Origin of the sequence: Streptomyces sp. NPDC006687, from assembly GCF_040636215.1 — a bacterium.
Lineage (GTDB): Bacteria > Actinomycetota > Actinomycetes > Streptomycetales > Streptomycetaceae > Streptomyces.
In genome coordinates this window covers 24,537-82,207 of record NZ_JBEYJJ010000001.1, presented here as the reverse complement: position 1 = coordinate 82,207, position 57,671 = coordinate 24,537, and the positions used below count along the sequence as shown (strand labels likewise).

Sequence of the window (57,671 nt, the reverse complement as noted above, 5' to 3'; positions counted from 1 at the left end):
GATCGTGCCGACGATGAACTCCCAGGTCATCGCGGCCTGGGCGGTGGAGGTCAGGTTCGGGCCGCCGTGCGCGGTGACCCCGGCGGCGGCCGGTGACATCCGTGCGGCGCGGCGCGAGCCGACGGCCTGCAGGACGGAGCCCGTCCCGTAGCAGAGGGAGGCCGCGACGGCGGTCAGCATGCCTATGAGCACAGAGGGCTCCGTTCAACGTCCGGCAGAGAAGGCGTACCTCTGCCAGACGTCGGAACGGTCCGGGAAGTTGCCTCCGCCAGACAGTTCGTTGACCGGTTCTTTGCCCGGCCGCCCCTGTCAGGCCACGCAGGCCAGGGAGGCGAGCGCGTCCGGGACCTCGTCCACCGAGTCCACCAGCGCGATCCGCGACTCCATGGCGCGCCCCCGGGCCAGCGCCCGCAGCAGCGGCCAGACCGGGAGCTCCTCGGTCCAGTGGCGGCGGTCCACCAGCACCATCGGCGTGGGGCGGGAGCCGGACGCGTAGTAGTTCGGCGTCGCGTTGTCGAAGACCTCCTGCACGGTCCCGGCCGCCCCCGGCAGGAACACCACCCCCGCCGTCGAGCGGGCGAGGAGCCCGTCCTCGCGGGTGGCGTTGGAGAAGTACTTGGCGATCTGCCCGGCGAAGGCGTTCGGCGGCTCGTGCCCGTAGAACCAGGTAGGGATGCCCACCGAGTCGCCGCCCGAGGGCCAGCGGTCGCGGACGGCGAAGGCCGCGCGCGCCCAGTCGGAGACCGACGGGGTGAAGGAGGGCGCCTTCGCCAGCAGCTCCAGCGCCTCGGCGAGGGCCTCGTCGGGGGCGGGGGCCAGATAGGCGCCGAGGTTGGCGGCCTCCATGGCGCCCGGGCCGCCGCCGGTGGCCACCGTCAGCCCCGAACGGCTCAGGGCGCGCCCCAGCTCGGCCGCGCCCCGGTAGTCGTCGGTGCCCCGGGCCATGGCGTGGCCGCCCATCACGCCGACCACCCGGGAGCCCGCCAGGGCCTCGTCCAGGGCGTCGGAGACGGCGTCGTCGTGGAGGGAGCGCAGCATCGAGGAGAAGACGTCGCCGTCGGCCTTCGTCTCCTGGAACCAGGCGTACGCCAGGGCGTCGGTGGTGTTCTCGTAGCCCTCGCGCAGACCCGTGAACAGTTCCTCCGCCGTGTAGAGGAGTCCCCGGTACGGGTTGAAGGGCAGGTCCGGCACGGGCGGGAAGACCAGCGCGCCGTCCGCGCGGACCTTCACCGCGGCGTCGGGCTCCATGGCGCAGCCGAGGAACACGGCGGCGGAGGTGTCGGCGGACAGCAGGGCGAACGTCCGCTCCAGAAGGTTGACCGACTGGATGCGGTACCCGCTCAGGGAGCCCCGGGCGACGACCCGGTCGAACTCGGCGAGCGTCTCGATCTCGTTGTCTGCCTCGATGTCTGCGTGGACCATTCGGCCCACCCTAAGGGCTGGCCGGTCAGCGGGTGAGGGCCAGGGCCGTCAGCTGTGCCACACCCCAGACGAGCGGGACGCACCCGGCGAGCAGGGCGGCGGCCCGCAGCCCGGCGGCCGTACGCAGCACCGTGCCCGGGGCGCCGAGCTCGCGCAGCGCCTCCCGGGTGGCGCTGCGGGCCTGCCGGGATTCGACCGCGGCGGTGAGCAGGGAGGCGGCGGCGCAGAGCGCCACGAGCCCGGCGGCCGGTACGGTCAGCGGCCCGAGCGGGGTGAGCGCCCCGCCCCGGGGGCCGGGCGCGGCCAGGGCGGCGGTGAGGGCGGCCGCGCCGACGGCGCACAGCACCCCGAGCGGGCGGCCCAGCCGGGACGCCTCCTCCTGGAGGGTCCTGCCGGCCAGCAGCCGCAGCGCACCCGGGCGGACCGCCTGGACCAGGGTTCCGCAGGCGTAGGCCAGACCCGGCCCGGCGAGGGCCAGGCCCCCCGTGATCAGCACTCCGGCCGCGGGCACCCCCGGGCCGCCCGGGTGGGCGTAGGCCAGCAGGGCGAGCCCGCAGGCGGTGAGCGCCACCCCCCAGGGCACACCCGTCTGGGGGGCCAGGCCGGACCGCGGGGGCCGGGGCCGCAGGGCCAGGGCCGTCGCGGCGGACGCCGTCAGGGGCGCCAGGGCCAGCAGGGTCAGGGCGGCGGCCACCGGCAGCGGCCGGCCGGCGTGGAGCAGCCCGGCTCCGGCCCCGTCGAAGGGGAGTCCGGTGAGGTCGCCCCGCAGGTGGAGGAAGGCGGCGAGGGCGAGGACGCTGCCGAGGGCGCAGGCGACGGCGGTGGAGACCGCCGCGGCCAGGGCCAGGCGTACGGGTCCCAGCCCGACGGCGTCGAGTCCCTCGCGGGGCCGGGTCGCCGGGTCGGTACGGGCCACCGCGACGGCGAACTGCACGGTGGCGGCGAGCGGTACCAGGGCCCACAGCAGCCGCGGGAACGATCCGCCAGACCGGGCTTCGGCGTCGGCCAGGACGTACAGCAGGAGGAAGCCGCTGCCGGCGCAGGCGGCGGCGACCAGCAGCCTGCGCAGCTGGACCACCGGGCGGGAGCCGCGGCCTAGGCGGAGAGCGAGCACGCGGCCTGGTCCTCCGTGGTCCCGGGGGAGTCGCCGGCCGCGGCTGCGGCCGGCCGGCCGTCGATCAGGGCCAGGGCCCGGTCGGCGGCGGTGGCGCTCTCCTCGTCGTGGGTGGCGAGGACCACCGTGATCCCGTGCGAGCGGGCGGCCGTGGTGAGCGTACGGAGCAGCAGCGCGCCCTCGGCGAGGTGCAGCGGGGCCGTGGGCCCGTCGGCGAAGAGCACGGCGGGCTCGCCGGCCAGGGCCCGGGCGAGCGCCACCCGCTGGGCCTCGGCGCGGTTCAGGGCGCGGGGGCGCTTGCGGGCGAAGCCGCCGATGTCGAGCCGCTCCAGCCACTCGTGTGCGGCGGCCCGGGCCGCGCGGTGCGGGGCGCCGGTGATCAGCAGGGGCAGGGCGGCGTTCTCCCAGACCTTGAGCTCGGGCACCAGCTGCGGCTCGGGGCCGATCCAGGCGAACCGGGCGCGGAACAGCCGCTCGCGGGCCGCTGCGCCGAGGGTGTGGACGGGGATCCCGTCGAACCGGACCTCGCCCTGGTCGGGAACCAGCCGTCCGGCCAGGCAGCGCAGCAGGGTGGTCTTGCCGCTGCCTCGGGGGCCGGTCACGGCGAGGATCTCGCCCTGCCGGACCGAGGCGCCGACCCCGGTCAGGCCGGGGGAGCGGCCGTGCGCGTAGTGAAGGGCCCGCGCCCAGAGGACGTCGTCGTCTGGCGGGGCACTGTCCGGTGGAGCCACCATGGCGTACACCTCCGTCCGGGGGAACGAAGCGGGACGGCTTCGGTCACTGGCCCGCACGCAGATGTAAAGAGATGAACCGCTTGGATGCTGACAGCACACGGCCCGGATCCCCCGTTCTCACTCGAACAGGGGATCCGGGCCGTGTGAGCCGGACTCTCGCGGGCGGGTGCTTACAGCTTGGTCCACGCCTCGGTGAGCACGCTGCGCAGGATGCCCTCGATCTCGTCGAAGGTGCCCTGGTCGGCGATCAGCGGCGGGGCCAGCTGGATGACCGGGTCGCCGCGGTCGTCGGCACGGCAGTACAGGCCGTTGTCGAAGAGCGCCTTGGAGAGGAAGCCGTAGAGCACGCGCTCGGTCTCCTCGTCCGTGAAGGACTCCTTGGTGACCTTGTCCTTGACGAGCTCGATGCCGTAGAAGAAGCCGTTGCCGCGGACGTCGCCGACGATCGGCAGGTCGTGCAGCTTCTGCAGGGTGCTGAAGAAGTTGCCCTCCTGATCCAGCACGTGCTGGTTCAGGCCCTCCTTGTCGAAGATGTCGAGGTTGGCCAGGGCCACCGCGGAGGACACGGGGTGTCCGCCGAAGGTGTAGCCGTGCAGGAAGGTGTTGTCGCCCTTGTAGAACGGCTCGGCGATGCGGTCGGAGACGATGCAGGCGCCGATCGGGGAGTAGCCCGAGGTCATGCCCTTGGCGCAGGTGATCATGTCCGGCACGTAGTCGAACTTGTCACAGGCGAACATCGTGCCGAGGCGGCCGAAGGCGCAGATCGTCTCGTCGGAGACGAGCAGCACGTCGTAGGTGTCGCAGATCTCGCGCACCCGCTGGAAGTAGCCGGGCGGGGGCGGGAAGCAGCCGCCGGCGTTCTGGACGGGCTCCAGGAAGACGGCGGCGACGGTGTCGGGGCCCTCGAAGAGGATCTGCTGCTCGATCTGGTCGGCGCACCAGCGGCCGAACGCCTCGGGGTCGTCGCCGTGGATCGGGGCGCGGTAGATGTTGGTGTTCGGCACCTTGTGCGCGCCGGGGACCAGTGGCTCGAAGGGGGCCTTCAGGGCCGGCAGGCCGGTGATGGACAGGGCGCCCTGCGGGGTGCCGTGGTAGGCGACCGCACGCGAGATGACCTTGTACTTGGTGTGCTTGCCCATCAGCTTGAAGTACTGCTTGGCCAGCTTCCACGCGGTCTCGACGGCCTCGCCGCCGCCGGTGGTGAAGAAGACCTTGTTCAGGTCGCCGGGGGCGTAGCCGGCGAGACGCTCGGCCAGCTCGACGGCCTTGGGGTGCGCGTACGACCACACGGGGAAGAACGCGAGCTCCTGGGCCTGCTTGTAGGCGACCTCGGCCAGTTCCTTGCGGCCGTGACCGGCGTTGACCACGAACAGGCCGGCGAGACCGTCCAGGTAGCGCTTGCCCTTGTCGTCGAAGATGTAGGTGCCTTCACCCCGCACGATGGTGGGGACGGGCGCGTTCTCGTACGACGACATGCGCGTGAAGTGCATCCACAGGTGGTCGTACGCGGTTTTGGAGAGGTCCTGGCTCACGGGCTATCGAGTTCCCCACATGTAGGTCTGCTTCTTGAGCTTCAGGTAAACGAAGCTCTCGGTTGATCGCACGCCGGGGAGCGTGCGGATCTTCTTGTTGATCGTTTCGAGCAGGTGGTCGTCGTCCTCGCAGACGATCTCCACCATCAGGTCGAAGGACCCGGCGGTCATCACGACGTATTCGCACTCGGCCATGGCGGTCAGGGCGTCGGCCACCGGATCGAGGTCTCCCTCGACGTTGATGCCGACCATGGCCTGGCGCCGCAGACCCACGGTGAGCGGGTCGGTGACGGCGACGATCTGCATGACGCCCTGGTCGAGCAGCTTCTGTACGCGCTGGCGCACGGCTGCTTCGGAGAGGCCCACGGCCTTGCCGATCGACGCGTAGGGGCGCCGGCCGTCCTCCTGCAGTTGCTCGATGATCGCCAGGGACACAGCATCGACCGAAGGGGACGGTTGTCTGTTCCTGGAATCTGCGCTTCGACTGACCACGACGCCACTGTGCACGAGGAGTCGTCGGTTCCGCAACCCGTAACCGAGGAAATTCGTTGTGAGCGATCTCTGAAAGAACGGATTTCGTAGTTGGCCGGGTCTGGCTCTGTCGAAAGCGTCACCCGAGGGGCTACCCTTGGGTCCTGTCTCAATCGTTGGACATGTGATCAGGAGAGTGGCTGTAGTGACCACCGAACTGCGTCGTCTGCGCAACTACATCGGCGGGGAGTTCAAGGACGCCGCCGACGGGCGGACCACTGAGGTGGTCAACCCGGCCACCGGCGAGGTCTACGCGACCGCGCCGCTGTCCGGCCAGGCCGATGTGGACGCCGCCATGGCCGCCGCCGCTGCCGCCTTCCCGGGCTGGCGCGACACCACCCCCTCGGAGCGGCAGAAGGCCCTCCTCAAGATCGCGGACGCCTTCGAGGCGCGCGCGGAGGAGCTCGTCGCCGCCGAGTCGGAGAACACCGGCAAGCCGCTGGGCCTGACGGCCAGCGAGGAGCTGCCCCCGATGGTGGACCAGATCCGCTTCTTCGCGGGCGCCGCGCGTCTGCTGGAGGGCCGCTCGGCCGGCGAGTACATGGAGGGCATGACCTCGATCATCCGCCGTGAGCCGGTCGGCGTCTGCGCGCAGGTCGCGCCGTGGAACTACCCGATGATGATGGCCGTGTGGAAGTTCGCCCCGGCGATCGCCGCGGGCAACACCGTCGTCCTCAAGCCCTCCGACACCACCCCGGCCTCCACGGTGCTGATGGCGGAGATCATCGACTCGATCCTGCCCAAGGGCGTCTTCAACGTCGTCTGCGGCGACCGCGAGACCGGCAAGGCCATGGTCGAGCACTCCACGCCGGCGATGGCCTCCATCACCGGCTCGGTGCGGGCGGGCATGCAGGTCGCCGAGAGCGCCTCGAAGGACGTCAAGCGCGTCCACCTGGAGCTCGGCGGCAAGGCCCCGGTCGTGGTCTTCGAGGACGCCGACATCGCCAAGGCCGTCGAGGACATCGCCGTCGCCGGCTACTTCAACGCCGGCCAGGACTGCACGGCCGCCACCCGCGTGCTCGTGCACCAGTCCATCCACGACGAGTTCGTCTCCGCGCTCGCCAAGGCCGCCGCGGACACCAAGACCGGTCAGCCGGACGACGAGGACGTCCTGTACGGCCCGCTGAACAACCCCAACCAGCTCAAGCAGGTCGCGGGCTTCATCGAGCGCCTCCCCGCCCACGCCAAGGTCGAGGCGGGCGGCCACCAGGTCGGCGAGAAGGGCTACTTCTACGCCCCGACCGTGGTCTCGGGCCTGAAGCAGGACGACGAGATCATCCAGAACGAGGTCTTCGGCCCCGTCATCACCGTCCAGTCCTTCGCGGACGAGGCCCAGGCCCTGGAGTACGCGAACGGCGTCGAGTTCGCCCTCGCCTCCTCCGTGTGGACCAAGGACCACGGCCGCGCGATGCGCATGTCCAAGAACCTCGACTTCGGCTGTGTGTGGATCAACACCCACATCCCGCTGGTCGCCGAGATGCCCCACGGCGGCTTCAAGAAGTCCGGCTACGGCAAGGACCTCTCCGCCTACGGCTTCGAGGACTACACCCGCATCAAGCACGTGATGACCTCGCTCGACGGCTGAACCGGCCCGGCCGTCGGCTGACCAGCGCGCGGGAACCCGCCGCGCACTGATCACCGCAGGTCACTGAAGGGGCGGGTGGTAGACACGTTGTCTATTGCCCGCCCCTTTCGCGTTGTCCGAGGCTTGCCCCATGCCCCAACTCCCCTTCTCCCGCCGCGCGGCGCTGCGCGGCCTCGGTGCCGCGGGCCTGCTGGCCGCCCTCACCGGCTGTGGTGTCCCCGCCGCCTACGTCCCGGAGGACCGCAGGCAGGGCCAGGACCTCTCGGAGAGGGAGCGGAGCCTCGCCTTCTCCAACTGGCCGATGTACATCGACACCGACGACCAGGACGAGGAGAAGCGCCCGACGCTGGACGCCTTCTCGGAGCGCACCGGCATCCAGGTCCGGTACACCGAGGAGATCAACGACAACGACGAGTTCTTCGGCAAGGTCAGCCCCGCCCTGATGAACCACCAGGCGACCGGCCATGACCTGGTGGTGGTCAGCGACTGGATGGCCGCCCGCTTCGTCCACCTGGGCTGGGCCCAGAAGATGGACCGCGCGGCGCAGGCCAACGTGGCCAAGTACCTGGACCCGCAGCTGCGTTCCCCCGCCTTCGACCAGGGCCGGCTGCACACCGTCCCCTGGCAGTCCGGCATCACCGGCATCGCCTACAACCGCAGGGCGCTGGGCCGGGAGATCAGGTCCGTCCAGGACCTGTGGCACCCCGACCTCGCGGGCAAGGTGACCCTCTTCTCCGGTCTCGACGAGTCCTTCGCCCTGCTGATGCAGGGCAACGGAACCGACACCACGCGCTGGACCGCATCCGACTTCCACCGGATGTGCGACCAGGTCGAGAGGATGGTGAAGAAGAAGCACATCCGCCGCTTCACCGGCAACGACTACACCTCCGACCTCGGCAAGGGCGATGTCCTGGCCTGCCAGGCGTACTCGGGCGACGCCATCCAGCTGAAGGCCGACAACCCCGACATCGAGTTCGTCGTCCCCGAGGAGGGGGCGGAGCTGTGGGCGGAGAGCCTGCTCATCCCCAACCTCGCCCGGCACAAGGCCAACGCAGAGGCGCTGATCGACCACTACTACGACCCGGCGGTGGCGGCGGAACTGGCCGCCGCGGTCAACTACGTCTGCCCCGTCCCCGCCGCCCGCGAGGTCCTGGCCTCCTCGCCGGACAGGAAGACCGCCGAACTGGCCCGGAACCCGCTGGTCTTCCCCGACGAGGACATGCGCAAGCGCCTGGTCGTGGCCCGCGACATCTCCTCCGCCGAGCGCCGCTCCTTCGCCCCGCGCTGGAACGCCATCGTCGGACTGTGATCACGATCTCCCGGGCAGGACTGAACGCGTTCAGGAATTTGGCTGAACGTGTTCAGTTCTGTGGGTAGGCTCCCTGTCATGAGCGAGAGAAGCGCCCTCCAGCGGCGGATCCGTGCCTGGCTTGTGCTGTTCCTGGTCTGCCTGGTCCTGAGTGGACTCACCGCCTTCCCCCTGGTCACCGAGCTCCACTGGGCCAACGCCCTGGTCTCCCACGACTGGCTGCGCCGGGTGGGTGAGGGGCTGGACCGCGCCGACGCCGACTACCCCTTCCTCCTCTACGGCACCGACTGGCTCGCCTTCGCCCACCTGGTGATAGCCGTGTTCTTCTACGGGGTCCACCGCGACCCCGTCCGCAACGTGTGGATCGTCGAAGCCGGCATGGCCGCCTGCGCCGGCATCATCCCGCTCGCCCTGATCTGCGGACAGATCCGCGGGATCCCCTTCGGCTGGACCCTGATCGACATGTCGTTCGGCGTCCTCGGGATCCTCCCCCTGCTGGCGCTGCGCCGCCTGATCAAGCGGCTGGAGGCCCTGGAAGAGGCGGACCGCGAAGGCTACTTGGCGAAGGCCGCCCCGATGACGCCGTAGCCCACCGCGTTCATGTCCGGGCCCTTGGCGTCGGTGGAGTTCACGGAGTAGACCAGGGTGCGCGACAGGTCCCGGGTGCCGCCGATGACCGTGCTGTAGCCGTACCGGGAGCCCGTCTTGCCGTAGAGCTTCGTGCCGTCCGGGAGGACGAACTCCTTCAGGCCGGCCGTCTGCACCGCGTGCCCGCCGGTCTCCGCGTCCGGCACGTCCGGGACGGTGAACATCTCCTCCAGCTGCGCCCGGGGTACCACCCGGCCGCCGAACAGGGCCACCAGGAACCGCTCCAGGTCCTCCGTCGTCGATATGAGGTCCCCCGCGGCCCAGTTGGCCGAGGAGTTCCACTCCGACACGTCGACCAGCGTGCGGCTGCCGTCGGCCCGCGCCACCGCCTGGTAGCCGTGGTTGTACGGGCCCGGTATGCGGTTCTGGGCGGGGGACGGGAACGAGGTGTGGCGCAGGCCCAGCGGCCTGATGACCCGGTCCTCGACGGCCTTCGCGTACGACGTCCCCGTCAGCTTCTCGATCAGCACGCCCAGCACCGTGTAGGGGATGTTGCTGTACCGCTGCTTCTCCCCGGGCCTGGACTCCGGCCCCTTCGCCACCGCGTCGGCGATCAGCGCGTGCGGGTCGACCACGTCGAAGCGGTGCGCGTACGCGTCCTCGAAGGCGTCCCCCGGGCCGTCGGCGGACCGCAGGCCGCTCGTGTAGTCCAGCAGCTGCCGCACCTTCACCGGCTCGAAGCCGGGCAGCAGCCCCGGAAGGTAGTCCTGCACCGGCCGGTCCAGATCCACCCTGCCCTCGGCCGCCAGCTGGAGCACCACCGCCGCCGTGAAGGTCTTCGTCACCGACCCGGCCCGGAAGCGGGCGTCCTCCACCGCCGCGCGCCCGCTGCGGACGTCCGCGACACCGGCGCTGCCGTGCCAGCCGCCGCTCGTACCGCCCACCCGCACCAGAGCGGCCGTCGCGTCCTTGTTCCGCGGGCCGACATCCGCGATCGCCTTGCGCAGCGCCGCCGCGTCCGGCGGACCGGAGAAGACGGGGGCCGGCGCTGCCACCGAGACCGCCGCCGGCACCGGAGCGGCCTGGGCGCCGGCCACCGGCCCGGCGGCGATGCCCAGGACCACGGCGGCGGCGAGCGTGCGCGTACGTGACTTCATGACGGTTCCCATGACGGTTCCCCTGTGTGCGACCCGTGGGGCCCGCTGCCCCCGATGACTCAATGCTGCACGTCAGAGGGGTCCTCGCGGATCACCATCAAGAGGGGTCTTCACCGGTACGACAACTCACCGGCGCGGGGGATCCAGCCCGCCGCCTCTCACTCCCCGGAGGGAGATACCGGAGAGCCAGCCGCCTGGCCCGCAGCCGGGCCGAACGCCGAGGCGGCCGGCGAGCCCGCCGCGATCAGGCCCGTCTCGTACGCGCAGATCACCGCCTGGATCCGGTCCCTCAGCCCCAGCTTGGCCAGCACGTTCCCCACGTGCGACTTCACCGTGTGCTCGCTCACCACCAGCGCCGCCGCGATCTCCGCGTTCGACAGCCCCCGCCCCAGGTGCAGCAGCGTCTCCCGCTCCCGGGCCGTCAGCACCTCCAGCCGCTCCGCCGCCAGGGCGGGCGCGGCCGCGGGCCGGGCCGTCACCGCCGTGTACTCCTCGATCAGCCGCCGCGCCACCGAGGGCGCCAGCAGCGACTCGCCCGCCGCCACCACCCGCACCGCGTGCACCAGGTCGTCCCGCCGCACGTCCTTCAGCAGGAACCCGCTCGCCCCCGCGTGCAGCGCCTCGTAGACGTACTCGTCCGAGTCGAAGGTCGTCAGCATCACCGTCCGGCAGGCGCTCCGCGCCGAGATCGCCCGGCACGCCTCGATCCCGTCCAGCACCGGCATCCGGACGTCCAGCAGCGCCACGTCCGGGGAGAGCCGCTCCACCGCCGACACCGCAGCCGCACCGTCCCCGACCTCCGCCACGACCTCGATGTCCTCCTGGACGTCCAGGATCATCGCGAACCCGCTGCGCACCAGCTCCTGGTCGTCGGCCACCACCACACGGATCGTCACGTACCCACCTCCAGCGGCGAGGTTACAAGCACGGTGAAGCCGCGCCCGTCCGCGCCCGGGCCCGTCCACGCCGTCCCGCCGTGCGCCGCCGCCCGCTCGCGGATCCCGATGAGCCCGTGCCCGCCCGCGCCGCCCCCGGCCGGCCCCCGGCCGTCGTCCGTGATCCGCACCGCGAGCTCCCGCGGCCCGTACTCCAGCCGGACGTCCACCGCCGAGGCCCCCGCGTGCTTCACCACGTTGGTCAGCGCCTCCTGCACCACCCGGTGCACCGTCGCCTCCAGCGCGGCCGGCAGCGCGCGCACCTCGCCCGTCCGCTCGTACGAGACCGCCAGCCCGCTCGCCCGCACCCGGTCCACCAGCGCCGCGAGCCCCCCGATCCCCGGCTGCGGGGCGCGCGGAGCCGCCTCCTGCGCCCGCAGCACCCCCAGCATCGTCCGCAGCTGCGCCATGGCGTCCCGCCCCGTCTCGGCGATCGCCTCGAAGGCCGCCTCCGCCCGCTCCGGGGCCCGGCGCACCGCCACCGGACCGGCCTCCGCCTGCACCACCATGATGCTGACGGCGTGCGAGAGGATGTCGTGCATCTCCCGCGCGATGCGGGTCCGTTCGCGCGCCGCCGCCTGCTCCGCCTCGATCCGGTTGGCCCGCTCCAGCTGCGCCGCCCGGTCCTCGACGGCCGCCGTGTACGCCAGCCGCGTGGCCTGGAGCCGCCCCAGCGCGAACGCCGCCGCGAACACGAACAGGGCGAACAGCAGCTCCCTGGCCGTACCGGTGTTGAGCCCGACGGAGACGGCGATCACCACGGCCAGGGCCGCCCCCACGGCCAGCCGCACCCGCGGCGGCCGCAGCAGCGCGATCGAGTAGACGCAGACCAGCCCCGCGTACGGCAGCGGCTGCCCGGGACCGTCCAGCGCCAGCTGGTAGACCGAGCCGCCCGCGATCACCCCGAGGAGCGCCGACACGGGCGCCCGCCGCCGCCACACCAGCGGCAGGTTGCCCAGCGTCATGACCAGGTACGCCGTCCAGGTCGCCGGCGGGTACGCCGGGTCGCGGGGCACCACGAAGGGGATGGTCGTCGCCACCTGCACCAGCAGCGTCAGCCCCGCGTCCCGCCAGCGCGGGTCCGCCCGCAGGACGCGCTCGCGCAGGCGCTCGACGTGTCCGCCCGTCACCGCCCGAGTTCGGACCGTACCGCCGCCAGGGCGTCCAGCCGGTTCGTGGTGACGGAGTCCACCCCGGCCCGCAGCAGGGCGCGCATCGACCGCTTGGTGTCCGGGGTCCAGGCCGACACCAGCAGCCCGTCCCGGTGCAGGGCGTCCGTGAGCTCCCGGCTGACCAGGCCGAAGCGGTAGTTGAGCCAGCGCGGGGACACCGCGTCGATCAGCACCCGGCGCGGCGGCGAGAGCGTGGTCCAGGTCAGCGAGATCTCCGCGTCCGGGTCGGCGGCGCGGACCGCCAGCATGGTGTTCGGGCCGGCGCAGTAGTACGTACGGTCCCGGGCCCCGCACTCGCGCACCAGGCCGACGACCGTCCGTACGGCCTCGAAACCGGCCCCCGGCAGGTCGATCATGAGCCGGCCCGCCCCGGCCTGCGTCAGCGCCTCGTGCAGCGTGGGGACCCCGCCCCCGGTGAGCTCCTTCAGCTGCGGGGCCGTGACGGCGTCGAGCCGTACGTCGTGGCCCCACAGCCGCTCCAGCGTCTCGTCGTGGAGCAGGACCGGTACTCCGTCGCGGGTCAGCCGCACGTCGATCTCCACCGCGTCGGCCCCGCGCGCGAACGCGGAGCCGATCGAGGCGAGGGTGTTCTCACGGACTCGGTAGGGATCGCCGCGGTGGCCGACGGCAGTCAGGGTGCTCATGCACCCCATTCTCGGGGGCGGGAGCGCCAACGTCGTTCAGCGGGCCAGCCATTCGGCCGTATAGGCGTCGATCTCCGCGGTCAGCGCCGCCTTGCCGGCCGGGTCCAGGAAGGACGCCTCGACGGCGTTCTTCGCGAGCTGCGCCAGGCCCCGCTCGTCCAGGCCGAGGAGGCGGGCGGCGACCGCGTACTCGTTGTTGAGGTCGGTGCCGAACATCGGCGGGTCGTCGGAGTTGATGGTGACGAGCACGCCCGCCTGCACCATCTCCTTGAGGGGGTGCTCGTCGAGGTCGGCCACGGCGCGGGTGGCGATGTTGGAGGTCGGGCAGACCTCCAGCGCGATGCGGTGCTCGGCCAGGTAGGCCAGCAGCTCGGGGTCCGAGGTGGAGCTGGTGCCGTGGCCGATGCGCTCGGCGCCCAGTTCGCGGATGGCGTCCCACACGGTCTGCGGGCCCGTGGTCTCGCCCGCGTGCGGCACGCTGTGCAGGCCGGCCGCGCGGGCCCGGTCGAAGTACGGCTTGAACTGCGGACGCGGGACGCCGATCTCGGGGCCGCCGAGGCCGAAGGAGACCAGGCCCTCGGGGCGCAGGTCGACGGCGAGCCGGGCGGTCTCCTCGGCCGCCTCCAGGCCGGCCTCGCCGGGGATGTCGAAGCACCAGCGCAGGATGACGCCGAGCTCGGACTCGGCGGCCTTGCGGGCGTCCTCGATGGCCTCCATGAAGGCGCGTTCGTCGATGCCGCGGCGGGTGGAGGAGTAGGGGGTGATGGTCAGTTCGGCGTAGCGGATGTTCTGCCGGGCCATGTCGCGGGCGACCTCGAAGGTCAGCGTGCGGACGTCGTCCGGGGTGCGGACCAGGTCGACGACCGACAGGTAGACCTCGATGAAGTGGGCGAAGTCGGTGAAGGTGAAGTAGTCGGCCAGCGCCTCGGGGTCGGTGGGGACCTTGGAGTCGGGGTGCCGGGAGGCGAGTTCGGCCACGATGCGCGGGGAGGCCGAGCCGACGTGGTGGACGTGGAGTTCGGCCTTGGGCAGCCCCGCGATGAAGGGGTGCAGGTCGGACATGGGGGCCTCCGGTGGGGCGCTGGTTTGGTCAGGTCCGCCTCATCGTAGGCAGGCCCGGCCCTGTCGGTGGCAGCGCTTAGCATGGCTGTACGAGAGGGGGGCGCCGTATGACCGACCAGAGCCCCGAGCCGAGGGACCCGTGGGCGCCGCCCGAGAGGCAGGCGGCCACGCCGGGTCCGCCCGGGACCGCGGGCCGGCCGGCCGATCACGACCAGCCGACGGTGGCGGCGATGCCGGGAGTTGGCGGTCCGCCCGTGTCCGGACCCGCCCCCGCACCGCCCCCGGCCTCCGCCCCGGCCCCGCCGCCGGGCGCCGCGTACGGATACCCCGTCGAGGGCGGCTACGGCCGGCCCGGCCCGGCCGCGGCCCAGCCGCCCGGCCAGCCCGGGTACGGCTACCCGGGCTACCCGGCGCCCGCGCCGTACCCGGGACCCGCGCCGTACCCCGGGCCCGCGCCGTACCCGGGCGCGCCCGGCTATCCGCCCGCGCCCGGCTACCCGGGCTACACCGGGTACCAGCCCTACGGACTCGGCCCGAGCAACGGCTTCGGCGTCACCGCGCTGGTCCTGGGCATCCTCGCGGTCGTCGGATGCGTCACGAGCTTCTTCGCGATAGCGCTCGGCATAGCCGCGGTGGTCTTCGGCGTGCTCGGCCGGGGCAAGGCGAACCGGGGCGAGGCCACCAACGGCGGCGTCGCCCTCGCCGGGATCATCCTGGGCGCGATCGGCATCGTGCTCGGCGCCGTGCTCGTGGCGGTCATGTTCGCCGGGTTCATGGCGGACACCTTCGACGAGACCCCCGACGGCGGCTCGCAGTCCAACACGCAGGTCCGCGAACGGGTCTGAGCCCGCCTCACCGCCGCGAAGGGCCGGTCCCGGGCAGCAGCCGCCCGGACCCGGCCCTTCACCGTCCCCGCTCCGGACCTACGCGGTCCACGGCCAGCCGACGCCCCGGCCGCCCCTCGACCGGGGAGACCATGCGAAGGCCGCGTCGGTGAGCCCGCCGAAGGGTGTGCCGGTTCGCCGCCCCGGAGGGCGCGTTGGCCCACCCGGCAGTCGGCCGGGTTCCCGGTGTGGACCGGGACGTTCTCCGGCACCAGGGCCGCCGCGCACCGCCCGCCATGTCTTCGCCGAGCCGTCAGGCCAGCCGCTCCCGCGCCTCCATCAGGGCGAAGCCCAGCAGGTTCAGGCCGCGCCAGCGCGCCGGATCCAGGACGCGGTCGTCGTCGGGCGGCAGGCCGATGCCCCAGATCCGGTCCACCGGGCTCGCCTCCACCAGCACCCGCTGCCCCGTGCCGAGCAGGTACGCGCGCAGCGCCGGATCCGAGCCGAACTTGTGCACGCTGCCCGCCACGACCAGCGCGAACCGCTCCCGCTCCCAGACCGCGTCCTCGAAGCCGCGCACCAGCCGTCCGGCCTTCTTCGCCTCGGCCGGAGTCGCCGCCTCCAGCGCGGCCCGCTCGGCCTCCGCGTCCCCGAACAGGCGCGCCTTGCCGGCCATCATCCAGTGCTCGGCCGTCGCGTAGCGGACGTCACCCACAGTGAAGGGGGACGGCCACCACTGGCTGAGGCAGCTCGGCCCCAGGCCGCCGTCCGGGCGCGGCCGGTGTCCCCAGAAGGGCAGGAACTTCACCCGTTCACCACGGCTGACCTGCTCGATCAGGGCGTCGATCTTCTCCATGCACGCGAGTCTGTCAGCCACCACGGACACTTCGTACGGGATTTGCGGCGCGCCTAGACAAAGGGTCGACCGATTCCGTCGCGTAATCAAAAGGCAACAACGGAATCACTTGGCTGAGGGAAGGCCCTCTGTCAGGATCGGCACTCAATTCGAGCTGTAGCTACGGAGAGCGTGAGAGCGTGATGGGTAACCGCTTCCAGGTCAAGGACCGCTTCGCAGACGGCGCGCAGTACATCGACGGCCGGCTGCGGGCCGGCACCTCGGGACGGTCGCACACCGTCGTCGACCCCGCCACCGGCCAGGAGGTGCTCACCTACGAGCTCGCCGGGCCGGCCGACGTGGACGAGGCCGTCGCCGCCGCCCGGCGGGCCTTCCCGGCCTGGTCGGGCGCCACCCCCGGCGAGCGCTCGGACGCCCTGCACCGGCTGGCGGCCGTACTGACCGCCCAGGCGGAGGACTTCGCGTACGCGGAGTCCCTCCAGTGCGGCAAGCCGCTCAAGCTGACCACCGAGTTCGACGTCCCGGGCACCATCGACAACACCGCCTTCTTCGCCGGAGCGGCCCGCCACCTCCAGGGGCAGGCGTCCGGTGAGTACTCCGGCGACCACACCTCCTCCGTACGCCGCGAGGCCCTCGGGGTCGTCGGGTCCATCGCCCCCTGGAACTACCCCCTCCAGATGGCCGCCTGGAAGATCCTCCCGGCCGTCGCCGCGGGCAACACCATCGTCCTCAAGCCCGCCGAGCTCACCCCGCTGACCTCCCTGATGTTCGCCCAGGCGGCCAAGGAGGCGGGGATCCCCGACGGGGTCGTCAACATCGTCACCGGCGCCGGCCGCGACGCGGGCGAGCACCTGGTCGGCCACCCCGACGTGGTGATGACCTCCTTCACCGGCTCCACCACCGTCGGCAAGCGGGTCGCCGAGATCGCCACCGCCACCGTCAAGCGGCTCCACCTGGAGCTCGGCGGCAAGGCCCCCTTCGTGGTCTTCGACGACGCCGACGTGGAGGCCGCCGCCCACGGCGCCGTCGCCGCCTCCCTGATCAACACCGGCCAGGACTGCACCGCCGCCACCCGCGCCTACGTCCAGCGCCCCCTCTACGACGCCTTCACCGCCCGCGTAGCCGAGCTGATGGAGACCGTGCGCCTGGGCGACCCGTTCGCACCCGGCACCGACCTCGGCCCGCTGGTCTCGCACGCCCAGCGCGACCGCGTCGCCGCCTTCGTCGAGCGCGCCCGCGGCTACGCCACCGTCGTCACCGGCGGGGAGATCCCCGGAGGGGACCTCGCCGAGGGCGCCTACTACCGGCCCACGCTGATCACCGGCGCCGCCCAGGACAGCGAGGTCGTGCAATCGGAGATCTTCGGCCCGGTCCTCGTCGCCCTGCCCTTCGACTCCGACGAGGAGGGCCTGGCCCTGGCCAACGACACCCCCTACGGGCTCGCCGCCTCCGCCTGGACCCGGGACCTCTACCGGGCGAACCGGGCCACCCGCGAGCTCAAGGCGGGCTGCGTCTGGGTCAACGACCACATCCCGATCATCAGCGAGATGCCGCACGGGGGCTACAAGGCGAGCGGCTTCGGCAAGGACATGAGCTCTTACTCTTTCGAGGAGTACACGCAGGTCAAGCATGTGATGGTCGACAACACCGCGGTAGCGGCCAAGGACTGGCACCGCACCGTCTTCGGGGACCGGACGTAACGATTCTGCGGCTACCACCGCCTGGCACCGCCGCCCGACCAGCGGCCCTCCTTCCCGAAAGGGCAACGCGCATGGAGCAGTTCGAGCCCGACCGCCTCTCGGCGGCGCAACTCGCCGCGATGCGGCGCAGCCTCACCAGTGGCCGCGGCGCCCTCACCCGCCGCTCGCTGCTGCGCGCCTCCGGAGCCGGGGCGCTCACCCTGGGCGGCCTCGCCGCCCTCACCGCCTGCGGCATCCCGCCCGCCAAGCGCGCGGACGGCCAGGCGGCCCCGTCCGACGACCACTCGGAGCAGGAGAAGGAGATCAACTTCTCCAACTGGACCGAGTACATGGACACCAGCGAGGACGAGAAGTCCCGGCCCTCGCTGGAGGCGTTCACCCGGCGCACCGGCATCGAGGTCAAGTACACCGAGGACATCAACGACAACGTCGAGTTCTTCGGCAAGATCCGCCCCCAGCTCGCCGCCGGCCAGGACACCGGCCGCGACCTGATCGTGGTCACCGACTGGCTCGCCGCCCGCATCATCCGCCTCGGCTGGGCGCAGAAGCTGGACCCCGCCCACCTCCCCAACGCCTACGCCAACCTGATCCCCCAGTTCCGCAACCCCGACTGGGACCCGGGCCGCGCCCACAGCTACCCCTGGACCGGCATCGACACCGTCATCGCCTACAACGCCAAGGCCACCGGCGGCAAGAAGGTCGACTCCGTCACCCAGCTGCTCGACGACCCCACCCTCAAGGGCCGCGTCGGCTTCCTCACCGAGATGCGCGACACCGTCGGCATGACCCTGCTCGACCAGGGCAAGGACCCGGCGAAGTTCACCACCGCGGACTACGACGCCGCCATCGGCCGCCTCCAGAAGGGCGTCGACACCCAGCAGATCCGCCGCTTCACCGGCAACGACTACACCGCCGACCTCGACAAGGGCGACCTGGCGGCCTGCCTCGCCTGGGCGGGCGACGTCATCCAGCTCCAGGCCGGCAACCCCGACATCAAGTACGCCATCCCGGCCGCCGGTTACATCACCTCCAGCGACAACCTGCTGGTCCCCGCCAAGGCCCGGCACAAGGCCAACGCCGAGAAGCTCATCGACTACTACTACGAGCCCGCGGTGGCGGCGCAGCTGGCCGCCTTCATCAGCTACGTCTGCCCGGTCGACGGGGTCAAGGACGAGCTCGCCAAGATCAAGCCGGAGCTGGCGGACAACCCCCTGATCGTCCCGGACAAGGAGATGGCCGCCAAGGCCCGCGCCTTCCGCTCCCTCAGCAGCGAGGAAGAGACGGCGTACGAGGAGAAGTTCGCCAAGCTCATCGGCGCCTGACCGGCCCCCCGGCCGGCCCTCCGCCGCGCCCCGTCCCCCTCCCACGACACACCACCGAAGGCCCAGGCCCATGACCGACACCACCGCGAGCGGCGACGTCCGCCTCGCCGGGATCAGCAAGCACTACGGCTCCTTCACCGCCGTGCACCCACTGGACCTCACCATCCCCCAGGGCTCCTTCTTCGCCCTGCTCGGCGCCTCGGGATGCGGGAAGACCACCACCCTGCGCATGATCGCCGGCCTGGAGGAGCCCTCCACCGGCACCATCAGCCTCGGCGAACGCGAGGTCACCCACCTGCCGCCGTACAAGCGCCCGGTGAACACCGTCTTCCAGAGCTACGCGCTCTTCCCGCACATGGACATCTTCGAGAACATCGCCTTCGGCCTGCGCCGCCGCGGCATGAAGTCGGTCAAGAAGCAGGTCGAGGACATGATCGACCTCGTCCAGCTCGGCGAGCACACCCGCAAGAAGCCCCACCAGCTCTCCGGCGGCCAGCAGCAGCGCGTGGCCGTCGCCCGCGCCCTCATCAACCACCCCCAGGTCCTCCTCCTCGACGAGCCCCTCGGCGCCCTCGACCTCAAGCTGCGCCGCCAGATGCAGCTGGAGCTCAAGCGGATCCAGACCGAGGTCGGCATCACCTTCGTGCACGTCACCCACGACCAGGAGGAGGCCATGACGATGGCCGACACGGTCGCGGTGATGAACGGCGGACGCGTCGAACAGCTGGGCGCCCCCGCCGAGCTCTACGAGAACCCGCGCACCACCTTCGTCGCGAACTTCCTCGGCACCTCCAACCTGATCCAGGCATCGGTGGAGTCCGCCGGCTCCGACGTGACCGTCTCGGCCTCCGGCGCCACGCTCCGGCTGCCGGCCGCCCGATGTTCGACCACGCCCCGTACCGGCGGAAAGCTGCTGGTCGGCGTGCGTCCCGAGAAGATCTCCCTGGTCCCGGCCGAGGACGCGCACACCATCGCCGCCGGCCGCAACACGATCGCCGGGAAGATAGCCGACTCCTCCTTCATCGGCGTCTCCACCCAGTACGTCATCGACAGCCCGGTCTGCGCCGAGCTGGAGGTCTACGTCCAGAACATCGAGCGCGACGCCCGCCTGGTCCCCGGCGCCGAGGTGGTCCTGCACTGGAACCCCGAGCACACCTTTGGCCTGGACGCCGACCAGGACATCGAGGCCGGCATCGAGACGGTCGGGGAGAGCGCGTGACCGCCACCGCCGCGCCCCCGCAGACCGCCGCCCCGGACGGTCCCCCGGTCCACCGGGCCTCGCTGCGCAAGCGCCTGATCCCGTACTGGCTGCTGCTGCCCGGCATCGTCTGGCTGCTCGTCTTCTTCGTGCTGCCGATGGTCTACCAGGCGTCCACCTCCGTGCAGACCGGCTCCCTCGAAGAGGGCTTCAAGGTCACCTGGCACTTCCAGACCTACTGGGACGCCTTCACCGAGTACCTCCCGCAGTTCCTGCGCTCCCTGGCCTACGCCGGCACCGCGACGGTCCTGTGCCTGCTGCTGGGCTACCCGCTGGCCTATCTGATCGCCTTCAAGGCGGGCCGCTGGCGCAACCTCCTGCTGGTCCTGGTCATCGCCCCGTTCTTCACCAGCTTCCTGATCCGCACCCTCGCCTGGAAGACGATCCTGGCCGACGGCGGCCCCGTCGTCGGCGTCCTCCACGCGGTCGGCTTCCTGGACGTCACCAGCTGGCTCGGCATCACCGAGGGGAGCCGGGTGCTGGCCACCCCGCTCGCGGTGGTCTGCGGTCTGACCTACAACTTCCTGCCCTTCATGGTGCTGCCGCTCTACACCTCGCTGGAGCGCATCGACACCCGCCTCCACGAGGCCGCCGGCGACCTGTACGCCACCCCGGCCACGGTGTTCCGCAAGGTGACCTTCCCGCTCTCCATGCCGGGCGTGGTCTCCGGGACCCTGCTGACCTTCATCCCCGCGAGCGGCGACTACGTCAACGCCGAGCTGCTCGGCTCGACGGACACCCGGATGATCGGCAACGTCATCCAGTCGCAGTACCTGCGGATCCTCGATTACCCGACGGCGGCCGCGCTGTCCTTCATCCTCATGGCCATCGTGCTGATCATGGTCACCGTCTACATCCGCCGAGCGGGAACGGAGGACCTGGTCTGATGCGTTGGCTGCGCCGCAACCTCGTCGTCATCGCGGGCCTCGGCACGCTCGCGTACCTGATCCTGCCGAACGTCGTCGTGACCGTGTTCTCCTTCAACAACCCCACCGGGCGCTTCAACTACGCCTGGCAGGAGTTCTCCCTCGACGCCTGGAAGGACCCCTGCGGGGTCGCCGACCTGTGCGGCTCCCTGGCGCTCTCCCTCCAGATCGCCCTGTGGGCCACCATCGGCGCCACCGTCCTCGGTACCGCCATCGCCTTCGCGCTGGTGCGCTACCGCTTCCGGGCCCGGGGGGCGGTCAACTCGCTGATCTTCCTGCCGATGGCCATGCCCGAGATCGTGATGGCCGCCTCGCTGCTCGCCCTCTTCCTCAACATGGGCATCCAGCTGGGCTTCTGGACCATCCTGATCGCCCACGTGATGTTCTGCCTCAGCTTCGTCGTCGCCGCCGTCAAGGCGCGCGTGCTCTCGATGGACCCGAGGCTGGAGGAGGCCGCCCGCGACCTCTACGCGGGACCCGTGCAGACCTTCCTGCGCGTCACCCTGCCGATCGCGGCCCCCGGTATCGCGGCGGGCGCGCTGCTGTCCTTCGCGCTCTCCTTCGACGACTTCATCATCACCAACTTCAACTCGGGCAACACCGTCACCTTCCCCATGTTCGTGTGGGGATCGGCCCAGCGCGGTACGCCCGTGCAGATCAACGTCATCGGCACGGCGATGTTCGTCATCGCGGTGCTGGTGGTCCTCGCCGGCCAGTGGGCCGGCAACCGCCGCAAGAAGGCACAACCGAAGTAGAGCCCTGTAGGGAGTTGGAAGACATGGCCCCAGTCGCCATGCGAAGTGTTGCGAAATCCCTTTCCGAAGCGAAGCCGGTCTCGTACTGGCTGGACGACCCCGGCCGCCCCGATCCGCAGCCGGCCCTCACCTCCGACGAACGCTGCGACCTGCTGGTCATCGGAGGCGGCTACAGCGGCCTGTGGACCGCGCTGCTCGCCAAGGAGCGCGACCCCGGCCGGGACGTCGTACTGATCGAGAGCAAGGAGGCGGGCTGGGCCGCCTCCGGCCGCAACGGCGGTTTCTGCGCGGCCTCCCTCACCCACGGCCTCGCCAACGGCCTGGCCCGCTGGCCGGGCGAGCTCGCCAAGCTGGAGGAGCTCGGCGCCCGCAACCTCGACGCCATCGAGGAGGCGGTCGCCCGCTACGGCATCGACTGCGACTTCGAGCGCACCGGCGAGATCGACGTGGCCACCGAGCCGCACCAGGTCGAGGAGCTGCGCGCGCTGCACGAGGAGGCCCTCAGGCTCGGTCTCGCGGACGGCTCCGCGTGGCTGGAGGGCGAGGCCCTGCGCGCGGAGGTCAACTCCCCGACCTTCCTCGCGGGCCTGTGGGACCGCGACGGCGTCGCCATGCTCAACCCCGCCAAGCTGGCCTGGGGCCTGAAGCGGGCCTGCCTGGAGCAGGGCGTGCGGATCTACGAGAACACCCGCGGCCTGAAACTGGCGCGGGCCGGCGCCGCGATGACGGTGCAGACCCCGTACGGGACGATCCTGGCGCGCCGGGTCGCCCTGGGCACCAACATCTTCCCGTCGCTGGTCAGGCGGGTGCGCCCGTTCACCGTCCCGGTGTACGACTACGCCCTGATGACCGAGCCGCTGACCGAGGAGCAGCTGGCCTCCGTCGGCTGGAAGAACCGGCCGGGGCTCGGCGACAGCGCCAACCAGTTCCACTACTTCCGCATCACCCGGGACCACCGGATCCTGTGGGGCGGCTACGACGCGATCTACCCCTACCGCGGCAAGCTGGACTCGGAGTACGACCACCGCCCCGAGACCTACCTCAAGCTGGCGGAACACTTCTTCACCGCCTTCCCCCAGCTGGAGGGGGTGCGCTTCAGCCACGCCTGGGGCGGGGCCATCGACACCTGCTCCCGCTTCTCGGCGTTCTTCGGCACCGCGCACTCCGGCCGGGTGGCCTACGCCGCCGGCTACACCGGACTCGGGGTCGGCGCCACCCGCTTCGGGGCGGAAGTGATGCTGGACCTGCTGGACGGGCTCTCCACCGAGCGCACCCGGCTGGAGATGGTGAAGTCCAAGCCCATGCCCTTCCCGCCCGAGCCCCTGGCCTGGACCGGCATCGCCCTCACCAAGTGGTCGCTGGCCCGCGCCGACGCCCGGGGCGGCCACCGCAACCTGTGGCTGAAGACCCTGGACCGCCTGGGCCTGGGCTTCGACAGCTGAACGGGTCCGCGCTGCGGGGTGTTCACCTCGACGGAGTAGCCCGACCCGCGTCATAGCGGCGCCCGGCCCCGCTCTCTCCCGGTGAGACACCCTCACCGCGCGAGACGAACGGAGGCCGGGCGATGGCGTTCCCCGGAACCAGGACGGCAGTGGAGTGGCTGGCGGGGGCGGCGCCGGACCCGGGGGCCTGCCGGTGGGCGTGGGAGCGGTCCCCCCTCGGCGTGGCGCTCCTGCCGGCCGGCGTGCGCTGGGACCTGCTGATCACCCCGGGGGAGCTGGGCCGGGCCGCCCTCGGCGTGCTGCGCCGGCTGCCCGCCCCGCCCGGCCCGGTACTCGCCGCGGGCCGCAGCGGCCGGCTCGGCTTCTTCGTCCCTCCCGGCACCGCTTCCGGCTGGCTCGGCACCGGCGTACGGGGAGCGGGGCGCGGGAGCTGGATCGCGGTCCCGTACCCCGGCCGGGCGACGGGCGGCCCGCACTGGCTGCACCTCCCGGACGGCCTGGGCACCCTCACCGACCCGGCGCTGCTGGAGCTCGCCCTGCACGAGGCGGCCGCCAGGACCCTGGCGGGGGAGGGCTGAGGGCCGTGGCGCTCAGCCGGAACGCCGGCGCGCGCTCCGGCCGACCGCCCACCGCACGCCCAGCAGCGGCGGCGTGCACATCAGGAGGCTGGCCAGGACGTCCAGGGGCCAGTGGAAGCCGCGCAGCACCAGACCCGTCGCGGTGAGCGCCGTCAGGGCGGCCGCGGCGGGCAGAGGCCAGCGGCGGCGGGTGTACGGCGTGAGGAGCAGGGCGGCGGCCGTGTACGCCGTCAGGGCCGTGGCGGTGTGACCCGAGGGGTAGTAGCCGGCGGCCCAGGGCTCCAGCGGGCCCGGGCGGGCGGTCCACTCCTTCAGGGGCACGACCAGCGCCGGCACCAGGGCCATCGCCGCACCGGCCGCGAGGGCGGCGAGGCGGTGGCCGCGCCGGACGGCGTACGCCATGGCCAGGACGAGGACGGGAAGGGCGACCGGCACGTTCCCCAGGTCCGCGAGGCGCTCGGTGACGGCGTCGGGGACGGTGCGCACCAGGGCGCGGCTCAGCTCCCGGTCCCAGGTCAGCAGCGGTCCCGCGGCGAGGACCTGCCAGGTGATCAGGGCGAACAGGGCGGCGCAGGAGGCCGCCGTGGCCAGAGGGAGAAAAGAGGCCGGCCGTCCCGGAACAGGGGGGATGGTTCCGGGACGGCCGCCCGGATCGGGTTGCCGTACGCCCCGGGGGGTGTGGGGCGGACGGCCGTCCGATCGGAGAGGAGTGTGCGCGAACGCATGCCCAGTACGGCGCTGGGGAAGCCCGGTACCGGTGTCGCCCCCGGTTGCCCGGGAGCGGTCTGTCTCACTCATCTGCAGAAACCGTACGGCAGCCGAGGGGGGACCGACAGCAGGAACGGCCTCTTGTCATCGGCCCCCCACAGCTTCTTCACAGCGCCCGACCGTTACCGGCGGTACCGGCGGGCTCCTGTGTTCGGCGGTTCGCTCAGACGTCCGTGCCGATGGCCGCGAACGCCGCCTCGATGAGGTCCAGGCCCTCGTTCAGCAGCTCGTCGCTGATGACCAGCGGCGGCAGGAAGCGCAGCACGTTGCCGTAGGTGCCGCAGGTGAGGACGAGCAGGCCCTCGGCGTGGCACGCCTTGGCGAGCGCGCCGGCCGCCTCCGGGAAGGGGGTCTTGGACGCCGGGTCCTTGACGAGCTCGATCGCGATCATGGCGCCGCGGCCGCGGATGTCGCCGATGATGTCGTACTTCTCCTGCATGGCGGAGAGGCGCGACTTCATGATCGACTCGATGTTCTTCGCCTTGGCGTTGAGGTCGAGCTCCTTCATGGTCTCGATGGAGCCCAGCGCACCGGCGCAGGCCACCGGGTTGCCGCCGTAGGTGCCGCCGAGGCCGCCCGCGTGCGCGGCGTCCATGATCTCGGCGCGGCCCGTCACGGCGGCGAGCGGCAGACCGCCCGCGATGCCCTTGGCGGTGGTGATCAGGTCCGGGACGATGCCCTCGTCCTCGCACGCGAACCACTGGCCGGTGCGGCAGAAGCCGGACTGGATCTCGTCCGCGACGAAGACGATGCCGTTCTCGTTGGCGAACTTCACGACCGCCGGGAGGAAGCCCTTGGCCGGCTCGATGAAGCCGCCCTCGCCGAGGACCGGCTCGATGATGATCGCGGCGACGTTCTCGGCGCCGATCTGCTTGGTGATCTGGTCGATCGCCTGGGCGGCGGCCTCGGGGCCGCAGTTCTCGGCACCGGTGGGCCAGCGGTAGCCGTAGGCGACCGGCACGCGGTAGACCTCGGGGGCGAACGGACCGAAGCCCTGCTTGTACGGCATGTTCTTCGCCGTCAGCGCCATCGTGAGGTTCGTACGGCCGTGGTAGCCGTGGTCGAAGACGACGACGGCCTGGCGCTTGGTGTACGCACGGGCGATCTTGACGGCGTTCTCGACGGCCTCGGCGCCCGAGTTGAACAGGGCCGACTTCTTGGCGTGGGTGCCGGGGGTCAGCTCGGCGAGGGCCTCGCAGACCTCGACGTAGCCCTCGTAGGGGGTGACCATGAAGCAGGTGTGGGTGAAGTCCGCGAGCTGCGCGGAGGCGCGGCGCACGACGGCCTCGGCGGAGGCGCCGACGGAGGTCACGGCGATGCCGGAGCCGAAGTCGATCAGGCGGTTGCCGTCGACGTCCTCGATGATGCCGCCGCCCGCACGCGCCGTGAAGACGGGGAGCACGGAGCCCACGCCGCCGGCCACCGTCGAAAGGCGGCGGGCCTGAAGCTCCTGCGACTTGGGGCCGGGGATCGCGGTGACGATACGGCGCTCCTGCGGAACAGCGGTCATAGAGGGCTCCCTGGGGGGTGTTTTCGGACGCACTTGTGTCTTTGTCCGCAGGCTAGGCCCGGGGGAGGGGGTAAGGCATGCTCCGTTAGGGAGTGGTGTCCGCGTGTCCTTGTCCGCGACGGCCATAGAGGGCGGGCGGCGCGGGGCCCGCGGATCGGGGCGGGGTGCGGGCCCAAGTGGCGGGCCGGGCACTAGATTGGGCGCCGCGGCGTTACAGGAACGGCAGGGGGCAGGGGTTCATGGACAGCGAGGGCACCTACGACGGAGCAACCCGCGCGGGACACGTCCCACCCCCACTTCCGCCCACCCCCCCGAAACCCCGCCACGCGCCGACGGCCGGCGCCCCGCTGGCGGACTGGCTCCGCACCCCGCGCCCGCCGGCGGAGCCGGGGGTCTGGCGGTTCGGGTACGCCCCGCGCAAGGGGAGCGCGGCGGACCCCGCCACCGACCGGTCGCTGCTGAGCGGGGCGGTGATCTCGTTTCTGGCGTGCGTGCTGGTGTGGTCCTTGATCACCAACCGCTACATCCCGTACGTCGACGTCCCGGTGAGGCTCCTGACCCCGGACGACTGGTGGAAGCCGCTGGGCGGCGGACCCGTCGACGGCCGTGCCGAAGCCGCATTGCAGGCGTATGTGATCGTGCTGACGGCGGCGCTGGTGATGTGGTTCAGCCGCCTCGGCTCCTGGGGTCTGGCCTTCGAACGGCTCGTCGCCGCGCGCGGTCGGCGGGCCCGAACGGCGGGGGCCGCGGCCGGAGCACTGTTCGTCGGACTGCTGATCTGGAACGGGACCATTCCCGTCGTCGATCTCCTCGGCACCCACCTCACCCTGACGGACCTGAGCAAGGGTGAACAGGTGGCGTTCACCGTCCTCGTGTTCACGGTCGCGCTTACCCCGGTCGTCGCCTTCTTCACCCGCCTCGCCCTCAAGTCCGCCCCCGAGGAGCGCTTCAAGGCCGCCCCCGTGCCCCTGGCGGAGCCCGTCGCCGACCCCGTTTCCTGGCCCGAGTTGCGGGACGCCGGGCTCGGGGAGGTGGCCGAGCGGCTGGGGGGGGAGGTGCGGGGTGGGCGGATGAATGACGTCGACTACGCGCGGATCCGCCGTGCCTGGGAGGGCGTCCGCGCCGACCCCACCCGGCTGCGCGCCTTCGCCGACGCCGTCCGCGACAAGGGCGCCGCCGCCTGCGTCCACCCCTCCGGCGACCGGGACCTGCCCGTGCGGGCCGCCCGGCACGACCTCCTCGCCCGCCAGGTGCTCCTCGGCACCGTCGAGGACCAGGAGCGCAACCCCTACGCCCGCCGCGGCACCGGAGTCGGCCTCGGCCCCGACGTGCTCGGGACCTCCCTGCTGGCCGTCGGCCCCTCCGGCAGCGGGAAGACCGCCCGCCTGGTGCGCCCCGTCGTCGAGTCGCTCGCGCTCCAGGCACTGGCCGGGCAGGCCGCCGTCATCGCCGTCGGCGCCGCCGGCTCCCGGCTCGGCCCCGACGCCGCCTACGACATCGTCGTCCGCGTCGGCGACCCCGACTCCGTCCACGACCTCGACCTCTACGGCGGCACCGGCGACTGCGACGAGGCCGCCGCGCTCCTCGCCGAGGCCCTCGTCGCCGACGTCCCCGGCGCCGACGTGCGCCGTGCCGCCACCGCCCTCGCCCAGCTCCTCGGCCCGTTCCGCGCGGCGCACGGCCGCTTCCCCGCCGTGCCCGAGCTGCGCGAGCTGCTCGACGGGGTGCCCACCGCCGTCACCTCCCTGCGCCAGGCCCTGGAGGGCGCCGGGCAGCAGGCGATGCTCCGCGAGCTCGACGCGCGCGAGCGCCAGTACGGGGCTCACGGCGACCCCGGCCCGGCCCTCGCCGACCGGATCGCCCTCCTCGACCGGCCCGCCTTCGCCGGCTTCTTCGACACCACCGGCCGCGGACGGCCCTTCTCCCTGCGTGCCCTCGAACACCCCGTCCGGGTCCGCGTGGACCTGCCCGAACGCGGGCACGCCGATGCCTCCCGGATGCTGGCCCGGCTGCTGCTCGCCCAGTTCAACGCCTCCGCCGCCGCCCGCGCCGACCGCTCGCTGTTCGCCTTCCTCGCTCTCGACGACGCCTCCCACACCCTCACCCCCGAGACCGTCCGCGGCATCCAGCGGCTGCGCTCGGCGAACGCCGGGGTCCTGCTCTCGCTGCGTTCGCTGGACGACGTACCGGAGGCCCTGCGCACCCCGCTGCTCGGCGCGGTCGGCTGCCGGATGGCCTTCTCCGGGGTGACCACCTGGGACGGACAGCGCTTCGCCGAGGCGTGGGGCACCGAGTGGGTCGAGACCCGCGACGTCACCCACCGCACCGTCTTCGCCGACCAGCCGCTGACCCGGGCCATCCACGCCTTCCGCAAGATGGTCACCGGCAAGGCCGTCACCACCGACGCGGTCACCGTCCGCCAGGTGGAGCGCGAGCGCTGGTCCGCCTCCGAGCTGGCGCACGCCGTACCGCCCGGGTGCGCGGTGCTCTCCCTGACCTCCGTCAGGGGGGAACGAGCGGCTCCGCTTCTGCTGCGGCTGGCCGGCACGAGCTGAGAGGACCCGTACGGGGTGGCAGAATCGATGGGGGTCGTTCATACGGCGTGGAGCAATCCCCGGACGGTGCGAGCCCCAGGATCGGGGACGCCCCGCCCGCCCGCCGCCCCCGCCCGCAGCCCCGCCCTCCCCCGCTCCGAAGGCCCCTGGTACCCGATGCCGCTCACCCTCGCCTCGCTCGTCCAGCACTCGGCGCTCAAGCTCAGCGTCCGGGCGGGGGAGAGCCGCCTCGACACCCCCGTGCGCTGGGCCCACGTCAGCGAGCTCGCCGACCCCGTCCCCTACATGGAGGGCGGCGAGCTGCTCCTGGTCACCGCCATGAAGCTGGACGCCGAGGACCCCGAGGAGATGCGGCGCTACGTACGGCGCCTCGCGGCCGCCGGGGTCGTCGGGATCGGCTTCGCCGTCGGGGTCAACTACGAGGCGGTCCCCGAGGCGCTGGTGCAGGCCGCCCGGGACGAGGACCTGCCGCTGCTGGAGGTGCCCCGGCGCACCCCGTTCCTCGCCATCAGCAAGGCCGTCTCGGCGGCCCTCGCGGCCGACCAGTACCGGGCCGTGACCGCGGGCTTCGAGGCGCAGCGGGAGCTGACCCGGGCGGCCCTGTCCTCCGACGGCCCCGCCGACCTGCTGGCGAAGCTCGCGGCCCACGTGCACGGCTGGGCCGCGCTGTACGACACCTCCGGCGCCGTCGTCGCCGCCGCTCCCGACTGGGCCGCGCGCCGGGCCGCCCGGCTCACCCCCGACGTCGAGCGGCTGCGCGAGCGGCCGGCGCCCGCGAGCGCGGTGGTGGGCGGTGCGGAGGACCGGGTCGAGCTGCAGTCCCTCGGCACCGGCCGGCGGGCCCGGGGGGCCCTCGCCGTGGGGACGGCCGCCCCGCTGGGCACCGCCGAGCGGTACGCCGTGCACTCCGCCGTCGCCCTGCTGACCCTGACCACCGAACGCTCGCGGTCCCTGCACGACGCGGAGTCCCGGCTCGGCGCGGCGGTGCTGCGGATGCTGCTGGAGGGGGAGGCCGGGCACGCCCGGGCGGTTGCCGGGGACCTGTACGGGGCCCTGCTGGAGGCGCCGTTCCGGATCGTCGTCGCCGAGCCCGCCCTGCCGGGGACGGCCCAGCCGGAGGGGCTGGCGCTGCTGGCCGACGCCGTGGAGTCGGCGGCCGCGCGGGCCGGGGAGGCGCTGCTGGTGGTGCCGGAACCCGGACGGCTGGTGGTGCTCGCCGCCGACGGGGGAGCGGCGGTGCAGGCGTGCGCCGACCACGCCGAGGCGCAGGAGTCCCGGCGCGGGCGGGAGAGCACCGGGCCGGAACCGGACGAGCTGGTCGTGGGGCTCTCCGCGGCGGCCGTGCCGGAGGGGGTGGCGGCCGCCTTCAAACAGGCCGAGCAGGCGCTGGCCGTGGCCCGGCGGCGCGGGCGGCCCCTGGTCGAGCACGAGGACCTCGCCGCCGGATCGGTCCTGCCGCTCCTGGCCGACGAGGCCGTACGGGCCTTCGCGGAGGGCACGCTGCGGGCCCTGCGCGAGCACGACGCCACCGGGCGCGGGGACCTCGTCGCCTCCCTCCAGGCGTGGCTCGCCCGGCACGGGCAGTGGGACGCGGCCGCCGCCGACCTGGGCGTGCACCGGCACACCCTGCGGTACCGGATGAAGCGGGTCGAGGAGATCCTCGGCCGCTCCCTGGACGACCCCGACGTCCGCATGGAGCTGTGGCTCGCCCTGAAGGCCGGCCCGGCCTCCCGCTGACTCCTTGCGGGCCCCGGGGGAGCGGCCGCTCCGGCGCAACACTGACAAAGCGGCGCAGCGCCCGCGTGCGGCGCTCCAACGCGGCTAAACGCCGAATGCCCGGCGGAGTCCTACCGTGGTGGGGACAAGGACCCGCCCCCAGCTACCGCTGGGAGGTGCCCCCAGCACACACCGAAGGGCCGGGATTCGCATGACTTCCACCCACGCCTTCTGGCTCGCCGGCCGCCAGGCCACCGGCGAGGACAGCTTCGACGTCCACAACCCGTGGGACGGCCGGCTCGTCGGCACCGTCAGCGTGCCCACCGACGCCCAGGTGGAAGAGGCCGTGGCCGCGGCGCACGCCGTGACGGCGGAGTTCTCCGCCACCCCCGCCCACGTACGGGCCGCCGCCCTGGACCACGTGTCCAAGCGGCTCGCCGAGCGCACCGAGGAGATCGCCCAGCTGATCTCCGCCGAGAACGGCAAGCCGGTCAAGTGGGCGCGCGGCGAGGTCGGCCGTGCGGTGTCCGTGTTCCGTTTCGCCGCCGAAGAGGCCCGCCGCTTCAACGGCGGAGACGCCCAGCGCCTGGACACCGACGCCGGCGGCGTCGGCCGCCTCGCCCTGACCCGCCGCTTCGTCAAGGGCCCGGTCCTCGGCATCGCGCCGTTCAACTTCCCGCTGAACCTGTGCGCCCACAAGGTGGCCCCCGCCATCGCCGTCGGCGCGCCGATCATCCTCAAGCCCGCCCCGGCCACCCCGCTGTCCGGTCTGATCCTCGGTGAGCTCCTCGCCGAGACCGACCTCCCGGCCGGCTCCTGGTCGGTCCTGCCGGTCGCCAACGACAAGATGCCGGCCCTGGTCAAGGACGACCGCCTCCCGGTCATCTCCTTCACCGGCTCCGACACCGTCGGCTACGCCATCCAGCAGTCGGTGCCCCACAAGCACTGCACCCTGGAGCTCGGCGGCAACGCCGCGGCCGTGGTCCTCGCCGACTGGTCCTCCGAAGCCGACCTCGACTGGGCCGCGACCCGCATCGCGACCTTCTCGAACTACCAGGCCGGCCAGTCCTGCATCTCCGTGCAGCGCGTGATCGCCGACGCCTCCGTCTACGACCGCCTCGTCGAGAAGGTCGTCGCGAAGGTCCAGGCCCAGGTCACCGGCGACCCCGCCGACGACGCCACCGACGTCGGCCCGCTGGTCTCCGAGGACGCCGCCAAGCGCGTCGAAGCCTGGGTGGACGAGGCCGTCTCCGCCGGCGCCAAGCTGCTCACCGGCGGCCGCCGCGACGGCGCCACGGTCGAGCCGACCGTCCTCGCGGAGGTCCCGGCCGGCGTCAAGCTCGCCACCGAGGAGGTCTTCGGCCCGGTCCTGACCCTCACCAGGGCCGAGAACACCGACGAGGCGTTCGCCGCCGTCAACGACTCGAAGTTCGGCCTGCAGACCGGCGTCTTCACCCGCGACATCCAGGTCGCCTTCCGCGCCCACCGCGAGCTCGAGGTCGGCGGTGTCATCATCGGCGACGCCCCCTCGTACCGGGCCGACCAGATGCCGTACGGCGGCGTCAAGCAGTCGGGCGTGGGCCGCGAGGGCGTCCGCTACGCGATGGACGACTACACGTACGAGCGCGTCCTGGTCCTCACGGGCCTCGACATCTGACCGACTCGTACGGTCACAGACCGACGGCCGGAGCCTACTGTGCGGGGGCTCCGGCCGTCCCCCTTTTGCCACACCCCCCGAATCCCCCGCCCCCGAAACGGGTACGACTCACAGGCAACCGACCGGAAGCCCCCGATGCGGCGAGGTGAGGACCCGGATGTCGGCAACACAGCCCGTACAGCCCAAGGTGACCGAGCGCGAGGCACGCCAGGTCGCCGAAGCGGCCCGGGAGCAGCACTGGCGCAAGCCCAGCTTCGCCAAGGAGCTCTTCCTCGGCCGCTTCCGGCTCGACCTGATCCACCCCCACCCGCTCCCCGCCGACGAGGACGTCCGGCGCGGCGAGGCGTTCCTCGCCCGGCTGCGGGACTTCTGCGAGAACGAGATCGACGGGCCCCGCATCGAACGCGAGGCGCGCATCCCCGACGAGACGGTGCGCGGGCTCAAGGAGCTCGGCGCCCTCGGCATGAAGATCAGCCCCGAGTACGGGGGCCTGGGCCTCACCCAGGTGTACTACAACAAGGCGCTCGCCCTCATCGGCTCCGTCAGCCCGGCCATCGGCGCCCTGCTCTCCGCCCACCAGTCCATCGGCGTCCCCCAGCCGCTGAAGATGTTCGGCACCAAGGAACAGAAGGACGCCTACCTGCCGCGCTGCGCCACCACCGCGATCAGCGCCTTCCTGCTCACCGAGCCCGACGTCGGCTCCGACCCGGCACGCCTGGCCACCACCGCCGTCCCCGACCCGGAGGACGAGAACACCTACGTCCTCGACGGGGTGAAGCTGTGGACCACCAACGGGGTGGTCGCCGACCTGCTCGTGGTGATGGCCCGCGTACCCAAGTCGGAGGGCCACCGGGGCGGGATCACCGCCTTCGTCGTCGAGGCCGACTCGCCGGGGATCACCGTCGAGCACCGCAACGCCTTCATGGGCCTGCGCGGCCTGGAGAACGGCGTCACCCGCTTCCACCGGGTCCGCGTGCCCGCGTCCCAGCGGATCGGCGCCGAGGGCGCCGGCCTGAAGATCGCGCTGACCACCCTCAACACCGGCCGGCTGTCGCTGCCCGCCATGTGCGTCGGCGCGGGCAAGTGGTGCCTGAAGATCGCCCGCGAATGGTCCGGGGTCCGCGAGCAGTGGGGCCGCCCGGTCGCCCGGCACGAGGCCGTCGGCGTCAAGATCTCCTTCATCGCGGCCACCACCTTCGCCCTGGAGGCCGTGGTCGACCTCGCCTCCCAGATGGCCGACGAGGACCGCAACGACATCCGGATCGAGGCCGCCCTCGCCAAGCTGTACGGCTCCGAGATGGCCTGCAGGATGGCCGACGACCTGGTCCAGATCCGCGGCGGACGCGGCTTCGAGACCGCCGAGTCCCTCGCCGCGCGCGGCGAACGGGCCGTTCCCGCCGAACAGCTCCTGCGCGACCTGCGCATCAACCGGATCTTCGAGGGCTCCACCGAGATCATGCACCTGCTGATCGCCCGGGAGGCCGTCGACGCCCACCTCTCCGTCGCCGGCGACCTCATCGACCCCGACAAGGCCCTCGGCGACAAGGCCAGGGCCGGCGCCCGCGCCGCCGGCTTCTACGCCCGCTGGCTCCCGAAACTCGCCACCGGCCCCGGCCAGCTCCCCGGCACCTACCGCGAGTTCCACCCGGCCGGCCACCCCGACCTCGCCACCCACCTGCGCTACGTCGAACGAGGCAGCCGCCGCCTCGCCCGGGCCATGTTCCTGGCCATGGCCCGCTGGCAGGGCCGCATGGAGACCAAACAGGGCTTCCTCGGCCGGGTCGTCGACATCGGCGCCGAGCTCTTCGCGATGAGCGCGGCCTGCGTGCGCGCCGAGCACCTGCGCGCCGCCGGCGACCACGGCCGCGAGGCGTACCAGCTCGCCGACGCCTTCTGCCACCAGTCCCGGCTGCGCGTCGAGGAGCTCTTCGGCCGGCTGTGGGCCAACACCGACGACCTCGACCACAAGGTGGTCCAGGGCGTCCTCTCCGGCACCTACACCTGGCTGGAGGAGGGCGTCCTCGACCCCTCCGGCGACGGCCCCTGGATCGCGGACGCCTCACCCGGCCCGTCCGCGGTGGAAAACGTTCACCGTCCGTTCCGCTGACCTGCCATCATCGGCACCAGCTCGGACGCACGTACGAGCACGGGTACGAGCGCGAGGCGGACGAGGACGATGGCGACGGCCGAGGACGACCGGGCCGGCAGACGGCTGGCCCGGTGCGTGGCGCACCTGCTGCGCCACGCACCGCAGCAGGTCGTCGCCGCCCTCCTCGACCGGCTCGACGGGCCCACCCGCCGGTACCTGTGCCGCGACGAGTGGCTGCCCGCCACGGCCGTCACCCTCCTGCTGCGCCACGGCACCGACGCCGACCGGCACCTCATCGCCCGCAACCCCCACGTCGTCGGCCGCCCCCTGCCCGGACTGCCCGGCCCCGCCCGCTACGCCGCCCGGCCCGGCCCCTCACCTGAACTGCTCGCCCAGACCGGCCCCGGCCCGTTCACCACCGGCGAGCTGACCGCCCTGCTGCGCCGCCACGGCCGCCGCCCCCGCGTCCCGCTCACCCTGCTGCGCATGCCGCACGACCTCGACGCCGCCCAGCTGCTGCGCGAGCACGCCCGCGACCCGCTGCCGGCCGGCGCCGCCGAGGCGCTCCTGCTGGCCGGCGGCCTGACCCGCGAGGAGGGCCTCGCGCTGCTCGACGCGCGCGGTGGCCCGGCGTACGGGCGCCACTGGTACCGGCCCGCCGTCCGCGCCGTCCGCATGGGCCTGCTGACCTGCGACGAACTCGTCGCCCACGTGGCCCCCGCCGCCCGCACCCTGCTCCTCGGGCACCTCCCCGTCACCCGGGGCCTGCGCTGGACCCTGCCCGAGCAGGCCGAGATGCAGTCGGCCGTGCACCGGGCCCTGCGCGCCCCGCTCGGCGAGGACCCCCGGCTGTGGGCCGAGCTGCCCCACCGCGCCGCCGGCTTCCCCGGAACCCTGCCCGAGCTGGCGGCCGCCCTGGCCGCGGGCGCGCCGGCCGCGCCCGGGGCCGTACGGCACGACCCGGCGCTGGCCCGCGCCGTGCGCCACCTCGCGCCGGAGACGGCCCACACCGAGCCGGCCGGGGCCTGGGAGCGGGAGCTGGCCCTCGTGAGCCTGGCCGTGCCCATGGACACCGCCGCCGAGGACGTCCGCTGGGTCCGCGACTGCCTGGACCGCTCCCTGCTCACCGGGGCCGACGTCATCCGGCACAAGGTGCCCGCCTGCTGGGCCCTGGACGAGGACCAGTGGCTCGGCGACACCGGCCACCCCGACCGCCACGACCGCCCGGCCGCGGTGCTCGCCGCCCGCGCCGAGGCCGACCGGCTCTTCGCCGCGGCCCTCGGCGAGGACGCGCGGGCATGGTGGCGTGCGGCCCGCGCCCTGCCCGAGTTCGCCGGCACCCTGCCCGAACTCCTCGCCCGGGTCACGGACGGGGACTCCGTGTCCAAACGCCCCTGAGGAGCGGCAACAATGGGGGGCATGAGCGACAGTCCAGCCCCCCTCGCCGACCCGCACCTCCTCTTCGACGCCGCGGCCGGCCGCCGGGACATCGTCATCCTCGGGTCGACCGGGTCCATCGGCACCCAGGCCATCGACCTCGCCCTGCGCAACCCGGACCGCTTCCGGGTCACCGCGCTGTCCGCCGCGGGCGGCCGCACCGCCCTCCTGGCGGAGCAGGCCCGCCGGCTGCGGGTGCGGACCGTGGCCGTCGCCCGGGAGGACGCCGTACCGGCCCTGAAGGAGGCGCTGAGCGCCGCGTACGGGCCCTCCGAGCCGCTGCCGGAGATCCTCGCCGGACCCGACGCCGCGGCCGAACTCGCCGCCTCGCCCTGCCACACCGTGCTCAACGGCATCACCGGCTCCATCGGCCTGGCGCCCACCCTCGCCGCGCTCCGGGCCGGCCGCACCCTCGCGCTGGCCAACAAGGAGTCGCTGATCGTCGGCGGCCCGCTGGTCAAGGCCCTTGCCGCGCCCGGCCAGATCATCCCCGTGGACTCCGAGCACGCGGCCCTCTTCCAGGCCCTCGCCGCCGGCACCCGGGCCGATGTCCGCAAGCTGGTCGTCACCGCCTCCGGCGGCCCCTTCCGCGGCCGCACCCGCGCGGAGCTGGCCTCGGTCACCGTCCAGGACGCCCTCGCGCACCCCACCTGGGCCATGGGGCCGGTCATCACGGTCAACTCGGCCACCCTGGTCAACAAGGGGCTGGAGGTCATCGAGGCGCACCTGCTCTACGACATCCCCTTCGACCGGATCGAGGTCGTCGTCCACCCCCAGTCGTACGTCCACTCGATGGTCGAGTTCTCGGACGGCTCCACCCTCGCCCAGGCCACCCCGCCGGACATGCGCGGCCCCATCGCGATCGGTCTCGGCTGGCCGCAGCGGGTGCCGGACGCGGCCCCCGCCTTCGACTGGACGAAGGCGTCCACCTGGGAGTTCTTCCCCCTGGACACCGAAGCCTTCCCCTCCGTCGGCCTCGCCCGGCACGTGGGCACCCTGGGCGGTACCGCCCCCGCCGTCTTCAACGCGGCGAACGAGGAATGCGTCGAAGCCTTCCTCGCCGGCCGGCTGCCGTTCACAGCAATCATGGATACGGTCTCCGCAGTGGTCGATGAGCACGGGACGCCGCGGACGGGAACTTCCCTCACCGTCCAGGACGTCCTCGAAGCGGAGACCTGGGCCAGGGCCCGGGCACGGGAGATGGCGGCGCGGGCCGCCGTGGAGGCGGGCGCATGACGGCTTTGATGACGGTACTGGGGGTCGTGCTCTTCGCGTTCGGCCTGCTGGTCTCCATCGCCTGGCACGAGCTCGGCCACCTCTCCACGGCCAAGCTGTTCGGCATCCGGGTGCCGCAGTACATGGTCGGCTTCGGGCCGACCATCTGGTCGCGCCGCAAGGGCGAGACCGAGTACGGCATCAAGGCCGTCCCGATGGGCGGCTACATCCGGATGATCGGCATGTTCCCCCCCGGCGACGACGGCCGGGTCACCGCCCGCTCGACCTCGCCGTTCCGGTCGATGATCGAGGACGCGCGCTCGGCCGCGTACGAGGAGCTCCAGCCCGGGGACGAGAGCCGGCTGTTCTACACGCGCCGGCCGTGGAAGCGCGTCATCGTGATGTTCGCCGGACCGTTCATGAACCTGGTCCTGGCCGTGGCGATCTTCCTCACCACCCTGATGACCTTCGGGCTGAACACCCAGACCACCACCGTCAGCTCCGTCTCCGACTGCGTCATCCAGCAGAGCGAGAAGCGCGACAAGTGCGCCCCCGGCGACCCGGCCGCCCCGGCCAAGGCCGCGGGGCTGCGGGCCGAGGACCGGATCGTCGCCTTCAACGGCCGCCCGGTGAGCGACTGGTCCGTCCTCCAGAAGGACATCCGCGCCACGGTCGGACCGGCCGTGATCACCGTGGAGCGGGCCGGACAGCGCCTGGACCTGCACGCGAACCTGATCGAGAACAAGGTCGCCAAGACCGACGCCGACGGCCGCTACGTCAAGGACCAGTACGTCACCGCCGGCTTCCTCGGCTTCGCCCCCGCCGTCGGCTACGTCCCCCAGACCTTCGGCCAGTCCGTCAGCCGCATGGGCGAGATGATGGAGGCCGGCGCCCAGTCCCTCCTCGACCTCCCCGGCAAGGTCCCGGACCTGTGGAACGCCGCCTTCAACGGGGCCGAGCGCAAGCAGGACAGCCCCATGGGCGTCGTCGGCGCGGCCCGCGTGAGCAGCCAGATCTTCAACCTCGACATCCCCGCCCAGTACCAGCTGGTGTTCTTCCTCAACCTGCTGGCCGGGTTCAACCTCTCGCTGTTCCTGTTCAACATGCTCCCGCTGCTCCCCCTCGACGGCGGACACATCGCCGGCGCCCTGTGGGAGTCCGTCCGCCGCACCGTGGCCAAGGTCTTCCGGCGCGCCGACCCCGGCCCGTTCGACGTGGCGAAGCTGATGCCCGCCGCGTACGTGGTCGCGGGGGTGTTCGTCTGCTTCACCCTGCTGGTCCTCGTCGCGGACGTGGTCAACCCAATCAAGATCAACTAGCGGGGCGGGCCGTACCGCAGCGCCTCCGGAGCCGGGCACCCACCGTGCCCGGCTCCCTACGTTCGGGTGGCGCCGCCCCCTCGGATGCGTGGGGCACGCGCGCATTGGCGTAATCTCGAAGGCCGGAGCCCGCCGATCTCGGGACCTCGATCCACACCTTGGGGTTGCACAGCAGATGACTGCCATCTCTCTCGGAATGCCGTCCGTACCGACGAAGCTTGCCGACCGCCGGGTCAGCCGCAAGATCCAGGTCGGTTCGGTGGCCGTCGGCGGCGACGCACCCGTCTCGGTGCAGTCGATGACCACCACCCGGACGTCCGACATCGGCGCCACGCTCCAGCAGATCGCCGAGCTCACCGCCTCCGGCTGCCAGATCGTCCGCGTCGCCTGCCCCACGCAGGACGACGCCGACGCGCTCGCCGTGATCGCGAAGAAGTCGCAGATCCCGGTCATCGCCGACATCCACTTCCAGCCCAAGTACGTGTTCGCCGCGATCGACGCCGGCTGCGCCGCCGTCCGCGTCAACCCGGGCAACATCAAGCAGTTCGACGACAAGGTCAAGGAGATCGCGCGGGCCGCCAAGGACGCGGGCACCCCGATCCGCATCGGCGTCAACGCCGGCTCCCTCGACGCCCGGCTGCTCAAGAAGTACGGCAAGGCCACCCCCGAGGCGCTGGTCGAGTCCGCGCTGTGGGAGGCGTCCCTCTTCGAGGAGCACGACTTCCGCGACATCAAGATCTCGGTCAAGCACAACGACCCGGTCGTCATGGTCGAGGCGTACCGCCAGCTCGCCGCCCAGTGCGACTACCCGCTGCACCTCGGCGTCACCGAGGCCGGCCCCGCGTTCCAGGGCACCATCAAGTCCGCCGTCGCCTTCGGCGCCCTGCTCTCCCAGGGCATCGGCGACACCATCCGCGTCTCGCTCTCCGCGCCCCCGGCGGAGGAGATCAAGGTCGGCATCCAGATCCTGGAGTCCCTCAACCTCCGCCAGCGCCGCCTGGAGATCGTCTCCTGCCCCTCCTGCGGCCGCGCCCAGGTCGACGTCTACAAGCTGGCCGAGGAGGTCACGGCCGGCCTCGACGGTATGACCGTGCCGCTGCGCGTCGCCGTCATGGGCTGCGTCGTCAACGGCCCCGGCGAGGCCCGCGAGGCCGACCTCGGCGTCGCCTCCGGCAACGGCAAGGGCCAGATCTTCGTCAAGGGCGAGGTCATCAAGACCGTCCCCGAGTCCAAGATCGTGGAGACCCTCATCGAAGAGGCCCTGAAGATCGCCGAGCAGATGGAGAAGGACGGGATCGCCTCCGGCGAGCCCAGCGTCGCCATCGGCGTCTGACCCGGCCTCCCGCTCCGCGCCGAGCGGCCCGCGCGCACCTGGCCCCGGCCCCGTTCCCCCACCCCGGGGGGCCGGGGCCGGGGTCCTTTTCGTGACCTGCGCGACGCGGCATCCCCGCGCCCCGGCGGGTACAGTGCGGAGATCAGCAGACTTGCACGGTGAGGCCCCAGTGTTGACGCAGACCACCACCCGGGTCCTTGAACCCAGTGATCTGGACGCCGCGCTCGCCGTCCTCGGACGCGAGCCGGTCGAGAACGCCTTCGTCACCTCCCGGGTCCAGGTCGCCGGACTCGACCCCTGGCGCCTGGGCGGCGAGATGTGGGGCTGGTACCGCGAAGGCGAGCTCCGCTCCCTGTGCTACGCCGGCGCCAACCTGGTCCCCGTCTGCGCCGGTCCCGACGCCGTCCGCGCCTTCGCCGACCGGGCCCGCCGCACCGGCCGCCGCTGCTCCTCCATCGTCGGCCCCTCCTCCGCCACCCGGCTGCTGTGGCAACTCCTCGAACCCAGCTGGGGCCCGGCCCGCGACGTCCGCCCCCGCCAGCCCCTCATGGTCACCCGGACCCCCTCCGCCGAGATCGCGCCCGACCCGCTCGTGCGCCGGATCCGCAAGGAGGAGATGGACCTGATCATGCCCGCCTGCGTGGCCATGTTCACCGAGGAGGTCGGCGTCTCCCCCCTCGCCGGGGACGGCGGCCTGCTCTACCAGGCCCGCGTCGCCGAACTGGTCGGCGGCGGACGCTCGTTCGCCCGCGTGGAGGACGGCAAGGTCGTCTTCAAGGCCGAGATCGGCGCCGCCACCGCCCAGGCGTGCCAGATCCAGGGCGTCTGGGTGGCCCCCGAGTTCCGCGGCCGCGGGCACTCCGAGACCGGCATGGCGGCCGTGGTGGAGTACGCCCTGCGCGACGTCGCCCCCGTGGTCAGCCTCTACGTCAACGACTTCAACACCGCCGCGCGGGCCGCCTACCGGCGGGTGGGGTTCCGCGAGGTGGGGGAGTTCATGAGCGTGCTGTTCTGAACCGGTGGCCCCGCGCGGCCGGATTCGTCCCTCAAGCCGTACCGGAGCGGCCCCGCCCCGAAGTATGGTCGGCCGCATGCTGCCTACCCCCGGGGGCGACGACCCCGCACGGCCCGCTGGACTGCGCATCGGGCACCTCGACCTCGCCGGCCGCGTGGACGAAGCCCTGCGCGTGCAGGCCGTGGCCTTCGGGCTCAGCGAGGAGGAGGTCGGCATCCGGCGCTACATCGTCCAGCGCCACATGACCTGCCGCGGCGCCCGCGCCCTCGGCGCCTTCACCGACGACGGGGCCCTCGCCGGCTTCGTGTACGGGATGCCCAACGACCGGACCCACTGGTGGTCCACCATCGTCGAGCCCTACCTGCGGGCCGCCGGCTCCGAGCACTGGCTCGACCACTCGTTCGTCATCACCGAGCTGCACGTCCACCCCGGCTTCCAGGGCCTGGGCGTCGGCCGCGCCCTCATCACGCGGATCACCGACAGCGCCGCCGAGCCGCGCTCCATCCTCTCCGCCATCGACACCGACAGCCCGGCCCGCGGCCTCTACCGGGCCCTCGGCTACCGGGACCTGGCCCGGAAGGTCCACTTCCCGAGCGCGAGCCTCCCGTACGCCGTCATGGGCGCGCCGCTGCCGCTGCTCCGGCCCTGAAAACGCGTTGCCGGGGACGGCCGGGGCCCCGCTAGCCTCGGAGCATGTCTACGCAACACGTGCAGCGCATGTCCCGGCTGATGGCCAGGACCCTCCGCGAGGACCCGGCCGACGCCGAGACCCTCAGCCACCGGCTCCTGGTCCGCGCCGGTTACGTCCGGCGCAGCTCGGCCGGGGTGTGGACCTGGCTGCCGCTCGGCAAGAAGGTCCTCGACAACGTCTCCCGCGTGGTCCGCGAGGAGATGGACGCGATCGGGGCCCAGGAGGTGCTGCTGCCGGCGCTGCTGCCCAAGGAGCCGTACGAGGTCAGCGGCCGCTGGTCCGAGTACGGCGACCTGCTGTTCCGGCTCAGGGACCGCAAGGGCGCGGACTACCTGCTCGGACCCACCCACGAGGAGATCTTCACCCTCGTGGTGAAGGACCAGTGCACGTCCTACAAGGACCTGCCCGTGATGCTCTACCAGATCCAGACCAAGTACCGCGACGAGGCCCGCCCCCGTTCCGGGGTGCTGCGCGGGCGCGAGTTCCAGATGAAGGACTCGTACTCCTTCGACATCACGCAGGAAGGGCTGGAGGAGTCCTACCGGCTCCACCGCGAGGCGTACATCCGCATCTTCCGGCGGCTCGGGCTCGACCACCGGATCGTGTCGGCCGTGTCGGGGGCGATGGGCGGCTCGGCGTCCGAGGAGTTCCTGGCGCCGGCCGGGGCGGGCGAGGACACCTTCGTGGACTGCCCCTCCTGCGACTACGCGGCCAACACCGAGGCCGTCACGTTCGCGGCGCGGCCCGGCACCGGCGACGGTCACCCCCCGCTGGAGGAGATCCCGACCCCGGACACGCCCACCATCGAGACCCTCGCCGCGCACCTGGGCGTCCCCGCGTCCGCCACGCTGAAGAACCTCCTGGTCAAGGTCGACGGCGAGATCACGGCGGTCGGTGTACCGGGGGACCGGGAGGTGGACCTGGGCAAACTCGCCGAGCACCTGGCGCCGGCGGTGGTGGAACTGGTCACGGCCGAGGACTTCTCCGGCCGGCCCGACCTGGTACGCGGCTACGTCGGCCCGCAGGGCCTGGAGAAGGTCCCCTACCTCGCCGACCCCCGGGTGGCGCCCGGCACGGCATGGGTGACGGGGGCCAACAAGCCTGACACGCACGCCCGGAACGTGGTCTGCGGGCGCGACTTCCAGGTGGACCGGTACCTGGACGTGGTCGTCGTCGAGCCCGGCGACCCCTGCCCGGCCTGCGGTGCGGGGCTGCGCCTGGACCGGGCGATCGAGATCGGGCACATCTTCCAGCTGGGCCGGAAGTACGCCGACGCCTTCGGGCTGGACGTGCTCGGCCCGCAGGGCAAGCCGGTGCGGGTCACCATGGGCTCGTACGGCATCGGCGTCTCCCGGGCGGTGGCCGCGCTGGCCGAGCAGACGGCCGACGAGCGCGGCCTGTGCTGGCCGGCCGAGGTGGCCCCGGCGGACGTCCACGTGGTGGCGGCGGGCAAGGCCGTCCCGCTGGAGCTGGCCGAGCGCGCCGCGCAGTCCCTCGCGGCCGCGGGCAGGCGGGTCCTGCTGGACGACCGGACCGGCGTGTCGCCGGGGGTGAAGCTCACGGACGCCGAGCTGATCGGCGTCCCGTGGATCCTCGTGGCCGGACGCCGCTCGGCGGACGGGGTGGTCGAGCTCCAGGACCGGCGCACGGCCACCCGGGAGGAACTGCCGCTGGAGGAGGCCCTGGGGCGGCTGGCGTAGCGGGGACCTACGCCTGCGGCGGCTCCTGCGGTGCGACGGGGCCCAGGAGACCGGGTACCGGGGGGAGGCCCTCCAGGGGCGGGCCGGCGGCGCGCAGCGGCTGGTCGGCCAGGTCCACCGGCGGCGCCGGGGGCTCAGGATCCTCGGCCTCCGGAGGCGGGGTCGCGGGGGAGGCCGGCGGTGTCGGGGCCGCGCGTTCCAGGAAGCGCAGGAGCTCCACCGGGAACGGCAGGACCAGCGTGGAGTTCTTCTCCGCCGCCACCGCGATCACCGTCTGGAGCAGACGCAGCTGAAGCGCCGCCGGCTGGTCCGACATCACCGCCGCGGCCTCGGCCAGCTTGTGCGAAGCCTGGAGTTCCGCGTCCGCGTTGATCACGCGGGCGCGGCGCTCGCGGTCGGCCTCCGCCTGCCGGGCCATCGAGCGCTTCATGGTCTCCGGAAGGGAGACGTCCTTGATCTCCACCCGGTCGATCTGCACGCCCCAGCCGATCGCCGGGCTGTCGATCATCAGCTCCAGGCCCTGGTTGAGCTTCTCGCGGTTCGACAGCAGGTCGTCCAGATCGCTCTTGCCGATGATCGACCGCAGCGAGGTCTGCGCCATCTGCGAGACGGCGAACCGGTAGTCCTCCACCGCGATGATCGCGCTCGCCGGGTCGACCACCTTGAAGTACACGACCGCGTCCACCCGCACCGTGACGTTGTCCCGGGTGATCCCCTCCTGCGCCGGAATGGGCAGGGTGACGATCTGGAGGTTCACCTTCTGGAGACGCTCCGCCACCGGGAGGACCATCGTGAAACCGGGAGGACGCACACCCTCGCGCAGCCGGCCGAAGCGGAAGACCAAGCCCCGCTCGTACTGCTTCACCACCCGCGCCGCGGCGCCCAGATAGACGGCGACACCCACGGCGGCGGCGATTCCCGCTGTCAGCAGTTCCTCGACCATGACGGCCCCCTGCCCGGCATAACCCTTTTACTACGGTATGCCCTACAGCCAGGCCGCGAACTCCAGCAGAAGCTCCGCATCCCGCCGCCGCCCCGCGGCCAGCGCGCGCACCCCCGACTCCACCGCCCGGAACACCGTCCAGCCCCGCAGCCGCTCCCGGTCCACCTCCAGGGAATCGGCCAGCTTGTTCACCCGCCGCCGCGCCCCCGAGGCCCCCGCCGACGAGGCCATCTGGTCCTCCAGTCGGTCGCGCACCAGCCGGGCCAGGTCGTACGCCCGCTCGCCGACCAGCGGGTCCGGGCCCACCGTCAGCCAGGGCGCCCGCTCGCCCGCCAGCACCTTGCCCTGGCGGAAGTTCCCGTGCAGCAGCAGTTCCTCCGGCGGCAGGGCGGTCAGCTCCTCGCGCAGCGACAGCGCCGTGTCCGCCAGCGCCCGCGTCTCCGGCGGCGCCGTACGCATCGCCTCGGCCTGGGCCGCCGTGCGCTCGGCCACCGTCTCGAAGGGGTGCCCGGCCGCCGGGCGCACCCACAGCCGCCGCAGCGTGCCGCACGCCTCCAGCAGGGCCTTGGCCTCCGGCAGCGAGCGCAGCGAGACGTCCGCCCGCAGCCGCTCCAGCAGCAGTCCCCCGTCGTCCTCGTGGTGGCGCGAGTCCAGCACCCGTACCGCTCCGAAACCGCCCCAGTGGGCCAGCGCGGCCAGCTCCCGGTCGGGCCGGGCCACCGGCGGCGCCAGCTTCAGGGCGGCCGGGGTGCCGTCGGCGTAGCGCACCAGGATCACCAGGCTGCTGCGGCCGCCCGGCGCCAGCGCCCGCTGGGCCGCCACCTCACGCCGGTCCAGCGCCTCCTTGGCGATCTCGGGCAGCCGCTCCAGCCACTGCGTGTCCTGCGCTGTCCGCGGCAGCTCGCCGAGCGCCCGTACGAGCCGCTGCGGCGGTTCGAAAGCCATGCGTGCGTGGTCCCTTTCAGCTGGTACGGGCCCCCTCCGAGCGTTCGGTGAGCCCAGGGAAGGCTACGCCGACACCGCGCCAGCGTGCCGCGCGCACGGCCGCGGCGCTCAGGGCGTCAGCCGCGTCGCGGCGCAACTGGCCGTCCGCCGCCCGTACGAGGTCGGAGTAGGCGCCCGCCACCCGGTCCTCGATGTCGGCGGCGAGGCGCTCGGCGTCGTCCGGGGAGCGCACCTCGAACGGCAGGGCGTACGCCGCCTCGGAGGGCCGGGGGGCGCCGCCCAGCTCCCGGACGGTCCGGGCGAGCCTGTCCCGGCGCGAGAGGTGGTGCCCGTACGCCTCGCGGGCCTCGGTCGCCCGGGCCGGCGCGATCCGGGCGCCGACGACCCCGTACCCGTACGTCGCCGCGTGCTCGGCGGCCAGCGCCGCCTGCGCGGCCTCCAGGGCGCGGCCGCCGGAGGAGGGGGAGGGCTTGACGGCGGCGGTCATGAGGCGGCTCCCGGGTTCGAGGTCAGCAGGTAGGCGTGGACGGCCCCGCAGGCCGCCACCGAGGCCAGCATCCTGGCCAGCTCCCCGGGGGCGCCGGCCAGGGCGATGGTCCGGGCCTCGGACAGGCTGCGCTCGGCGTCCGCGAGCGCGCTCAGCGCTTCGGCGGGCTTCGCCGGGACCTCCGCCCTGCCGGCCGCCGGAGCGCTGGGCGAGGGCGGGGCGGACGCGGAAGGGGAGGCGGCGCGGGACGGCTCCGGTCCGGCCTTGGGGGTGGTGAGGGCCAGAGCCCTGGTGTGGGCGGCGACCGCCTCCCGCAGCGGTGTCAGCCGCTCGGCGAGATCCGGGTGGGCCGCCGCGGTGGCGTCGTAACGTTCCAGCAGCCGCCGGCTGTCCCGGACGGCGCCCTCCCGCATCCGCCGTTCGAGTGAAATCCCGCTGTCCGCGCCGGCCGGGGCGCCCTCGCCGGTACACCCGCTGACCAGCACGGATCCGGCCGCCGCCGCGGCGGCTCCGGCGAGCACGCTCCTGCGTGAGGGCGAGGGCCTCGAAGGCAAGGTCCAGGGCACGGTGCCGTCCTCGGGGTGATGGCGGGGCAAGGTGTGATCACGGTACCCGGGGGTCCGCCCGGCGGCGCGGACGGCAACACCCTCCGCGACCGGATACCCTTTGACCTGACACGCGACGGAAAACCACAACAGCACACGCGGCCGAGGAGTCACCCGGATGAGCACCACCCAGAGCGACAGGCTGCGCGGACTGCTGGAGCCGCTCGTCGCCGCCAAGGGCCTGGACCTCGAAGAGATCGAGCTTTCCAAGGCGGGCAGGCGCCGGATGCTGAGGGTCGTCGTGGATTCCGACGAAGGCGTGGAACTGGACGCGTGCGCCGAACTGAGCCGTGAGGTCTCCGACGCGCTCGACGCGTCCGATGTGATGGGCGAGGACGAGTACGTCCTCGAAGTCAGCTCCCCGGGCGCGGACCGCCCCCTGAGCGAGCACCGCCACTTCGTGCGGGCCACCGGCCGTCTCGTGAAGTTCCAGCTGGCGCAGGACGGGGAGCTGGTCGCCCGCATCCTCGGCGTCGACGACGAGGGCATGGACCTCGAAATCCCGGGCGTGAAGGGCCGCAAGGCAACCGCCCGCCGCATCGCGTTCACCGACATCGCCAAGGCGCGTGTCGAGATCGAGTTCAACCGCAAGGACAAGAAGGAAGAGGAGGCGTAGCCGTGGACATCGACATGAGTGCCCTGCGGGGTCTGGTCCGGGAGAAGGAGATCTCCTTCGACCTGCTCGTCGAGGCGATCGAGTCGGCCCTCCTCATCGCGTACCACCGCACCGAGGGCAGCTACCGCCGCGCCCGGGTGGTCCTGGACCGTACCAACGGCCATGTGGTCGTGTGGGCGACCGAGGACCCGCGCGATCTCGAGGAGGGGCAGGAGCCCAAGGAGTTCGACGACACCCCGTCGGACTTCGGCCGGATCGCCGCGACGACCGCCAAGCAGGTGATCCTCCAGCGTCTGCGCGACGCCGAGGACGACCTGACCTTCGGCGAGTTCGCCGGCCGTGAGGGCGACGTCATCACCGGCGTCGTCCAGCAGGGCAAGGACCCCAAGAACGTCCTGGTCGACATCGGCAAGCTGGAGGCCATCCTGCCCGTGCAGGAGCAGGTCCCCGGCGAGGAGTACCCGCACGGGCTCCGTCTGAAGGCGTACGTCGTGCGGGTGGCGAAGGGTGTCCGCGGTCCGTCCGTGACCCTGTCGCGCACCCACCCCAACCTGGTGAAGAAGCTCTTCGCCCTGGAGGTCCCGGAGATCGCCGACGGCAGCGTCGAGATCTCCGCGATCGCCCGTGAGGCGGGCCACCGCACCAAGATCGCCGTCCGGTCCACCCGTTCGGGCCTGAACCCCAAGGGCGCCTGCATCGGCCCGATGGGCAGCCGGGTGCGCAACGTCATGGCCGAGCTGCACGGCGAGAAGATCGACATCGTCGACTGGTCGGACGACCCGGCGGAGATGGTGGCGAACGCCCTGTCACCCGCCCGGGTGAGCGCGGTCGACGTCGTCGACTGGGACTCGCGCTCCGCGCGGGTGACCGTCCCCGACTACCAGCTGTCCCTGGCCATCGGCAAGGAGGGCCAGAACGCCCGCCTCGCCGCGCGGCTCACCGGCTGGCGCATCGACATCCGGCCGGACACCGAGACCGCGCCCGACGAGGGCGCCGGCGACCGGGACTGACCGGTCCGGGTCGGGAACTGGCCGGAAATGGTGCCCGTGCGGGAATAAATCGCTACCCGCCGGGCCTTACCGACCAGTAGAAATGAGGGTCCTCGGATGTGAGGCCCCTCCGTGGATCACAACGACATCCGTTCGATTTTTCCCCTGAAGGGGTGAGGTCGGTGCGGGGAGGTAGACTTAGGCGTGTCTGGCCGGACGCAAGCCCGCGCATGTCCCGAACGCACCTGTGTGGGGTGCCGGGAGCGAGCGGCCAAGAGCGATCTGCTGCGCATCGTGGCGGTCGGGGACGCATGCGTCCCTGATCCTCGCGGTACGCTGCCCGGCCGGGGTGCGTACGTGCACCCCGCCGTGGTCTGCCTCGACCAGGCCGTCCGGCGCAGAGCGTTCCCCCGGGCCCTCCGGTCCGCTGGACCGCTCGACACGGACGGACTGCGCACGGCCCTGGCCGTCCAGGCCGAGGCGACACCGTAAGAAGAAGTACGGCACGGACACCGCCGTGCGGTCAGGTACCTCGCGAGTTGGAAGTAGGTCGAGATTGCGATGAGCACTCGATGAGTACGCGATGAGTACGCCCATGAAGTAGCGACGGTCCGGCGTAACCCGGACCTAAAAGGAGCGATGTGGCTAAGGTCCGGGTATACGAACTCGCCAAGGAGTTCGGGGTTGAGAGCAAGGTCGTCATGGCCAAGCTCCAGGAACTCGGTGAATTCGTCCGTTCGGCGTCCTCGACGATCGAGGCGCCGGTTGTACGCAAGTTGACTGACGCACTGCAGGGGCCCGGCGGCAACGCCGGCAAGTCCGCTGCGAAGCCCGGCGCGCCCCGCAAGGCCGCGCCCGCCAAGCCCGCGGCGCCCTCCCCGGCCGCCGCGGCACGTCCCGCCGCCCCCAAGCCCGGCGCACCGGCCCCCAAGCCGGCCGCTGCCGAGGCCCCCGCGGCTTCCGCCCCGGTGACTCCGGCCGCTCCCGGCCCGCGTCCCGGCCCCAAGGCTCCGGCCGCCCCGAAGCCCGCTCCGGCGGCTCCCGTGGCGACCGAGTTCACCGCGCCCCCGGCCGCCCCCGCGCGTCCGGCCGCCGCGGCCCCCGGCCCCCGTCCGGCGCAGCAGCGTCCGGCCGCCCAGGGCCAGTCCGGCGCACGTCCCGGCGCCCCGCGTCCGGCCGGCGCCACCCCCGGTGCCCAGGCCCCGCGTCCGGGTGCTCCGGCCCCGCGTCCGCAGGGCTCCCGTCCGGCCGGTCCCCGTCCGGGCAACAACCCGTTCACCTCCGGCGGCTCCACCGGTATGGCGCGCCCGCAGGCGCCCCGTCCGGCCGGTGCCCCGCGTCCCGGTGCCCCCGGCGCCGGCGGCGGCCAGGGTGCTCCCCGCCCGCAGGGTGGTCCCGGCGGCGCTCCGCGTCCGCAGGGTCCCGGTGCGGGTCGTCCCACCCCGGGCGGCATGCCCCGTCCGCAGGGCGGCGCCCCGCGTCCGGGCGGTGCCCCCGGTGGTAACCGTCCGAACCCCGGCATGATGCCGCAGCGTCCCGCTGCCGGCGGTCCCGGCCCCCGTCCCGGCGGCGGCCCCCGTCCCGGTCCGGGCGGCGCAGGCCGTCCCGGCGGTCCGGGTCGTCCCGGCGGCGGCGGCTTCGCCGGCCGTCCGGCCGGTCCCGGCTCGCGTCCGGCCGGCGGCGGCTTCGGCGGCCCGCGTCCGGGTGGCGGCGGCTTCGGCGGCGGCCCGGCCGGTGCCGGTGGCGGCGGTCGTCCCGGCTTCGGTGGCCGTCCCGGCGGTCCCGGTGCCCGCGGTGGCACGCAGGGCGCCTTCGGCCGTCCCGGGGGTCCGGCCCGTCGTGGCCGCAAGTCGAAGCGTCAGAGGCGCCAGGAGTACGAGGCCATGCAGGCCCCGTCCGTGGGCGGCGTGATGCTGCCCCGCGGCAACGGCGAGACCGTTCGCCTGTCGCGCGGTGCGTCCCTCACCGACTTCGCGGAGAAGATCAACGCCAACCCGGCGTCGCTGGTCGCGGTCATGATGAACCTCGGCGAGATGGTCACTGCCACGCAGTCCGTCTCCGACGAGACCCTCCAGCTCCTCGCCGGCGAGATGAACTACACCGTTCAGATCGTCAGCCCGGAGGAGGAGGACCGCGAGCTCCTCGAGGGCTTCGACATCGAGTTCGGCGAGGACGAGGGCGGCGAGGAGTTCCTGCTGCCGCGTCCGCCGGTCGTCACCGTCATGGGTCACGTCGACCACGGTAAGACCCGCCTCCTCGACGCCATCCGCAAGACGAACGTCGTCGCGGGCGAGGCCGGCGGCATCACCCAGCACATCGGTGCCTACCAGGTGGGCACCGAGGTCAACGGTGAAGAGCGCAAGATCACCTTCATCGACACCCCGGGTCACGAGGCGTTCACCGCCATGCGTGCCCGTGGTGCGAAGTCGACCGACATCGCGATCCTCGTGGTCGCGGCCAACGACGGCGTCATGCCGCAGACGATCGAGGCGCTCAACCACGCCAAGGCCGCCGGCGTCCCGATCGTCGTCGCGGTCAACAAGATCGACGTCGAGGGTGCGGACCCGGTCAAGGTCCGCGGTCAGCTGACCGAGTTCGGTCTGGTGGCCGAGGAGTACGGCGGCGACACGATGTTCGTCGACATCTCCGCCAAGCAGGGTCTGCACATCGACTCCCTGCTGGAGGCCGTCGTCCTCACCGCCGACGCCTCGCTCGACCTGCGCGCCAACCCCGAGCAGGACGCTCAGGGTATTGCGATCGAGTCCCACCTCGACCGCGGCCGCGGTGCCGTCGCCACCGTCCTCGTCCAGCGCGGTACCCTCCGCGTCGGCGACACGATGGTCGTGGGCGACGCCTACGGCCGCGTGCGCGCCATGCTCGACGACAAGGGCAACAACGTCGAGGAAGCGGGTCCGTCGACCCCCGTCCTGGTCCTGGGTCTCACCAACGTCCCCGGTGCCGGCGACAACTTCCTCGTCGTCGACGAGGACCGCACCGCCCGTCAGATCGCCGAGAAGCGTGCTGCGCGTGAGCGCAACGCCAACTTCGCCAAGCGCGTCCGCCGGGTGTCCCTGGAAGACCTCGACTCGGTCCTCAAGGCCGGTCTGGTCCAGGAACTCAACCTCATCATCAAGGGCGACGCGTCCGGTGCGGTCGAGGCCCTCGAGTCCTCGCTGCTCCAGCTCGACGTCGGCGAAGAGGTCGACATCCGCGTCCTGCACCGCGGTGTGGGTGCGGTCACCGAGTCGGACATCTCGCTGGCGATGGGCTCCGACGCCATCGTCATCGGTTACAACGTCCGTGCGGCCGGCCGTGCCGCGCAGATGGCGGACCGCGAGGGCGTCGACGTCCGGTACTACTCGGTGATCTACCAGGCCATCGAGGAGATCGAGGCGGCCCTGAAGGGTCTGCTCAAGCCGGAGTACGAAGAGGTCGAGCTCGGTACGGCGGAGATCCGCGAGATCTTCCGCTCGTCCAAGCTGGGCAACATCGCCGGTGTCCTGGTCCGCTCGGGCGAGGTCAAGCGCAACACCAAGGCGCGGCTCCTGCGCGATGGCAAGGTCATCGCCGAGAACCTCACCATCTCCGGTCTGCGCCGCTTCAAGGACGACGTCACCGAGATCCGCGAAGGCTTCGAGGGCGGTATCAACCTCGGCTCCTTCAACGACATCAAGATCGACGACGTCATCGCGACGTACGAGATGCGCGAGAAGCCCCGCGCGTAAGCGCGAGGCGGTTCGCACCGTGTCGTAAGCCCGGGGCCGGTCGGCGGAATATCCGTCGATCGGCCCCGGCCGTTGCGTGTACGGTTTTGGTGACCCTGCCGCGCGACGGCCGGCAGGCCACCGAACCCGCACCGGCGGGATATCCGGAACTGCATGTACGTGGGGACTCTGTCCTTCGATCTGCTCCTCGGCGACGTCCACTCGCTGAAGGAGAAACGCTCCGTCGTCCGGCCCATCGTCGCCGAGCTCCAGCGCAAGTTCGCCGTGAGCGCCGCCGAGGTGGGAGACCAGGACCTGCACCGCAGGGCCCGCCTAGGGGTGGCCCTGGTGAGCGGTGACGCGGGGTTCGTGTCGGACGTGCTGGACCGCTGCGAGCGGCTGGTCGCGGCGCGTCCGGAAGTGGAGCTGCTGTCCGTCAGGCGGCGGTTCCACGGTGATGAAGACTGATTGCTTGTCTGCAAGGAAGAAGGAGACGGACCAGTGGCCGACAATGCGCGGGCGAAGAAGCTGGCGGACCTCATCCGGGAGGTGGTGGCGCAGAAGCTGCAGCGTGGAGTCAAGGACCCCCGCCTCGGCACGCACGTGACGATCACCGACACCCGGGTCACCGGCGACCTGCGGGAGGCCACGGTCTTCTACACGGTCTACGGGGACGACGAGGACCGGGCCAGCGCGGCAGCGGGCCTGGAGAGCGCCAAGGGCGTGCTGCGCTCCGCGGTCGGCCGGGCGGCGGGGACCAAGTTCACGCCCACCCTGACCTTCGTCGCGGACGCCCTCCCGGAGAACGCCAAGACCATCGAGACCCTCCTCGACAAGGCGCGCGCCTCCGACGCCCATGTGCGCGAGGTGTCCTCCGGTGCCCAGTACGCCGGTGAGGCCGACCCGTACAAGAAGCCGGGCGACGAGGACGACGAGGACGCAGCCGCGGAATGAGCACTGACGCAGGGAAGAAGCCCGGGGGCCCCTCCCGGCCGGAGGCTGCGGGAGGGCTTGTCATCGTCGACAAGCCCGCGGGCTTCACTTCGCACGACGTGGTCGCCAAGATGCGCGGGATCGCCAAGACCCGCCGCGTCGGCCACGCCGGCACCCTCGATCCCATGGCGACGGGCGTCCTCGTCCTCGGCGTCGAGAAGGCCACCAAGCTCCTCGGCCACCTCGCGCTGACCGAGAAGGAGTACCTCGGGACGATCCGCCTCGGGCAGTACACCCTCACGGACGACGCCGAGGGCGAGATCACCGCGTCCGCCGACGCCTCCGGGGTCACCCGGGAAGCGGTGGACGCGGGGATCGCCAAGCTGACCGGCGAGATCATGCAGGTCCCGTCCAAGGTCAGCGCCATCAAGATCAAGGGCGTGCGCTCGTACAAGCGCGCCCGCGACGGCGAGGACTTCGAGATCCCGGCCCGGCCGGTGACCATCTCGTCGTTCCAGGTGTACGACATGCGGGAGGCGGAGGCCGAGGACGGCACCAAGGTCGTCGACCTGGTCGTCTCCGTCGTCTGCTCCAGCGGTACCTACATCCGTGCCCTGGCCCGCGACCTGGGCGCCGACCTGGGCGTGGGCGGCCACCTCACGGCGCTGCGGCGCACGCGGGTGGGCCCCTACAAGCTCGACATGGCGCGCACGCTGGACCAGCTCCAGGAGGAGCTGACGGTCATGCCGATCGGCGAGGCGGCCGCGGCCGCGTTCGCGCGCTGGGACCTCGACGCCCGGCGGGCCTCGCTGCTGGCCAACGGGGTGCGGATCGAGATGCCGGACGAGTACCGGGACGGCCGGACCGTCGCCGTCTACGGGCCGCAGGGGCAGCTGCTCGGGCTCGTCGAGAGCAAGGGCGGCAAGGCGAAGTCCCTGGCGGTCTTCGTCTGAGCCGGTCCGTGTGACGTCGCGAGTCTGGCGTCGCGATGGTGACGTGGAGCGGTGAGCGCGGCGCAAGGGCCGTCGCTCACCGTTCCACGACCCCCCTCGGACAGCTATCTATCCACCCGGAGCCCCGGATTCACTCGACCGAGCAGGCGCTCGGAGTGAACGGAAGGAGCATAAGGGGGCGCTTTCGGCTCACGCGCTCTTCGTCCCGGTGTTCGGGGCGCTGGTCGCCCGCCGGCTGGCCGCGTCCGGAGCGGAGGCGGCGGCGCTGATCGGGCGGGGCGCCCGTCGTACGGAGGAGACCCTGAGCCGGTCCGCCCCGGACGTCACCCGAGCCCGGCCGGGGCGGGCGGCGGCGCTGCCGGACTCCGATGCGGGGACCGGGGCGGGGGCATGGCAGTCTTAGTCCTGCAATGGGCAATGCGGTACGAGGACTACACGGGTTCGGGCGAGGAGCGGTCACAGTGCAGCGCTGGCGTGGCTTGGAGGACATCCCCCAGGACTGGGGACGCAGCGTCGTCACCATCGGCTCCTACGACGGTGTGCACCGGGGACACCAGCTGATCATCGGACGGGCCGTGGCGAAGGCCCGCGCCCTGGGCCTGCCCTCGGTGGTCGTCACCTTCAGCCCGCACCCGAGCGAGGTCGTCCGCCCCGGCAGCCACCCGCCGATCCTGGCCTCGTACGACCGCCGCGCCGAGCTGATGGCCGGTCTCGGCGTCGACGCGCTGCTGGTCCTGCCGTTCACGGCGGAGTTCTCCCAGCTGTCCCCGGCCGACTTCATCGTCAAGGTGCTGGTCGACAAGCTGCAGGCGCGCGCCGTCATCGAGGGCCCGAACTTCCGCTTCGGCCACCGCGCCGCCGGAACCGTCGACTTCCTGCGCGAGCTGGGCTCCACGTACGACTACGGGGTCGAGGTCGTGGACCTGGTCGAGCGCGGCGAGGCGGGCGGCGGCGTGCCGTTCTCCTCCACGCTGGCGCGCAAGCTGGTCGCCGAGGGGGACATGGAGGTCGCCGCCGAGATCCTGGGCCGCCCGCACCGGGTCGAGGGCGTCGTGGTGCGCGGTGCGCAGCGCGGGCGCGAGCTGGGCTACCCGACGGCCAACGTCGAGACGGCCCCGCACACCGCGATCCCGGCCGACGGGGTGTACGCGGGCTGGCTGACGGCGGACGGCGAGCGGATGCCGGCGGCGATCTCGGTCGGTACGAACGTGCAGTTCGACGCGACCGAGCGGACCGTCGAGGCGTACGCGATCGACCGCCTCGGGCTGGACCTGTACGGGAAGCACGTGTCGGTCGAATTCCTCGCGTACGTGCGGGGGATGGCGAAGTTCGACTCGCTCGACGGGCTGCTGGAGGCCATCGCCGACGACGTGAAGCGGGCGCGCGGCCTGACGGACGCCTTCGACGCCGCCGCCCGCCGCTAGGCCGCCCCGTTTGCGCGGAGGGCCCGTACCGTCCTGGACCTGGACGGTACGGGCCCTCCGGCGTTGTCAGCCGAGCCGCGGATCGCGCGGGGGCTGGGCGGGATGCTGCGGCGCCGGCGCCGGTGCGGGGGCCGGTGCGGGGGCCGGGGGCTGCTGCGGCCAGCTCTGGCCGGGCTGCGGGTAGGGCTGCTGCCCGTACGGCCCCTGGGGCTGCTGGGGCTGGGCGGGCTGGGGGCCGTTCCAGTGCCCCTGCGCGGCCTGCTGCTGGGCCCGGACGAAGTCCTCCGCGACCAGGGCGGACAGGTTGAAGTACGCCTCCCGGGTCTTGGGCCGCATCAGGTCCAGGTCCACCTCGGCGCCGGCCGCGAGGTGCTCGTCGAACGGCACCACGACGACGCCCCGGCAGCGGGTCTCGAAGTGCTGAACGATGTCCTCGACCTTGATCATCTTGGCGGTCTCGCGGACCCCGGAGATGACGGTGATCGAGCGCGAGACGAGATCCGCGTAACCGTGGGCGGAGAGCCAGTCGAGCGTGGTGCTGGCGCTGCTCGCGCCGTCCACGGACGGGGTCGAGATGATGATCAGCTGATCGGCCAGGTCCAGGACCCCGCGCATGGCGGAGTAGAGGAGTCCGGTGCCCGAGTCGGTGAGGATGATCGGGTACTGGCGGCCGAGCGTCTCTATGACGCGGCGGTAGTCCTCGTCGTTGAAGGTGGTCGAGACCGCCGGGTCCACGTCGTTGGCGATGATCTCCAGGCCGGAGGGTGCCTGCGAGGTGAACCGCCGGATGTCCATGTACGAGTGCAGGTACGGGATCGCCTGCACCAGGTCCCGGATGGTCGCGCCGGTCTCGCGGCGGACGCGGCGGCCGAGGGTGCCGGCGTCGGGGTTCGCGTCGATGGCCAGGATCTTGTCCTGGCGCTCGGTGGCGAGGGTGGCGCCGAGGGCGGTGGTCGTCGTGGTCTTGCCGACGCCGCCCTTGAGGCTGATCACGGCGATGCGGTAGCACGACATCACCGGCGTCCGGATGAGCTCCAGCTTGCGCTGGCGGTCGGCCTCGGCGGCCTTTCCGCCGAAGCGGAAGCCGGAGCGGGCGGGCTTGGGCTTCTGCTTGGCACGGATCAGCCGGTCGGACGACAGCTCGACGGCGGCGGTGTACCCGAGCGGCGCGCCGGGGCCCTGCCCGGGCGGCTGCTGCTGGTAGGGGCCCTGGGGGTGCGCCTGCGCGTGCGGGGAGAAGCCGTAGGGCTGCGGCTGCGGGGTGACGGGCGGGAACCCGTACCCGTGTGGAGCCTGCGGCTGCGGCCCCTGCCCGGCCGGGAACCCGTACCCCTGCGGGGCCTGGGGCTGCGCCGGCTCCGCGGGGGTCCCGGTCGTCTGGGGGGCGGGGGGCTGCTGGCCGGTGCCCTGAGGGAAGCCGTACCCCTGCGGGGTGTGCGGCTGCTGGGGCTGTTCCGGGGGGAGCCCGTACCCGTGCGGGGCCTCGGCCTGCGGCTGCGCCGGGGCCCCGGACGCCTGCGGGGCTTGCGGCTGGGGGGTCTGCTCCGGGGGGAACCCGTACCCGTGCGGGGCCTGGGGCTGCGCCGGTTCCGCCGGGGCTCCGGTCGCCTGGGGGGCGGGGGGCTGCTGGGCGGTGCCCTGCGGGAAGCCGTGCCCCTGCGGGGTGTGCGGCTGCTGGGGCTGTTGCGGGGGGAACCCGTAGCCGTGCGGGGTCTGGGGTGCCGGGGGCTGGGCGCCGGCGGCATCCTGCGGGAAGCCGTACCCGTGGGGGGTCTGGGGCTGCTCGGCGGGGCCCTGCGGGAACCCGTATCCCTGGGGCGGGCCGGAAGTGAAGGCGGGCGGCAGCGGCGGCAGTTCACCGCCCGACCCCGCGGCCGGGGTGCCCGCGGGTGCGTACGGCCCCTGGCCGGCGGCCGCGGGTACCACCGCAACTCCCTCGACCGGCGTGGCCGTCCGCCCGTCGCCACCGGCGAACCCGGATGCGTCGCCGGCTCCGGAGCCCGGCCCACCGTACGGCGGAACGCCGGGCGTGGCGTCGGCCGGAGCCGGGTAGCCCGGGGTGGCGGGTGCGGCGTCCGACGGGGCGGGCCCTGGCCCGTCGGCCGGGGTCGTTGCGTTGTGCGGTGTGGCGTTGCCCGGGGTATCCGGCGTGGCGTCGGTCGGGACGGGCCAGCCGGGGCCGGTGGCCGGGGCTGTTCCGTCGTGCGGAGTGCTGTCGGCCGGGGTGCCGGGCGTGGCGTCGGCCGGGGCCGGGTAGCCCGGTGCGGCAGGCGGGGTGGCGGTGGCCGCCGGGGACGGTGCCGTAGCGGCTGCCGAGTCGTAGGCCGGAGTGCCCCCGGTGGGAGCCGGGTGGTCCGGGGTGGCACCCGGCCCGGCCGGGTCGGGTTCCTGCCCCGGGCCGTCGGCCGCGGCCGCGAACGGCGCGGCGGGTGCGTCGGCCGGCGCGGGGAAGGCCGTCGGGCCGCCCCCCGCCGCGCCCACCTGGTCGGCCGGATCGGCGGGAGCCGACGGCTGCGCGTCCGCCGGTGCCGGGGAGGCAGGCGTACCGCCCTGAGTGGTCGCCACAGCCGTGAACGGCGCCGGAAGCGCGGGCAGATCCCCCTGGGCAGAGGTCCCGGGCGTCGGGTTCTGGGACGGCGCCGGAGCATCGGCGGCGGACCCGCCGTTCGGTGCCGGGAACCCGCTCGGGACCTCACCCGACGGCGTCTGCGCAGGTACCGCCGCAGCAGCTGACGGGGCCGGGGACCCCGGCGTGTCGTCACCGAGCCGGCCCTGGGCGGCAGGTGCGGACGCCGGATTGGCCGGCGCCCCCTGCCCGCCATCACCGGACGCCCCGGCTGCCACGGGGAACGCCGGGACGGCGTCAGCGGGCACCGCCGGTGTGGACGGAGCGTCTGGTGACGGGCCGGACTCGGCGCGGGGCGCCGGAAAAGCGGGAGCGGCGTCGGCCGGGGCCGTCACGCCGTGCTGGGCGGGGAGGCCCGGAGCCGCGGGCGGCTGGGAGCCGGCGTCGGGGGCGGACAGGACCATGGCGTCGGCCGACAGCGACAGCGGCGGCACGGTGGGCACGGCGAACGGCGTGCCGCCCTCCGGCCGCGCGGCCCCGTCACCGTGGGCGGCCGAGAACGACTCCCCGGACCCGGCAGAGCCCGAGCCGGTGGATCCCGTCGCGGCGGAGCCTGAACCGGCGGAGTCCGGCCAGGCGGATCCCGGCTCGGCAGGGCCCGACCCGGTGGAGCCCGAACCGGCTGCCCTCGGCGTGGCGGAGTCCGGCCAGGCGGCGCCCGTCCCGGCCGAGCTCGGCTCAACGGAACTCGCCCCGGTGGAGCCTGAACCGGCAGCGCTCGGCGCGGCGGAGTCCGGCCAAGCGGAGCCCGAGTCGGCAGGGCCCGATCCCGTGGGTACCGAACCGGCGGCGGCCCCGGTGGAGTCCGGCCGGGCGGGACTTGTCCCGGCGGAGGCTGAACCGGTAGCGCTCGGCATGGCGGAGTCCGGCCAAGCGGAGCCCGAGTCGGCAGGGCCCGGTCCCGTGGGTACCGAACCGGCGGCGGCCCCGGTGGAGTCCGGCCGGGCGGGACTTGTCCCGGCGGAGGCTGAACCGGTAGCGCTCGGCATGGCGGA

49 protein-coding genes and 1 pseudogene (1 of these 50 only partly in view) are annotated in these 57,671 nt (G+C 72.9%); 31 read left to right on the top strand and 19 right to left on the bottom strand.

What is annotated here, in order from left to right; translation table 11 throughout:
- From ABZ716_RS00350 to ABZ716_RS00325, 6 genes are all read right to left on the bottom strand, one after another.
- Positions 1-192: the beginning of a hypothetical protein gene (locus ABZ716_RS00350; RefSeq protein WP_358812290.1), read on the bottom strand. It extends 708 nt beyond the left edge of the window; only the first 192 of its 900 coding nucleotides appear in the window; the start codon lies at positions 190-192; its stop codon lies beyond the left edge, outside the window.
- A 117-nt stretch (positions 193-309) separates the two neighbouring features.
- On the bottom strand, positions 310-1,422 hold the full coding sequence (locus ABZ716_RS00345; RefSeq protein WP_358955444.1) for a Rossmann fold nucleotide-binding protein: 1,113 nt from the start codon (positions 1,420-1,422) through the stop codon (positions 310-312).
- A gap of 25 nt (positions 1,423-1,447) precedes the next feature.
- Entirely contained in the window at positions 1,448-2,536 is a 1,089-nt protein-coding gene (locus ABZ716_RS00340) for a hypothetical protein (protein ID WP_358955442.1), read from the bottom strand.
- Positions 2,518-3,270, bottom strand: a complete 753-nt coding sequence (locus tag ABZ716_RS00335) for an ATP-binding cassette domain-containing protein (RefSeq protein ID WP_358955440.1) — start codon at positions 3,268-3,270, stop codon at positions 2,518-2,520. The genes ABZ716_RS00340 and ABZ716_RS00335 overlap by 19 nt, the downstream gene beginning before the upstream one ends.
- 170 nt (positions 3,271-3,440) lie before the next feature.
- Positions 3,441-4,802 (bottom strand): aspartate aminotransferase family protein, encoded by a 1,362-nt coding sequence (locus ABZ716_RS00330; protein ID WP_351884041.1) that lies wholly within the window; start codon positions 4,800-4,802, stop codon positions 3,441-3,443.
- Between the two features lie 3 nt (positions 4,803-4,805).
- Entirely contained in the window at positions 4,806-5,309 is a 504-nt protein-coding gene (locus ABZ716_RS00325) for an Lrp/AsnC family transcriptional regulator (RefSeq protein ID WP_042814156.1), read from the bottom strand.
- Positions 5,310-5,478: 169 nt separating this feature from the next.
- Here ABZ716_RS00325 and ABZ716_RS00320 point away from each other — a divergent pair, with 169 nt between their 5' ends.
- The 3 genes from ABZ716_RS00320 (at position 5,479) to ABZ716_RS00310 (ending at position 8,815) form a co-directional block, all read left to right on the top strand.
- Positions 5,479-6,918 (top strand): gamma-aminobutyraldehyde dehydrogenase, encoded by a 1,440-nt coding sequence (locus ABZ716_RS00320; protein WP_351884039.1) that lies wholly within the window; start codon positions 5,479-5,481, stop codon positions 6,916-6,918.
- Positions 6,919-7,048: 130 nt separating this feature from the next.
- Positions 7,049-8,227, top strand: a complete 1,179-nt coding sequence (locus tag ABZ716_RS00315; RefSeq protein ID WP_358955438.1) for a spermidine/putrescine ABC transporter substrate-binding protein — start codon at positions 7,049-7,051, stop codon at positions 8,225-8,227.
- A 78-nt stretch (positions 8,228-8,305) separates the two neighbouring features.
- Positions 8,306-8,815 (top strand): hypothetical protein, encoded by a 510-nt coding sequence (locus ABZ716_RS00310; RefSeq protein WP_358955436.1) that lies wholly within the window; start codon positions 8,306-8,308, stop codon positions 8,813-8,815.
- Here ABZ716_RS00310 and ABZ716_RS00305 read toward each other — a convergent pair.
- The 5 genes from ABZ716_RS00305 to ABZ716_RS00285 all read right to left on the bottom strand — a co-directional run bounded on the left by ABZ716_RS00305 (position 8,782) and on the right by ABZ716_RS00285 (position 13,785).
- Positions 8,782-9,972 carry a serine hydrolase domain-containing protein gene (locus ABZ716_RS00305; RefSeq protein ID WP_358955434.1) on the bottom strand — a complete coding sequence of 397 codons (1,191 nt, stop codon included), beginning with the start codon at positions 9,970-9,972 and terminating at the stop codon, positions 8,782-8,784. The genes ABZ716_RS00310 and ABZ716_RS00305 overlap by 34 nt on opposite strands.
- Before the next feature lie 158 nt (positions 9,973-10,130).
- Positions 10,131-10,868, bottom strand: a complete 738-nt coding sequence (locus ABZ716_RS00300) for a response regulator transcription factor (protein ID WP_358812297.1) — start codon at positions 10,866-10,868, stop codon at positions 10,131-10,133.
- A complete protein-coding gene (locus tag ABZ716_RS00295) occupies positions 10,865-12,037 on the bottom strand; it encodes a histidine kinase (protein WP_358955431.1) in 1,173 nt (390 codons plus the stop codon). The genes ABZ716_RS00300 and ABZ716_RS00295 overlap by 4 nt, the downstream gene beginning before the upstream one ends.
- Positions 12,034-12,732 (bottom strand): glycerophosphodiester phosphodiesterase, encoded by a 699-nt coding sequence (locus ABZ716_RS00290; RefSeq protein WP_358812299.1) that lies wholly within the window; start codon positions 12,730-12,732, stop codon positions 12,034-12,036. The genes ABZ716_RS00295 and ABZ716_RS00290 overlap by 4 nt, the downstream gene beginning before the upstream one ends.
- 27 nt (positions 12,733-12,759) lie before the next feature.
- Positions 12,760-13,785 (bottom strand): adenosine deaminase, encoded by a 1,026-nt coding sequence (locus tag ABZ716_RS00285; RefSeq protein WP_358955429.1) that lies wholly within the window; start codon positions 13,783-13,785, stop codon positions 12,760-12,762.
- Positions 13,786-14,039: 254 nt separating this feature from the next.
- Here ABZ716_RS00285 and ABZ716_RS00280 point away from each other — a divergent pair, with 254 nt between their 5' ends.
- The gene (locus tag ABZ716_RS00280) at positions 14,040-14,630 is read left to right on the top strand and encodes a DUF4190 domain-containing protein (RefSeq protein ID WP_358955427.1); all 591 of its coding nucleotides are present in this window, start codon (positions 14,040-14,042) and stop codon (positions 14,628-14,630) included.
- 292 nt (positions 14,631-14,922) lie between these two features.
- On the opposite strand, the gene ABZ716_RS00275 is transcribed toward ABZ716_RS00280, so the two are convergent.
- Complete coding sequence (locus ABZ716_RS00275; protein ID WP_358955424.1) at positions 14,923-15,465, bottom strand: NADAR family protein; 543 nt, start codon at positions 15,463-15,465, stop codon at positions 14,923-14,925.
- A 182-nt stretch (positions 15,466-15,647) separates the two neighbouring features.
- Between ABZ716_RS00275 and ABZ716_RS00270 the strand changes: the two genes are divergently transcribed.
- The 7 genes from ABZ716_RS00270 to ABZ716_RS00240 all read left to right on the top strand — a co-directional run bounded on the left by ABZ716_RS00270 (position 15,648) and on the right by ABZ716_RS00240 (position 23,446).
- Positions 15,648-17,165: a gamma-aminobutyraldehyde dehydrogenase gene (locus ABZ716_RS00270; protein ID WP_358955838.1), complete on the top strand. Its 1,518-nt coding sequence runs from the start codon at positions 15,648-15,650 to the stop codon at positions 17,163-17,165.
- A gap of 71 nt (positions 17,166-17,236) precedes the next feature.
- Positions 17,237-18,487 carry a spermidine/putrescine ABC transporter substrate-binding protein gene (locus ABZ716_RS00265; RefSeq protein WP_358812303.1) on the top strand — a complete coding sequence of 417 codons (1,251 nt, stop codon included), beginning with the start codon at positions 17,237-17,239 and terminating at the stop codon, positions 18,485-18,487.
- Between the two features lie 70 nt (positions 18,488-18,557).
- The gene (locus ABZ716_RS00260) at positions 18,558-19,706 is read left to right on the top strand and encodes an ABC transporter ATP-binding protein (RefSeq protein ID WP_358955422.1); all 1,149 of its coding nucleotides are present in this window, start codon (positions 18,558-18,560) and stop codon (positions 19,704-19,706) included.
- Positions 19,703-20,632: an ABC transporter permease gene (locus ABZ716_RS00255; RefSeq protein ID WP_351884021.1), complete on the top strand. Its 930-nt coding sequence runs from the start codon at positions 19,703-19,705 to the stop codon at positions 20,630-20,632. Before ABZ716_RS00260 ends, ABZ716_RS00255 begins: the two co-directional genes overlap by 4 nt.
- Positions 20,632-21,426, top strand: coding sequence for an ABC transporter permease (locus tag ABZ716_RS00250; RefSeq protein ID WP_045947668.1), 795 nt, complete (start codon positions 20,632-20,634; stop codon positions 21,424-21,426). Before ABZ716_RS00255 ends, ABZ716_RS00250 begins: the two co-directional genes overlap by 1 nt.
- Positions 21,427-21,449: 23 nt before the next feature.
- Positions 21,450-22,868 carry an FAD-dependent oxidoreductase gene (locus tag ABZ716_RS00245; RefSeq protein WP_358955419.1) on the top strand — a complete coding sequence of 473 codons (1,419 nt, stop codon included), beginning with the start codon at positions 21,450-21,452 and terminating at the stop codon, positions 22,866-22,868.
- Positions 22,869-22,990: 122 nt separating this feature from the next.
- Positions 22,991-23,446 carry a hypothetical protein gene (locus ABZ716_RS00240; RefSeq protein ID WP_358955416.1) on the top strand — a complete coding sequence of 152 codons (456 nt, stop codon included), beginning with the start codon at positions 22,991-22,993 and terminating at the stop codon, positions 23,444-23,446.
- A gap of 12 nt (positions 23,447-23,458) precedes the next feature.
- Here ABZ716_RS00240 and ABZ716_RS00235 read toward each other — a convergent pair whose 3' ends face one another.
- Positions 23,459-23,932 (bottom strand): phosphatase PAP2 family protein, encoded by a 474-nt coding sequence (locus tag ABZ716_RS00235; RefSeq protein WP_358955414.1) that lies wholly within the window; start codon positions 23,930-23,932, stop codon positions 23,459-23,461.
- 445 nt (positions 23,933-24,377) lie between these two features.
- Positions 24,378-25,724, bottom strand: coding sequence for a 4-aminobutyrate--2-oxoglutarate transaminase (gene gabT, locus ABZ716_RS00230; protein ID WP_355971591.1), 1,347 nt, complete (start codon positions 25,722-25,724; stop codon positions 24,378-24,380).
- 239 nt (positions 25,725-25,963) lie between these two features.
- Between gabT and ABZ716_RS00225 the strand changes: the two genes are divergently transcribed.
- From ABZ716_RS00225 to ABZ716_RS00175, 11 genes are all read left to right on the top strand, one after another.
- On the top strand, positions 25,964-28,279 hold the full coding sequence (locus tag ABZ716_RS00225; protein ID WP_358955412.1) for an ATP/GTP-binding protein: 2,316 nt from the start codon (positions 25,964-25,966) through the stop codon (positions 28,277-28,279).
- 156 nt (positions 28,280-28,435) lie between these two features.
- Positions 28,436-30,016 (top strand): PucR family transcriptional regulator, encoded by a 1,581-nt coding sequence (locus tag ABZ716_RS00220; protein WP_358812309.1) that lies wholly within the window; start codon positions 28,436-28,438, stop codon positions 30,014-30,016.
- Positions 30,017-30,206: 190 nt separating this feature from the next.
- On the top strand, positions 30,207-31,652 hold the full coding sequence (locus ABZ716_RS00215; protein WP_358955409.1) for an aldehyde dehydrogenase family protein: 1,446 nt from the start codon (positions 30,207-30,209) through the stop codon (positions 31,650-31,652).
- A gap of 157 nt (positions 31,653-31,809) precedes the next feature.
- On the top strand, positions 31,810-33,759 hold the full coding sequence (locus ABZ716_RS00210; protein ID WP_358955407.1) for an acyl-CoA dehydrogenase family protein: 1,950 nt from the start codon (positions 31,810-31,812) through the stop codon (positions 33,757-33,759).
- Positions 33,760-33,828: 69 nt separating this feature from the next.
- On the top strand, positions 33,829-35,139 hold the full coding sequence (locus ABZ716_RS00205) for a hypothetical protein (protein ID WP_358955405.1): 1,311 nt from the start codon (positions 33,829-33,831) through the stop codon (positions 35,137-35,139).
- 12 nt (positions 35,140-35,151) lie between these two features.
- Positions 35,152-36,414 (top strand): 1-deoxy-D-xylulose-5-phosphate reductoisomerase, encoded by a 1,263-nt coding sequence (gene dxr, locus ABZ716_RS00200; RefSeq protein ID WP_358955403.1) that lies wholly within the window; start codon positions 35,152-35,154, stop codon positions 36,412-36,414.
- The gene (locus ABZ716_RS00195; protein ID WP_355971598.1) at positions 36,411-37,712 is read left to right on the top strand and encodes a site-2 protease family protein; all 1,302 of its coding nucleotides are present in this window, start codon (positions 36,411-36,413) and stop codon (positions 37,710-37,712) included. The genes dxr and ABZ716_RS00195 overlap by 4 nt, the downstream gene beginning before the upstream one ends.
- A gap of 175 nt (positions 37,713-37,887) precedes the next feature.
- A complete protein-coding gene (ispG, locus tag ABZ716_RS00190; protein WP_358812314.1) occupies positions 37,888-39,045 on the top strand; it encodes a flavodoxin-dependent (E)-4-hydroxy-3-methylbut-2-enyl-diphosphate synthase in 1,158 nt (385 codons plus the stop codon).
- A 169-nt stretch (positions 39,046-39,214) separates the two neighbouring features.
- The gene (locus tag ABZ716_RS00185) at positions 39,215-40,060 is read left to right on the top strand and encodes a GNAT family N-acetyltransferase (protein WP_358812315.1); all 846 of its coding nucleotides are present in this window, start codon (positions 39,215-39,217) and stop codon (positions 40,058-40,060) included.
- Positions 40,061-40,136: 76 nt separating this feature from the next.
- Positions 40,137-40,709, top strand: a complete 573-nt coding sequence (locus tag ABZ716_RS00180) for a GNAT family N-acetyltransferase (RefSeq protein WP_351883993.1) — start codon at positions 40,137-40,139, stop codon at positions 40,707-40,709.
- 44 nt (positions 40,710-40,753) lie between these two features.
- Complete coding sequence (locus ABZ716_RS00175; protein WP_358955401.1) at positions 40,754-42,451, top strand: proline--tRNA ligase; 1,698 nt, start codon at positions 40,754-40,756, stop codon at positions 42,449-42,451.
- 7 nt (positions 42,452-42,458) lie between these two features.
- Here ABZ716_RS00175 and ABZ716_RS00170 read toward each other — a convergent pair whose 3' ends face one another.
- Genes ABZ716_RS00170 through ABZ716_RS00155 form a run of 4 tightly spaced genes read right to left on the bottom strand, consistent with a single transcriptional unit; the run spans position 42,459 to position 45,347 of the window.
- Positions 42,459-43,394, bottom strand: a complete 936-nt coding sequence (locus ABZ716_RS00170) for a slipin family protein (protein ID WP_358812317.1) — start codon at positions 43,392-43,394, stop codon at positions 42,459-42,461.
- 42 nt (positions 43,395-43,436) lie between these two features.
- Positions 43,437-44,339 (bottom strand): aminoglycoside phosphotransferase family protein, encoded by a 903-nt coding sequence (locus ABZ716_RS00165; RefSeq protein ID WP_358812318.1) that lies wholly within the window; start codon positions 44,337-44,339, stop codon positions 43,437-43,439.
- 16 nt (positions 44,340-44,355) lie between these two features.
- The gene (locus ABZ716_RS00160) at positions 44,356-44,826 is read right to left on the bottom strand and encodes a ferritin-like domain-containing protein (RefSeq protein ID WP_358812319.1); all 471 of its coding nucleotides are present in this window, start codon (positions 44,824-44,826) and stop codon (positions 44,356-44,358) included.
- Entirely contained in the window at positions 44,823-45,347 is a 525-nt protein-coding gene (locus ABZ716_RS00155; RefSeq protein WP_358955399.1) for a hypothetical protein, read from the bottom strand. Before ABZ716_RS00155 ends, ABZ716_RS00160 begins: the two co-directional genes overlap by 4 nt.
- 202 nt (positions 45,348-45,549) lie before the next feature.
- Between ABZ716_RS00155 and rimP the strand changes: the two genes are divergently transcribed.
- The 8 genes from rimP to ABZ716_RS00115 all read left to right on the top strand — a co-directional run bounded on the left by rimP (position 45,550) and on the right by ABZ716_RS00115 (position 54,050).
- Positions 45,550-46,047 (top strand): ribosome maturation factor RimP, encoded by a 498-nt coding sequence (gene rimP, locus ABZ716_RS00150; RefSeq protein ID WP_351883981.1) that lies wholly within the window; start codon positions 45,550-45,552, stop codon positions 46,045-46,047.
- A 2-nt stretch (positions 46,048-46,049) separates the two neighbouring features.
- Positions 46,050-47,057, top strand: a complete 1,008-nt coding sequence (gene nusA, locus ABZ716_RS00145; protein ID WP_351883979.1) for a transcription termination factor NusA — start codon at positions 46,050-46,052, stop codon at positions 47,055-47,057.
- Positions 47,058-47,240: 183 nt separating this feature from the next.
- Positions 47,241-47,528, top strand: a complete 288-nt coding sequence (locus tag ABZ716_RS00140) for a YlxR family protein (RefSeq protein WP_351883977.1) — start codon at positions 47,241-47,243, stop codon at positions 47,526-47,528.
- A gap of 149 nt (positions 47,529-47,677) precedes the next feature.
- On the top strand, positions 47,678-50,761 hold the full coding sequence (gene infB, locus ABZ716_RS00135) for a translation initiation factor IF-2 (RefSeq protein ID WP_351883975.1): 3,084 nt from the start codon (positions 47,678-47,680) through the stop codon (positions 50,759-50,761).
- 153 nt (positions 50,762-50,914) lie between these two features.
- Positions 50,915-51,208, top strand: a complete 294-nt coding sequence (locus ABZ716_RS00130) for a DUF503 domain-containing protein (RefSeq protein ID WP_351883973.1) — start codon at positions 50,915-50,917, stop codon at positions 51,206-51,208.
- A 33-nt stretch (positions 51,209-51,241) separates the two neighbouring features.
- Positions 51,242-51,694, top strand: a complete 453-nt coding sequence (gene rbfA / locus ABZ716_RS00125) for a 30S ribosome-binding factor RbfA (protein WP_358812321.1) — start codon at positions 51,242-51,244, stop codon at positions 51,692-51,694.
- Complete coding sequence (gene truB / locus ABZ716_RS00120; RefSeq protein ID WP_351883969.1) at positions 51,691-52,626, top strand: tRNA pseudouridine(55) synthase TruB; 936 nt, start codon at positions 51,691-51,693, stop codon at positions 52,624-52,626. Before rbfA ends, truB begins: the two co-directional genes overlap by 4 nt.
- Before the next feature lie 461 nt (positions 52,627-53,087).
- A complete protein-coding gene (locus ABZ716_RS00115; RefSeq protein ID WP_358955396.1) occupies positions 53,088-54,050 on the top strand; it encodes a bifunctional riboflavin kinase/FAD synthetase in 963 nt (320 codons plus the stop codon).
- Between the two features lie 66 nt (positions 54,051-54,116).
- Here ABZ716_RS00115 and ABZ716_RS00110 read toward each other — a convergent pair whose 3' ends face one another.
- On the bottom strand, positions 54,117-56,615 hold the full coding sequence (locus tag ABZ716_RS00110) for an AAA family ATPase (protein WP_358955393.1): 2,499 nt from the start codon (positions 56,613-56,615) through the stop codon (positions 54,117-54,119).
- A gap of 463 nt (positions 56,616-57,078) precedes the next feature.
- On the opposite strand from ABZ716_RS00110, the pseudogene ABZ716_RS00105 reads away from it, so the two are divergent.
- Positions 57,079-57,671, top strand: a pseudogene (locus tag ABZ716_RS00105) (hypothetical protein); the annotation flags it as partial.

Coding starts and splice junctions, on each gene's coding strand:
- ABZ716_RS00345 (WP_358955444.1), bottom strand. CDS start 1,422: ATGGTCCACGCAGACATCGAGGCAGACAACGAGATCGAGACGCTCGCC.
- ABZ716_RS00335 (WP_358955440.1), bottom strand. CDS start 3,270: ATGGTGGCTCCACCGGACAGTGCCCCGCCAGACGACGACGTCCTCTGG.
- ABZ716_RS00315 (WP_358955438.1), top strand. CDS start 7,049: ATGCCCCAACTCCCCTTCTCCCGCCGCGCGGCGCTGCGCGGCCTCGGT.
- ABZ716_RS00310 (WP_358955436.1), top strand. CDS start 8,306: ATGAGCGAGAGAAGCGCCCTCCAGCGGCGGATCCGTGCCTGGCTTGTG.
- ABZ716_RS00305 (WP_358955434.1), bottom strand. CDS start 9,972: ATGAAGTCACGTACGCGCACGCTCGCCGCCGCCGTGGTCCTGGGCATC.
- ABZ716_RS00290 (WP_358812299.1), bottom strand. CDS start 12,732: ATGGGGTGCATGAGCACCCTGACTGCCGTCGGCCACCGCGGCGATCCC.
- ABZ716_RS00285 (WP_358955429.1), bottom strand. CDS start 13,785: ATGTCCGACCTGCACCCCTTCATCGCGGGGCTGCCCAAGGCCGAACTC.
- ABZ716_RS00275 (WP_358955424.1), bottom strand. CDS start 15,465: ATGGAGAAGATCGACGCCCTGATCGAGCAGGTCAGCCGTGGTGAACGG.
- ABZ716_RS00270 (WP_358955838.1), top strand. CDS start 15,648: ATGGGTAACCGCTTCCAGGTCAAGGACCGCTTCGCAGACGGCGCGCAG.
- ABZ716_RS00265 (WP_358812303.1), top strand. CDS start 17,237: ATGGAGCAGTTCGAGCCCGACCGCCTCTCGGCGGCGCAACTCGCCGCG.
- ABZ716_RS00260 (WP_358955422.1), top strand. CDS start 18,558: ATGACCGACACCACCGCGAGCGGCGACGTCCGCCTCGCCGGGATCAGC.
- ABZ716_RS00250 (WP_045947668.1), top strand. CDS start 20,632: ATGCGTTGGCTGCGCCGCAACCTCGTCGTCATCGCGGGCCTCGGCACG.
- ABZ716_RS00245 (WP_358955419.1), top strand. CDS start 21,450: ATGGCCCCAGTCGCCATGCGAAGTGTTGCGAAATCCCTTTCCGAAGCG.
- ABZ716_RS00240 (WP_358955416.1), top strand. CDS start 22,991: ATGGCGTTCCCCGGAACCAGGACGGCAGTGGAGTGGCTGGCGGGGGCG.
- gabT (WP_355971591.1), bottom strand. CDS start 25,724: ATGACCGCTGTTCCGCAGGAGCGCCGTATCGTCACCGCGATCCCCGGC.
- ABZ716_RS00225 (WP_358955412.1), top strand. CDS start 25,964: ATGGACAGCGAGGGCACCTACGACGGAGCAACCCGCGCGGGACACGTC.
- ABZ716_RS00220 (WP_358812309.1), top strand. CDS start 28,436: ATGCCGCTCACCCTCGCCTCGCTCGTCCAGCACTCGGCGCTCAAGCTC.
- ABZ716_RS00215 (WP_358955409.1), top strand. CDS start 30,207: ATGACTTCCACCCACGCCTTCTGGCTCGCCGGCCGCCAGGCCACCGGC.
- ABZ716_RS00210 (WP_358955407.1), top strand. CDS start 31,810: ATGTCGGCAACACAGCCCGTACAGCCCAAGGTGACCGAGCGCGAGGCA.
- ABZ716_RS00205 (WP_358955405.1), top strand. CDS start 33,829: ATGGCGACGGCCGAGGACGACCGGGCCGGCAGACGGCTGGCCCGGTGC.
- dxr (WP_358955403.1), top strand. CDS start 35,152: ATGGGGGGCATGAGCGACAGTCCAGCCCCCCTCGCCGACCCGCACCTC.
- ABZ716_RS00195 (WP_355971598.1), top strand. CDS start 36,411: ATGACGGCTTTGATGACGGTACTGGGGGTCGTGCTCTTCGCGTTCGGC.
- ispG (WP_358812314.1), top strand. CDS start 37,888: ATGACTGCCATCTCTCTCGGAATGCCGTCCGTACCGACGAAGCTTGCC.
- ABZ716_RS00180 (WP_351883993.1), top strand. CDS start 40,137: ATGCTGCCTACCCCCGGGGGCGACGACCCCGCACGGCCCGCTGGACTG.
- ABZ716_RS00175 (WP_358955401.1), top strand. CDS start 40,754: ATGTCTACGCAACACGTGCAGCGCATGTCCCGGCTGATGGCCAGGACC.
- ABZ716_RS00170 (WP_358812317.1), bottom strand. CDS start 43,394: ATGGTCGAGGAACTGCTGACAGCGGGAATCGCCGCCGCCGTGGGTGTC.
- ABZ716_RS00165 (WP_358812318.1), bottom strand. CDS start 44,339: ATGGCTTTCGAACCGCCGCAGCGGCTCGTACGGGCGCTCGGCGAGCTG.
- ABZ716_RS00160 (WP_358812319.1), bottom strand. CDS start 44,826: ATGACCGCCGCCGTCAAGCCCTCCCCCTCCTCCGGCGGCCGCGCCCTG.
- rimP (WP_351883981.1), top strand. CDS start 45,550: ATGAGCACCACCCAGAGCGACAGGCTGCGCGGACTGCTGGAGCCGCTC.
- ABZ716_RS00130 (WP_351883973.1), top strand. CDS start 50,915: ATGTACGTGGGGACTCTGTCCTTCGATCTGCTCCTCGGCGACGTCCAC.
- truB (WP_351883969.1), top strand. CDS start 51,691: ATGAGCACTGACGCAGGGAAGAAGCCCGGGGGCCCCTCCCGGCCGGAG.